This window comes from Streptomyces sp. NPDC033229 (assembly GCF_055576875.1).
The window spans coordinates 22,273-77,122 of record NZ_JBVIQR010000004.1; the positions used below are offsets into that span (position 1 = coordinate 22,273).

56 protein-coding genes, 3 tRNA genes, 1 other RNA gene and 2 pseudogenes (1 of these 62 cut by a window edge) are annotated in these 54,850 nt (G+C 71.2%); 31 read left to right on the top strand and 31 right to left on the bottom strand.

Annotated elements, in window-relative coordinates; all coding sequences use genetic code 11:
* Window positions 1-149: 149 nt before the first annotated feature.
* Window positions 150-1,022, bottom strand: coding sequence for an LLM class F420-dependent oxidoreductase (locus ACZ53N_RS04960; protein WP_469139571.1), 873 nt, complete (start codon window positions 1,020-1,022; stop codon window positions 150-152).
* A gap of 102 nt (window positions 1,023-1,124) precedes the next feature.
* Between ACZ53N_RS04960 and ACZ53N_RS04965 the strand changes: the two genes are divergently transcribed.
* From ACZ53N_RS04965 to ACZ53N_RS04975, 3 genes are all read left to right on the top strand, one after another.
* Entirely contained in the window at window positions 1,125-1,883 is a 759-nt protein-coding gene (locus ACZ53N_RS04965) for a response regulator transcription factor (protein ID WP_469139572.1), read from the top strand.
* Between the two features lie 75 nt (window positions 1,884-1,958).
* A complete protein-coding gene (locus ACZ53N_RS04970; protein WP_469139573.1) occupies window positions 1,959-3,470 on the top strand; it encodes an MFS transporter in 1,512 nt (503 codons plus the stop codon).
* 201 nt (window positions 3,471-3,671) lie between these two features.
* Window positions 3,672-4,493, top strand: coding sequence for a TetR/AcrR family transcriptional regulator (locus ACZ53N_RS04975; RefSeq protein ID WP_469139574.1), 822 nt, complete (start codon window positions 3,672-3,674; stop codon window positions 4,491-4,493).
* Between the two features lie 304 nt (window positions 4,494-4,797).
* On the opposite strand, the pseudogene ACZ53N_RS04980 reads toward ACZ53N_RS04975, so the two are convergent.
* Both ACZ53N_RS04980 and ACZ53N_RS04985 read right to left on the bottom strand, forming a co-directional pair.
* Window positions 4,798-6,360 (bottom strand): annotated as a pseudogene (locus tag ACZ53N_RS04980) (MDR family MFS transporter); the annotation flags it as partial.
* 109 nt (window positions 6,361-6,469) lie between these two features.
* Window positions 6,470-6,964, bottom strand: coding sequence for a MarR family winged helix-turn-helix transcriptional regulator (locus ACZ53N_RS04985; RefSeq protein WP_469139575.1), 495 nt, complete (start codon window positions 6,962-6,964; stop codon window positions 6,470-6,472).
* A 489-nt stretch (window positions 6,965-7,453) separates the two neighbouring features.
* Between ACZ53N_RS04985 and ACZ53N_RS04990 the strand changes: the two genes are divergently transcribed.
* A complete protein-coding gene (locus ACZ53N_RS04990) occupies window positions 7,454-7,669 on the top strand; it encodes a hypothetical protein (protein ID WP_469139576.1) in 216 nt (71 codons plus the stop codon).
* Window positions 7,670-7,721: 52 nt separating this feature from the next.
* Here ACZ53N_RS04990 and ACZ53N_RS04995 read toward each other — a convergent pair whose 3' ends face one another.
* The 6 genes from ACZ53N_RS04995 to ACZ53N_RS05020 all read right to left on the bottom strand — a co-directional run bounded on the left by ACZ53N_RS04995 (window position 7,722) and on the right by ACZ53N_RS05020 (window position 12,289).
* Window positions 7,722-8,540, bottom strand: a complete 819-nt coding sequence (locus ACZ53N_RS04995) for a hypothetical protein (protein WP_469139577.1) — start codon at window positions 8,538-8,540, stop codon at window positions 7,722-7,724.
* 59 nt (window positions 8,541-8,599) lie between these two features.
* A complete protein-coding gene (locus ACZ53N_RS05000; protein ID WP_130878431.1) occupies window positions 8,600-9,433 on the bottom strand; it encodes an RNA polymerase sigma factor SigF in 834 nt (277 codons plus the stop codon).
* Between the two features lie 199 nt (window positions 9,434-9,632).
* Window positions 9,633-10,619 (bottom strand): RNA polymerase sigma factor SigF, encoded by a 987-nt coding sequence (locus ACZ53N_RS05005; RefSeq protein ID WP_469139578.1) that lies wholly within the window; start codon window positions 10,617-10,619, stop codon window positions 9,633-9,635.
* 209 nt (window positions 10,620-10,828) lie between these two features.
* Window positions 10,829-11,122: a Dabb family protein gene (locus tag ACZ53N_RS05010; protein WP_469139579.1), complete on the bottom strand. Its 294-nt coding sequence runs from the start codon at window positions 11,120-11,122 to the stop codon at window positions 10,829-10,831.
* Window positions 11,123-11,156: 34 nt separating this feature from the next.
* Entirely contained in the window at window positions 11,157-11,321 is a 165-nt protein-coding gene (locus ACZ53N_RS05015) for a hypothetical protein (RefSeq protein ID WP_165451554.1), read from the bottom strand.
* 482 nt (window positions 11,322-11,803) lie between these two features.
* The gene (locus ACZ53N_RS05020; protein ID WP_469139580.1) at window positions 11,804-12,289 is read right to left on the bottom strand and encodes an STAS domain-containing protein; all 486 of its coding nucleotides are present in this window, start codon (window positions 12,287-12,289) and stop codon (window positions 11,804-11,806) included.
* A 390-nt stretch (window positions 12,290-12,679) separates the two neighbouring features.
* On the opposite strand from ACZ53N_RS05020, the gene ACZ53N_RS05025 reads away from it, so the two are divergent.
* The gene (locus tag ACZ53N_RS05025; RefSeq protein ID WP_469139581.1) at window positions 12,680-13,645 is read left to right on the top strand and encodes a DMT family transporter; all 966 of its coding nucleotides are present in this window, start codon (window positions 12,680-12,682) and stop codon (window positions 13,643-13,645) included.
* Between the two features lie 102 nt (window positions 13,646-13,747).
* Here ACZ53N_RS05025 and ACZ53N_RS05030 read toward each other — a convergent pair.
* The 4 genes from ACZ53N_RS05030 to ACZ53N_RS05045 all read right to left on the bottom strand — a co-directional run bounded on the left by ACZ53N_RS05030 (window position 13,748) and on the right by ACZ53N_RS05045 (window position 15,452).
* Window positions 13,748-13,837, bottom strand: a tRNA-Ser gene (locus ACZ53N_RS05030).
* 80 nt (window positions 13,838-13,917) lie between these two features.
* On the bottom strand, window positions 13,918-14,406 hold the full coding sequence (gene tadA, locus ACZ53N_RS05035; protein ID WP_469139582.1) for a tRNA adenosine(34) deaminase TadA: 489 nt from the start codon (window positions 14,404-14,406) through the stop codon (window positions 13,918-13,920).
* A 34-nt stretch (window positions 14,407-14,440) separates the two neighbouring features.
* Complete coding sequence (locus ACZ53N_RS05040) at window positions 14,441-14,986, bottom strand: tRNA adenosine deaminase-associated protein (RefSeq protein ID WP_469139583.1); 546 nt, start codon at window positions 14,984-14,986, stop codon at window positions 14,441-14,443.
* 226 nt (window positions 14,987-15,212) lie between these two features.
* Window positions 15,213-15,452, bottom strand: a complete 240-nt coding sequence (locus tag ACZ53N_RS05045; protein WP_469139584.1) for a hypothetical protein — start codon at window positions 15,450-15,452, stop codon at window positions 15,213-15,215.
* Between the two features lie 160 nt (window positions 15,453-15,612).
* Between ACZ53N_RS05045 and upp the strand changes: the two genes are divergently transcribed.
* Window positions 15,613-16,251, top strand: a complete 639-nt coding sequence (gene upp, locus ACZ53N_RS05050; RefSeq protein WP_362215473.1) for a uracil phosphoribosyltransferase — start codon at window positions 15,613-15,615, stop codon at window positions 16,249-16,251.
* Between the two features lie 130 nt (window positions 16,252-16,381).
* Here the strand turns inward: upp and ACZ53N_RS05055 are convergent, their stop codons facing one another.
* The 5 genes from ACZ53N_RS05055 to ACZ53N_RS05075 all read right to left on the bottom strand — a co-directional run bounded on the left by ACZ53N_RS05055 (window position 16,382) and on the right by ACZ53N_RS05075 (window position 19,988).
* A complete protein-coding gene (locus tag ACZ53N_RS05055; protein WP_469139585.1) occupies window positions 16,382-17,044 on the bottom strand; it encodes a LytR C-terminal domain-containing protein in 663 nt (220 codons plus the stop codon).
* A 125-nt stretch (window positions 17,045-17,169) separates the two neighbouring features.
* Window positions 17,170-17,466 (bottom strand): type II toxin-antitoxin system VapB family antitoxin, encoded by a 297-nt coding sequence (locus tag ACZ53N_RS05060; protein WP_003986294.1) that lies wholly within the window; start codon window positions 17,464-17,466, stop codon window positions 17,170-17,172.
* Window positions 17,467-17,645: 179 nt separating this feature from the next.
* Entirely contained in the window at window positions 17,646-18,230 is a 585-nt protein-coding gene (locus ACZ53N_RS05065) for an HhH-GPD-type base excision DNA repair protein (RefSeq protein WP_469139586.1), read from the bottom strand.
* Window positions 18,231-18,336: 106 nt separating this feature from the next.
* The gene (locus tag ACZ53N_RS05070; RefSeq protein ID WP_469139587.1) at window positions 18,337-19,578 is read right to left on the bottom strand and encodes an RNA polymerase sigma factor; all 1,242 of its coding nucleotides are present in this window, start codon (window positions 19,576-19,578) and stop codon (window positions 18,337-18,339) included.
* The gene (locus ACZ53N_RS05075; RefSeq protein WP_469139588.1) at window positions 19,575-19,988 is read right to left on the bottom strand and encodes a YciI family protein; all 414 of its coding nucleotides are present in this window, start codon (window positions 19,986-19,988) and stop codon (window positions 19,575-19,577) included. The genes ACZ53N_RS05070 and ACZ53N_RS05075 overlap by 4 nt, the downstream gene beginning before the upstream one ends.
* A 344-nt stretch (window positions 19,989-20,332) precedes the next feature.
* Between ACZ53N_RS05075 and ACZ53N_RS05080 the strand changes: the two genes are divergently transcribed.
* The 6 genes from ACZ53N_RS05080 (at window position 20,333) to ACZ53N_RS05105 (ending at window position 27,776) form a co-directional block, all read left to right on the top strand.
* Window positions 20,333-21,835: a SulP family inorganic anion transporter gene (locus ACZ53N_RS05080; protein ID WP_469139589.1), complete on the top strand. Its 1,503-nt coding sequence runs from the start codon at window positions 20,333-20,335 to the stop codon at window positions 21,833-21,835.
* 356 nt (window positions 21,836-22,191) lie between these two features.
* Complete coding sequence (locus ACZ53N_RS05085) at window positions 22,192-22,602, top strand: MerR family transcriptional regulator (RefSeq protein WP_469139590.1); 411 nt, start codon at window positions 22,192-22,194, stop codon at window positions 22,600-22,602.
* 394 nt (window positions 22,603-22,996) lie between these two features.
* Window positions 22,997-23,200: a cold-shock protein gene (locus ACZ53N_RS05090; protein ID WP_018536328.1), complete on the top strand. Its 204-nt coding sequence runs from the start codon at window positions 22,997-22,999 to the stop codon at window positions 23,198-23,200.
* Window positions 23,201-23,519: 319 nt separating this feature from the next.
* The gene (locus ACZ53N_RS05095; RefSeq protein WP_469139591.1) at window positions 23,520-25,067 is read left to right on the top strand and encodes a DEAD/DEAH box helicase; all 1,548 of its coding nucleotides are present in this window, start codon (window positions 23,520-23,522) and stop codon (window positions 25,065-25,067) included.
* A gap of 52 nt (window positions 25,068-25,119) precedes the next feature.
* A complete protein-coding gene (locus tag ACZ53N_RS05100; protein ID WP_356451308.1) occupies window positions 25,120-25,428 on the top strand; it encodes an SCO5918 family protein in 309 nt (102 codons plus the stop codon).
* A 500-nt stretch (window positions 25,429-25,928) separates the two neighbouring features.
* Complete coding sequence (locus tag ACZ53N_RS05105; protein ID WP_469139592.1) at window positions 25,929-27,776, top strand: M6 family metalloprotease domain-containing protein; 1,848 nt, start codon at window positions 25,929-25,931, stop codon at window positions 27,774-27,776.
* Between the two features lie 165 nt (window positions 27,777-27,941).
* On the opposite strand, the gene ACZ53N_RS05110 is transcribed toward ACZ53N_RS05105, so the two are convergent.
* On the bottom strand, window positions 27,942-28,799 hold the full coding sequence (locus tag ACZ53N_RS05110; protein WP_469139593.1) for a class I SAM-dependent methyltransferase: 858 nt from the start codon (window positions 28,797-28,799) through the stop codon (window positions 27,942-27,944).
* 109 nt (window positions 28,800-28,908) lie between these two features.
* On the opposite strand from ACZ53N_RS05110, the gene ACZ53N_RS05115 reads away from it, so the two are divergent.
* Together ACZ53N_RS05115 and dacB are read left to right on the top strand one after the other, a co-directional pair.
* Window positions 28,909-29,475 (top strand): helix-turn-helix domain-containing protein, encoded by a 567-nt coding sequence (locus ACZ53N_RS05115; protein WP_469139594.1) that lies wholly within the window; start codon window positions 28,909-28,911, stop codon window positions 29,473-29,475.
* Between the two features lie 214 nt (window positions 29,476-29,689).
* On the top strand, window positions 29,690-31,306 hold the full coding sequence (gene dacB, locus ACZ53N_RS05120) for a D-alanyl-D-alanine carboxypeptidase/D-alanyl-D-alanine endopeptidase (protein ID WP_469139595.1): 1,617 nt from the start codon (window positions 29,690-29,692) through the stop codon (window positions 31,304-31,306).
* Window positions 31,307-31,339: 33 nt separating this feature from the next.
* Here dacB and ACZ53N_RS05125 read toward each other — a convergent pair whose 3' ends face one another.
* Window positions 31,340-31,705 (bottom strand): PH domain-containing protein, encoded by a 366-nt coding sequence (locus tag ACZ53N_RS05125; RefSeq protein WP_469139596.1) that lies wholly within the window; start codon window positions 31,703-31,705, stop codon window positions 31,340-31,342.
* Between the two features lie 79 nt (window positions 31,706-31,784).
* Here ACZ53N_RS05125 and ACZ53N_RS05130 point away from each other — a divergent pair, with 79 nt between their 5' ends.
* Complete coding sequence (locus tag ACZ53N_RS05130) at window positions 31,785-32,573, top strand: substrate-binding domain-containing protein (RefSeq protein WP_469139597.1); 789 nt, start codon at window positions 31,785-31,787, stop codon at window positions 32,571-32,573.
* Window positions 32,574-32,601: 28 nt separating this feature from the next.
* On the opposite strand, the gene ACZ53N_RS05135 is transcribed toward ACZ53N_RS05130, so the two are convergent.
* The 5 genes from ACZ53N_RS05135 to ACZ53N_RS05155 all read right to left on the bottom strand — a co-directional run bounded on the left by ACZ53N_RS05135 (window position 32,602) and on the right by ACZ53N_RS05155 (window position 35,658).
* Complete coding sequence (locus ACZ53N_RS05135) at window positions 32,602-33,252, bottom strand: TetR/AcrR family transcriptional regulator (protein ID WP_469139816.1); 651 nt, start codon at window positions 33,250-33,252, stop codon at window positions 32,602-32,604.
* 79 nt (window positions 33,253-33,331) lie between these two features.
* Window positions 33,332-33,838: a thiol-disulfide oxidoreductase DCC family protein gene (locus ACZ53N_RS05140; protein ID WP_469139817.1), complete on the bottom strand. Its 507-nt coding sequence runs from the start codon at window positions 33,836-33,838 to the stop codon at window positions 33,332-33,334.
* The gene (locus ACZ53N_RS05145; protein ID WP_469139598.1) at window positions 33,835-34,263 is read right to left on the bottom strand and encodes a hypothetical protein; all 429 of its coding nucleotides are present in this window, start codon (window positions 34,261-34,263) and stop codon (window positions 33,835-33,837) included. Before ACZ53N_RS05145 ends, ACZ53N_RS05140 begins: the two co-directional genes overlap by 4 nt.
* 760 nt (window positions 34,264-35,023) lie before the next feature.
* Window positions 35,024-35,446 (bottom strand): PIN domain-containing protein, encoded by a 423-nt coding sequence (locus ACZ53N_RS05150; RefSeq protein ID WP_469139599.1) that lies wholly within the window; start codon window positions 35,444-35,446, stop codon window positions 35,024-35,026.
* Window positions 35,443-35,658 (bottom strand): type II toxin-antitoxin system VapB family antitoxin, encoded by a 216-nt coding sequence (locus ACZ53N_RS05155; protein WP_469139600.1) that lies wholly within the window; start codon window positions 35,656-35,658, stop codon window positions 35,443-35,445. Before ACZ53N_RS05155 ends, ACZ53N_RS05150 begins: the two co-directional genes overlap by 4 nt.
* 549 nt (window positions 35,659-36,207) lie before the next feature.
* On the opposite strand from ACZ53N_RS05155, the pseudogene ACZ53N_RS05160 reads away from it, so the two are divergent.
* A pseudogene (locus ACZ53N_RS05160) lies at window positions 36,208-36,450 on the top strand (site-specific integrase); the annotation flags it as partial.
* A gap of 81 nt (window positions 36,451-36,531) precedes the next feature.
* Here the strand turns inward: ACZ53N_RS05160 and ACZ53N_RS05165 are convergent.
* Window positions 36,532-36,616, bottom strand: a tRNA-Ser gene (locus ACZ53N_RS05165).
* A 131-nt stretch (window positions 36,617-36,747) separates the two neighbouring features.
* On the opposite strand from ACZ53N_RS05165, the gene ffs reads away from it, so the two are divergent.
* The 10 genes from ffs to ACZ53N_RS05215 all read left to right on the top strand — a co-directional run bounded on the left by ffs (window position 36,748) and on the right by ACZ53N_RS05215 (window position 46,925).
* Window positions 36,748-36,842, top strand: an RNA gene (gene ffs, locus ACZ53N_RS05170) — signal recognition particle sRNA small type.
* 91 nt (window positions 36,843-36,933) lie between these two features.
* Complete coding sequence (locus ACZ53N_RS05175) at window positions 36,934-39,306, top strand: DNA polymerase III subunit gamma and tau (protein ID WP_469139601.1); 2,373 nt, start codon at window positions 36,934-36,936, stop codon at window positions 39,304-39,306.
* Between the two features lie 164 nt (window positions 39,307-39,470).
* The gene (locus ACZ53N_RS05180; RefSeq protein WP_390146656.1) at window positions 39,471-39,809 is read left to right on the top strand and encodes a YbaB/EbfC family nucleoid-associated protein; all 339 of its coding nucleotides are present in this window, start codon (window positions 39,471-39,473) and stop codon (window positions 39,807-39,809) included.
* Window positions 39,810-39,907: 98 nt separating this feature from the next.
* Entirely contained in the window at window positions 39,908-40,507 is a 600-nt protein-coding gene (gene recR / locus ACZ53N_RS05185; RefSeq protein ID WP_469139602.1) for a recombination mediator RecR, read from the top strand.
* Entirely contained in the window at window positions 40,500-41,156 is a 657-nt protein-coding gene (locus tag ACZ53N_RS05190) for a DUF5063 domain-containing protein (protein WP_469139603.1), read from the top strand. The genes recR and ACZ53N_RS05190 overlap by 8 nt, the downstream gene beginning before the upstream one ends.
* A 239-nt stretch (window positions 41,157-41,395) precedes the next feature.
* Window positions 41,396-42,667, top strand: coding sequence for an aspartate kinase (locus ACZ53N_RS05195; RefSeq protein ID WP_469139604.1), 1,272 nt, complete (start codon window positions 41,396-41,398; stop codon window positions 42,665-42,667).
* The gene (locus tag ACZ53N_RS05200; RefSeq protein WP_469139605.1) at window positions 42,664-43,755 is read left to right on the top strand and encodes an aspartate-semialdehyde dehydrogenase; all 1,092 of its coding nucleotides are present in this window, start codon (window positions 42,664-42,666) and stop codon (window positions 43,753-43,755) included. The genes ACZ53N_RS05195 and ACZ53N_RS05200 overlap by 4 nt, the downstream gene beginning before the upstream one ends.
* Window positions 43,756-44,110: 355 nt before the next feature.
* Window positions 44,111-44,686: a SigE family RNA polymerase sigma factor gene (locus ACZ53N_RS05205; RefSeq protein ID WP_242626134.1), complete on the top strand. Its 576-nt coding sequence runs from the start codon at window positions 44,111-44,113 to the stop codon at window positions 44,684-44,686.
* Complete coding sequence (locus tag ACZ53N_RS05210) at window positions 44,683-45,849, top strand: hypothetical protein (RefSeq protein WP_469139606.1); 1,167 nt, start codon at window positions 44,683-44,685, stop codon at window positions 45,847-45,849. Before ACZ53N_RS05205 ends, ACZ53N_RS05210 begins: the two co-directional genes overlap by 4 nt.
* A gap of 215 nt (window positions 45,850-46,064) precedes the next feature.
* Entirely contained in the window at window positions 46,065-46,925 is an 861-nt protein-coding gene (locus ACZ53N_RS05215) for an SURF1 family protein (protein ID WP_469139607.1), read from the top strand.
* Here ACZ53N_RS05215 and ACZ53N_RS05220 read toward each other — a convergent pair.
* Together ACZ53N_RS05220 and ACZ53N_RS05225 are read right to left on the bottom strand one after the other, a co-directional pair.
* Window positions 46,831-48,711 carry a S9 family peptidase gene (locus ACZ53N_RS05220; RefSeq protein WP_469139608.1) on the bottom strand — a complete coding sequence of 627 codons (1,881 nt, stop codon included), beginning with the start codon at window positions 48,709-48,711 and terminating at the stop codon, window positions 46,831-46,833. The genes ACZ53N_RS05215 and ACZ53N_RS05220 overlap by 95 nt on opposite strands.
* Before the next feature lie 270 nt (window positions 48,712-48,981).
* Window positions 48,982-49,254: a hypothetical protein gene (locus ACZ53N_RS05225; RefSeq protein ID WP_469139818.1), complete on the bottom strand. Its 273-nt coding sequence runs from the start codon at window positions 49,252-49,254 to the stop codon at window positions 48,982-48,984.
* A 333-nt stretch (window positions 49,255-49,587) separates the two neighbouring features.
* Here ACZ53N_RS05225 and ACZ53N_RS05230 point away from each other — a divergent pair, with 333 nt between their 5' ends.
* From ACZ53N_RS05230 to ACZ53N_RS05245, 4 genes are all read left to right on the top strand, one after another.
* A complete protein-coding gene (locus ACZ53N_RS05230) occupies window positions 49,588-50,115 on the top strand; it encodes a DUF5994 family protein (RefSeq protein WP_469139609.1) in 528 nt (175 codons plus the stop codon).
* A gap of 193 nt (window positions 50,116-50,308) precedes the next feature.
* Window positions 50,309-50,857, top strand: coding sequence for a DUF5994 family protein (locus ACZ53N_RS05235; protein WP_469139610.1), 549 nt, complete (start codon window positions 50,309-50,311; stop codon window positions 50,855-50,857).
* Between the two features lie 245 nt (window positions 50,858-51,102).
* Window positions 51,103-51,378: a hypothetical protein gene (locus ACZ53N_RS05240; protein ID WP_469139611.1), complete on the top strand. Its 276-nt coding sequence runs from the start codon at window positions 51,103-51,105 to the stop codon at window positions 51,376-51,378.
* Window positions 51,379-51,390: 12 nt separating this feature from the next.
* On the top strand, window positions 51,391-51,582 hold the full coding sequence (locus ACZ53N_RS05245) for a hypothetical protein (protein WP_469139828.1): 192 nt from the start codon (window positions 51,391-51,393) through the stop codon (window positions 51,580-51,582).
* A 65-nt stretch (window positions 51,583-51,647) separates the two neighbouring features.
* On the opposite strand, the gene ACZ53N_RS05250 is transcribed toward ACZ53N_RS05245, so the two are convergent.
* Window positions 51,648-51,721 (bottom strand) — tRNA-Pro (locus ACZ53N_RS05250).
* Between the two features lie 108 nt (window positions 51,722-51,829).
* Window positions 51,830-52,756 (bottom strand): metallophosphoesterase, encoded by a 927-nt coding sequence (locus tag ACZ53N_RS05255; RefSeq protein WP_391027595.1) that lies wholly within the window; start codon window positions 52,754-52,756, stop codon window positions 51,830-51,832.
* Between the two features lie 211 nt (window positions 52,757-52,967).
* Between ACZ53N_RS05255 and ACZ53N_RS05260 the strand changes: the two genes are divergently transcribed.
* Window positions 52,968-53,432 carry a GatB/YqeY domain-containing protein gene (locus ACZ53N_RS05260; protein WP_356451378.1) on the top strand — a complete coding sequence of 155 codons (465 nt, stop codon included), beginning with the start codon at window positions 52,968-52,970 and terminating at the stop codon, window positions 53,430-53,432.
* 292 nt (window positions 53,433-53,724) lie between these two features.
* On the opposite strand, the gene ACZ53N_RS05265 is transcribed toward ACZ53N_RS05260, so the two are convergent.
* Window positions 53,725-54,850 carry the 3' portion of a transglycosylase domain-containing protein gene (locus ACZ53N_RS05265; RefSeq protein ID WP_469139612.1) on the bottom strand. It continues 1,061 nt past the right edge of the window, so only the last 1,126 of its 2,187 coding nucleotides appear in the window; its start codon lies off the right edge, out of view; its stop codon occupies window positions 53,725-53,727.

Below are 54,850 nucleotides of genomic sequence, written 5' to 3' on the forward strand. Positions count from 1 at the left end.
CCACCCCCCCCCCCCTCCCCCCCCCCCCCCCCCCCCCCCCCCCCCCCCCCCCCCCCCTCTCCCCCCCCCCCCCCCCTCCCCCCCCCCCCCCCCCCCCCCCCCCCCCCCCTCTCTCTTTCCCCCCCCGCGCCCGCAGGGCGCTCGGCGGCCTAGCGCCCGAGCGGCAGCGCCTCCGCCAGCGCCCGCCACTCCGGACGCGGCAGGGACGTCATGTCGGGGCGGACGACCTGAACGGCCAAGTGATCCGCGCCGGCCGCCAGGAACTCGTCCACCCGCGCGCGCACCGCCGCGGCGTCGCCGAGGGCGAAGACCGCGTCGAGCAGCCGGTCGCTGCCGTTGCCCTCGAAGTCCTCCTCGGTGAAGCCGAGGCGTAGCAGGTTGTTGGTGTAGTTGGGCATCGGCAGGTAGCGGGCGAGATAGCCGCGGGCGGTCTCCCGGGCGCGGGCGAGGTCGTCGTCGAGGACCACCTTCAGCTCGGGCGCGAGGAGCACGCCCTCGCCCAGGGCCTCGCGGGCCCGGGCGGTGTGCTCGGCCGTGACGAGATACGGCAGGGCGCCCGCCGCGCGGTCGCGGGCGAGCCGCACCATCTTCGGCCCGAGGGCGGCCAGCATGCGCCGCCCGGCGGGCAGCGGCACGGGCGCGGCGTCCAGCGCGTCCAGGTACTCCACCATCGCGGAGTACGGCTTCTTGTACCCGTCGACCATGTGGCCGTGGCTGACGCCCAGGCCGAGAACGAAGCGCTCCCGGTCGGCGGGGGCCAGCGCCGCGTACTGGGCGGCGACGTCGGCCGCCTCGTGCTGCCAGATCGACAGGATGCTGGTGCCGACGCTCACCCGGTCCGTGGCCGCCAGCAGCCGCGCCGCCTCGTCCATGCGGGCGTTGCCTCCGAGCCAGATCGTTCCGTAGCCCAGCTCGTCCAACTCGGCCGCGGTCTCGCGGACTTCGGCGGACTTCTCCGGGTCGTCCGCGCGGAGCGCGGGGCTCCAGATGCCGATCCTGCCAAGGTCTGTGGTGAGTGCCATGCGCCCAACAACCGGAGGTTCCATCCGGTTATTCCCGGATTCTCAGACGATTCACAGGGGACGGAAAGAGGGCTCTCACGGGCCGGGACCACCCTCGGGACCATGACCATCACCACACCCCACAGGCGGGCCGAGCTGACGCACGACGACGGAAGTGCCGTACGGGTGCTGGTCGTCGATGACGAGGCGCCGCTGACGGAGCTGCTGACCATGGCCCTGCGCTACGAGGGCTGGGACGTGCGGACCGCGGCCGACGGGGCGACGGCGCTGCGCCGCGCCCGGGAGTTCCGGCCCGACGCCGTCGTGCTGGACGCGATGCCGCCCGACGCCGACGGTCTGTCCCTCCTGGGGCGGCTGCGGCGCGAACACCCTGATCTGCCCGTGCTCTTCCTGACGGCGAAGGGCTCCGCGGACCGCGTCGCCGGGCTCACGGCGGGCGGCGACGACTACGTCACCAAGCCGTTCGGCCTGGAGGACGTCGTCGCCCGGCTGCGCGGACTGCTCCGCCGCTCCCGGGCCGCCGCGCCGCAGGGCGATTCGGTGCTGACCGTCGGGGACCTGGTGCTGGACGAGGACAGTCACGAGGTGACCCGGGGCGGCACGGAGATCCGGCTGACGGCCACCGAGTTCGAGCTGCTGCGCTTCCTGATGCGCAACCCGCGGCGGGTGCTCAGCAAGCCGCAGATCCTGGACCGGGTGTGGTCCTACGAGTTCGGCGGCCGGGCCAACGTCGTCGAGCTGTACATCTCCTATCTCCGCCGGAAGATCGACGCCGGTCGCGAGCCGATGATCCACACGCGGCGCGGCGTCGGCTATCTGATCAAGGCCGCGCCCCCGCGCGCCGAGGCCCCGCGCGCATAATCCGTTGTACGGCGTAGAACGACCCTTGTACGGTGTACGTCGCTACTGGTCGCACACCGCACAAGGGAGCCCGTCATGACGGCGACGACCGCCGCCCAGCGCGACGCCGGAGACCGGAAACCGCAGCGTCATCCCACCCGTTGGGTGATTCTCGGCGTCATCTGCCTCGCCCAGCTCACCGTCCTCCTCGACAACACCGTCCTCAATGTCGCGATCCCCTCCCTCACCGAGGAGATGGGCGCCGCGACCTCCGACATCCAGTGGATGATCAACGCCTACTCGCTGGTCCAGGCCGGACTGCTGCTCACCGCGGGCAGCGCCGCCGACCGCTACGGGCGCAAGAAGCTGCTCGCGCTCGGCCTCGCGCTCTTCGGGATCGGCTCGCTGCTCGCCGGGCTGGCCGAGACCACCGGACAGCTGATCGCCGCCCGCGCGGGCATGGGCGTCGGCGGCGCGCTGCTGATGACCACCACGCTGGCCGTCATCGTCCAGGTCTTCGACGAGGACGAGCGCGCCAAGGCCATCGGCCTGTGGGGGGCGGTGAGTTCGCTCGGCTTCGCCGCCGGCCCGCTCGTCGGCGGGGCGATGCTCAACCACTTCTGGTGGGGCTCGATCTTCCTGATCAACGTGCCGGTGGCGCTGCTCGGCTTCGTCGCCGTGCTCAAGCTCGTGCCGGAGTCCAAGAACCCCACGGGCGACCGCCCGGACCTGCTCGGCGCGCTGCTCTCCACCATCGGCATGACCTGCGTCGTCTTCGCGATCATCTCCGGCCCGGAGCACGGCTGGACGTCCGGGCGGGTGCTGCTCTCGGCGGGCATCGGCGCCGTCGCGCTCGCGCTCTTCGCGCTGTGGGAGCGGCGTGTCCCCTTCCCCATGCTGGACATGCACTTCTTCCGCAACCGCCGCTTCGTGGGCGCCGTAGCGGGCGGCATCCTCGTCGCCTTCGGCATGGGCGGCTCGCTCTTCCTGCTCACCCAGCACCTGCAACTCGTCCTCGGCTACGACCCCTTGGCCACCGGTCTGCGGATGTCGCCGCTGGCGCTGGTCATCGTCGCCCTCAACCTCACCGGCGTCGGCGCCCGGCTGCTGCCCAAACTCGGCACCCCGACACTGATCATCGGCGGCATGAGCATGCTGGCCGGCGGGCTCGCGGCCATCGCGGTCCTCGGCGCGCACGGCTACGGGGGCATGCTGCTCGGCCTGGTCATGATGGGTACCGGCATCGCGTTTTCGATGCCCGCCATGGCAAACGCGATCATGTCCGCGATCCCACCGGAGAAGGCGGGCGTCGGCGCGGGCGTCAACGGCACGCTCCAGGAGTGCGGCAACGGCCTGGGCGTCGCGGTCCTCGGCGCGGTCCTCAACTCGCGCTTCGCGGCCCTCGTCCCGGCCGTCGCCGCCGGTGCGGGCTCACTGCCCGCCGCGCTGGCCTCGGCCCGTACGGACGCGGAGCGGACCGCGATCGAGGACGCCTTCTCCAGTGGGGTGCAGACCAGCCAGCTGGTCGGCGCGGCCGCGGTGCTCGCGGGCGGCATCGTCGCGGCGGTGCTGCTGCGCCGGGCCGAGCGTTCCGTGGCGGCGTCCTAGCCCTGTCCGGCGGCTCGTGGGGCTGAGCTCAGCCGAACTCAGCCCGTCCGGCGTTTGAGGACGCGCCCGCAGGGCGCTCGCCGCCGCAGGCGGCAACGGACGGAGCCATGGGCGGCAACGGACGGCCCGTCGCCGAACAACCGCCGGTCAGGCGCATAGCATCGGATACGTACCACCGGCGCAGGAAGAGGAGAGCGCGTCATGACGAGCGGAAAGCGCGCCGGAAACCTCCGGGCCAGTGTGTGGCTGGCGGCGGAGCCGGCCCACAAGCGCAAGGCGGAGCAGGCGGAGCGCAAGCAGGGCGAGGGCCAGGAGCAGCGGCCCGGGGCGCTCGACCGGCAGCGGATCGTCGAGGCCACGGTCCGGCTGCTGGACGCCGACGGGCTGGCCAAGTTCTCCATGCGGCGGCTGGCGGACGAGCTGGACGTGACCGCGATGTCGGTCTATTGGTACGTCGACAGCAAGGACGACCTTCTCGAATTCGCCCTCGACGAGGTGTGCGGCGAGATGGTCGTCCCCGATCCGGTTGCCGCGGGCGGGGACTGGCGCGACCAGCTGCGCGCGCTGGCCGTCGAGTACCGCGACATGCTCGTCGCCCACCCGTGGATGCCCTCGCTGCTGGGCCGGTACCTCAACATCGGCCCGCGTTCGATGGCCTTCTCCGACGCCATCCTCGCGGTGATGCGGCACAGCGGAGTGCCGAAGGAGGGCCTGTCCGGGGCCCTCGCGGCGGTCTTCCAGTTCGTCTACGGCTTCAGCACCGTCGAGGGACAGTTCAAGGAGCGCTGCCGGGGCACGGGACTGACCGAGGACGAGTACTACCGCCAGGTCATCACTACGGTGAAGGACCGCCCGGACTTCGCGGAGCAGCACCCCGAGGCGCTGGCGATGACCGAGGACCTGGCCGGTACGACGCTCGCCGAGGCGCGGGAGCGGGACTTCGGCTTCGCCCTGGACACGGTCATCGCGGGCATCGAGGTCATGCGCGACCGGGCGGGTGCTTCCAGCCCGTCCGGCGCTTGAGGACGCGCCCCGCAGGGCGCCTGTCGGCGCGGTGGGCAGAACGGGCCGGTAGCCGATGGTCCGCCGGCCAGGACGGGAAGCGTCTGTCGGCGCAGGTGGCGAACGAGCCGGTGGCCAAGAATCCGCCACATACGTCGAGGGGCCCCGGTAGGTGGCGTGCAGGCCGTCCCCTGCCTGTGCGCACACCCCCACCGGGGCCCATCGTCCGGGACCGTCCATGCCGCTGCCGGTCCCGGTGCCGGCGTTCAGGGGGCGCGTCTCCGCTCGAACCGCGCCCCCTTGACGCCGGGGTCTGTCAGTCGCGGGCCGCCGCCTTCGCGGGCGCGGCGTCGGCCGCCGCCGACTCGGCCGACGGGTGCCCGCCGGGCCGGCTCTTGAGCGCGACCTCCTTGATGAAGAGGGTCAGGATGAAGGCCAGCAGGGCGCAGGGCGCGGCGTAGAGGAAGACGTCGCCGACGCCGTGCCCGTAGGCGCTCTCGATCACCGTGCGGATCGGCGGCGGGAGCTTGTCCAGGTCGGGGATGCCGCCGCCGCCCGTACCGCCGTGGCCCATCGCCGCGGCGGCCTTGGGGCCGAGGGCGGCCATGCCGTCCTTCACATAGTCCGTGACCCGGTTGCCGAGCACCGCGCCGAGCGCCGAGACGCCCACCGCGCCGCCGAGCGACCGGAAGAAGGTGACGACGGAGCTGGCGGCGCCGAGGTCCTCGGGGGCCACCTGGTTCTGGGCGGCGAGCACGAGGTTCTGCATCATCATGCCGATGCCGAGACCCATGAGGACCATGTAGGCGGCCAGGTGCCAGTACGGGGTGTCGTACCGCATCGTGCCGAGCAGCCCGAGACCCGCGGTGAGCAGCACACCACCGACGACGACCCAGTTCTTCCAGCGGCCGGTCTTGGTGATGATCTGCCCGGAGACGGTCGAGGAGATGAACAGACCGGCGATCATCGGGATCGTCATCACACCGGACATCGTCGGCGACTCGCCGCGCGCCAGCTGGAAGTACTGCGAGAAGAAGACCGTGCCGCTGAACATCGCGATACCGACGAAGAGGCTCGCGAGGGAGGACAGGGTGATCGTCTTGTTGCGGAACAGCCGCAGCGGGATGATCGGCTCGGCCGCCTTGGACTCGACGTACACGAAGACCGCGCCCAGCAGCACCGAGCCGCCGACCATGGCGTAGGTCTGCCACGAGATCCAGTCGTAGTTCTTCCCGGCCAGCGTCACCCAGACCAGCAGCAGCGTGACGGCGGCGCTGATGAAGAACGCGCCCAGCCAGTCGACCTTGACGTTCCGCTTCACCACCGGCAGCTTCAGGGTCTTCTGCAGGACGATCAGCGCGATGACCGCGAACGGCACACCCACGTAGAAGCACCAGCGCCAGCCGAGCCAGCTGGTGTCCGTGATGACACCGCCGAGCAGCGGGCCGCCGACGGTCGCGACGGCGAAGGTCGCGCCGAGGTAGCCGCTGTAGCGCCCGCGCTCACGCGGGGAGATCATCGCGGCCATGACGATCTGGGCCAGGGCCGACAGACCGCCGACGCCGATGCCCTGGACGACACGGCAGGCGATGAGCATGCCGCTGTTCTGCGACAGACCGGCGGCGGCCGAACCCAGGACGTAGACGACCAGGGCTATCTGGACCAGCAGCTTCTTGCTGAAGAGATCGGAGAGCTTGCCCCACAGCGGGGTGGACGCGGTCATCGCGAGGAGCGAGGCCGTGACGACCCAGGTGTAGGAGGACTGGCTGCCGTGGAGGTCGGAGATGATCTCGGGCAGGGCGTTGGAGACGATCGTCGACGACAGGATCGCGACGAACATGCCGAGCAGCAGCCCGGACAGCGCCTCCATGATCTGCCGGTGGGTCATGGGGGCGTCGGAGCCCTGCGGGTCCCCGGGCTTGGCGTGGCCGCCCCGCACACCGGCTGGTGTGGTCTTAGCCATGAACTTCCTTTTCTCTGTCTGATGGTGGTGCGGGTTACGCGGACGTACGGGTGAGGGAGTCGTCCGGGTGCGGTGTGAGCGCGTGCTGGGGAGCGCGCGCCCGGCAGTCGCCGAAGCTCCGGCGCAGGCGTCCGAGCAGTTCCACGAGACGGCCGACGTCGTCGTCGGACCAGTCCTCGAGGCAGGCGGCGAGCGCTTGGGTGTACCGCGCGGACACCTCCTCCAGCAGCGCCTCCCCGGCGGGGAGCAGTCGCAACAGCCGGGACCGCTTGTCGGCGGGGTCCGGCTGCCGGTCGATCCAGCCGCGCTCGGCCGCGTACGACACGTGCCGACTGGTCACCGACATGTCGATGGCGAGCAGCTCGGCGAGCTTGCTCATCCGCATCTCGCCGTACCGGTGGAGCAGGGTGAGCACGATGGCCGAAGCGGGTGAACAGTCGTGCGGCAGCACCCGCGCCAGATCGCGCTTCACCGCGCCGACGGCGCCGAGCTGCCGGGCGAGCTCCTCGTACTGCTCCTGTGCGGCCATCGACCCCTCGCTGCCATCGGTTGCTTAGGGCAACGATAGAGGTGGTTGGTTGCCGCAGGCAAATGAAATGGTATGGATTCGGGTAAAGCTCACCCCAAGGGTTTCCCGCCTCCGGGTTATGCGCACCTGTGGCGGCGGCAAAGGGGGGAGCTCAGCCAAAACCAGCCCGTCCGGCGTTTGAGGACGCGCCCGCAGGGCGCTCGCCGCCGCAGGCGGCAACGACTGCCCGCGCCGGGCGGCTGAGCTCAGCCAAATCCAGCCTGTCCGGCGTACACCGGTCCGCGCCGGGTGGCTGAGGCCAGCCATATCCAGCCCGTCCGGCGTTTGAGGACGCGCCCGCAGGGCGCTCGCCGCCGCAGGCGGCAAGGACGGCCGGCAGCCGGCCAGGCGATTGGCGGCAGGACGGGCCTGTGGCCGAGGGTCCGCCGAACCCCGCCGAACCCCACCCCGCGCGCGGCAAGCGCAACCGTTTCGCTAGGGTCCTGGCCTATGGCCAACCACCGTCAGCAGGGCCCCGAGGGCAACTACGACCCCGCGGGCAGCACCCAGATGTTCCGTGCCTTCGTCGATGAGGGGCAGTCCGGCGCCCGTGCCGCCGCGCCCGCCGCCGCCAGGCGCTCCGGTCCGGGGGCCGGCGTCATCGTCGGTGTGATCGTCGCGATCGCGGTCGTGGCCGGCGTGGCCTGGCTCGCGCTGGCCGGCTGAGTCCGCGTCAGGCCGACGGTGCGGGCGGTCCGCGGAGTGAACCCGCCCTGCCTCACCCCCACTTCACCGCCACGTCCCGGGTCTCGACGCGCATGCCCGGCGGCACCCGCCAGGCGTCGACGCACACCGTCCAGGTCTTCTCCCGCGCCTGCCCGGGATCGATCGGCACGGGCAGCGGCTCCGACGATGTGAGCGTCACCCAGTCGGTGCCGAGCGGGCCGATGATGTGGCTGCCGAAGGTGACCGTGCCGCCCGTCACGGGCCGTCCGCCGGCGTTGGTGAAGGTCACGGTCACCTTCTCGCACCAGCGGCGTTCGTCGTCCGGCTCGCGGCGCGGGGTGCCGATGTCGAGCACCGCCGGTGTGCCGGGCGGGGTGCCGGTGGAGGGCGAGGGGCGCGGACGGGACGTCGGCGGAGCGCTCGAAGGGGGCGCGGAGGACGTGGGGGAGTCGCCGCCGGCGGGACCCGTACCGCCGGGAGGGCCGGGAGCGCCCGGGGCCGTCCCCGGGCCGGGCCAGGTTCCGCCCGTATCGATGCGGCTGCCGGGGCTGTCGGCCCCGCCCGTACTGATGGAGGGCGCGGCCCGGAATGTCTTCTGCGGTGCACTTGATGAACCCGGCGCTCCGGAAGGGCTCCGGCGCGGCCCGCGGGGCGACGGCTCGCCGTCCAGCGGCATCAGTCGCACACCGCCCGTCGGCGGCACGACCCCGGCGCGGGACGTGCCGGGCCCGGCGGCCCCCGTCGCGACATAGCCGTCGCGGTCGCTACCGCCGCAACCCGTGAGAAGCGCTCCCAGACACGCTCCCAGACAACCGAGGGCCGCCAGCCGACGCGCGGCAGCCGAAGCGGAGACGATCGTCTTCCGTCGCATCGGCTCAGTGTGGCTGACGGACAATCAGGAGTACATGCCCGGGAAGGGGATGGCCGGGGTCAGTCGGCGATGAGGCCCTCGCGGAGCTGCGACAGCGTCCGGGTGAGCAGCCGCGAGACGTGCATCTGCGAGATGCCGACCTCCTCGCCGATCTGCGACTGGGTCATATTGGCGAAGAACCGCAACATGATGATCTGCCGCTCGCGGGGCGGCAGTTTGGCCAGCAGGGGCTTGAGCGACTCGCGGTACTCCACGCCCTCCAGCGCGGTGTCCTCGTAGCCCAGGCGGTCGGCGAGCGAGCCCTCGCCGCCGTCGTCCTCGGGGGAGGGGGAATCGAGCGAGCTGGCGGTGTAGGCGTTGCCGACGGCCAGGCCGTCGACGACGTCCTCCTCGGACACCCCCAGGCACAGGGCCAGTTCGGGAACGGTCGGCGACCGGTCCAGCTTCTGCGCGAGCTCGTCGCTGGCCTTGGTGAGGGCCAGCCGCAGCTCCTGCAGACGGCGCGGCACCCGTACGGACCAGCTGGTGTCCCGGAAGAAGCGCTTGATCTCGCCCACGACCGTCGGCATCGCGAACGTGGGGAATTCCACGCCCCGTTCGCAGTCGAACCGGTCGATCGCCTTGATCAGGCCGATCGTGCCGACCTGGACGATGTCCTCCATCGGCTCGTTGCGGCTGCGGAAGCGGGCCGCCGCGTAGCGCACGAGGGGGAGGTTGAGCTCGATCAGGGTGTCGCGGACGTACGTACGCTCCGCGCTGTCCCGCTCCAGCGTGGCCAGTCGCAGGAAGAGCGATCGGGAGAGGGTGCGGGTGTCGATGGCTTCGCAGTCGTCGAGCACGGCGTGCGGTGCGTCATTGGCGAGCACCTTCGCGCTGCCCAGGTCTACGGACATGCCACCCCCTTGAGGTCGCGGACGGGTCACAGCGGTGCCCCTGCCGAGGGTACGGACGAGGGGTTCAACCTCCACCTGAATACCGGAGGCCGCGCTGTGGCAAACGCAGTTCCTGCAGAATGTCACATGTCGGCAACGCGCTGTAGCGTCAAGTCGATATATCTGCCCCATCACCGCAGGAAGGTGTCACCCGTAAGGGTTAGGCGTCGATTCGATTTGCGGATCGTAGCCGGGCGAAGCTCCGCGAGAGCAGCCGGGACACATGCATCTGTGAGACGCCCAGCTCGGCGCTGATCTGCGACTGCGTCAGATTGCTGTAGTAGCGCAGCAGCAGAATGCGCTGCTCGCGCTCCGGCAGTTGCACGAGCAGATGGCGCACGAGATCCCGGTGCTCGACCCCGGCGAGCGCCGGATCCTCGTAGCCGAGCCGGTCGAGCAGCCCGGGCAGCCCGTCGCCCTCCTGTGCCGCCTCCAGCGAGGTGGCGTGGTACGAGCGGCCGGCCTCGATGCAGGCCAGCACCTCGTCCTCGCCGATCTTGAGCCGCTCGGCGATCTCGGCCGTGGTGGGGGAGCGGCCGTGCAGCACCGTCAGGTCCTCGCTGGCGCCGTTGACCTGCACCCACAGCTCGTGGAGGCGGCGCGGCACATGGACGGTGCGGACGTTGTCGCGGAAGTAGCGCTTGATCTCTCCCACGACGGTCGGCATCGCGAAGGTCGGGAACTGCACCCCGCGATCCGGGTCGAAGCGGTCGATGGCGTTGATGAGCCCGATCGTGCCGACCTGGACGACGTCCTCCATCGGCTCGTTGCGGCTGCGGAAGCGGGCCGCCGCGTAGCGCACGAGCGGGAGGTTGGCCTCGATCAGGGCGGCACGCACCCGGGCGTGCTCGGGGGTGCCGGGTTCCAGGGTGGAGATCTCCTTGAAGAGCACCTGGGTCAGCGCCCTGGCGTCCGCGCCCCGGCTCTCCCGGGCGCGCGGGGCGCTCTGGGCGTCGGGGTCCGGGCCGGGGGCGGGGGTCGCGTCGGGGGCAGCGGGAGTGGCGGGAGTGGCAGGGGTGCCGGGGTCGGCGGGCGTGCCGCCGGGGCCGGTGGCCGGGGAGTCGGCGGCACGGGGTCCGGCGGGTCCGGCCGCGGTGCCGGGATTGTCGCGTTGGTGGGGGGCTTCGGGCACGGTACGGGCCGACACGGTCACGCCACCCCTTCACGTCGACGCATTCAATTCACTCAACTCATCCGGGTCGCTCAACTCGTCCGGGAAAAGCGGTCATAGCATCACAAGACATGTGCACTGTGTGCAAGCACCCCATAACACCGTGTTGAACGCAAAAATGACCCCTCACCGTGGTGGTGAGGGGTCTTGCGGCGCCTACGCCGCGAACGGCCCGTAGGAACCGCTCAGAACGCGTAGTCGGCGATCACCCAAGTGGCGAACTCACGCCACAGCGCGACGCCCGCCTGGTGCTCGGGGTGGTCGAGGTAGCGCTGGAGCGCGGCGGTGTCCTCGACGGATGAGTTGATCGCGTAGTCGTAGGCGATCGGCCGGTCCGTGATGTTCCACGCGCACTCCCAGGAGCGCAGCTCGGGCACGAGGCCGCCCAGCTTCTCGAACGCCTGCACACCGGCGAGGACCCGCGGGTCGTCGCGCTCGACGCCCTCGTTGAGCTTGAACAGGACGAGATGGCGAATCACGGGGCTGCCCTCCGTACGAGCGACGCGGGGTCGGTCAGTTGATCAGCTGGGTCATGAACTCGCCGATGCTCTTGGCGGCGTCCGAGATCCCCTCGAAGCCTAGCTGGACGAGCTCGGCCGACCGTGCGGGGGAGGTGATGATCGTGTACCCCACGAAAATGATGATGACGTAGGTGGCGATCTTCCTCGCTTGCGCCATGACGCGCTGCCTCCCCGGCTGCTCCCCTGTGCGGTCGCGAGAGTCTATCCGTACCTACGGTCGAAGATCGGAAGCGCGCGCGGTACTCACGTCATCTTTAGGGACCAAAGGCCCGGTAAGCAGGGCCGTTCGCCCGCCCGTCGGGCCTCGGGGTGGGCGGAGGATGGACGGTGCGCCCCACGGGTCTGGCAGGAATCCGGAGGGCGAGGGACATGGCCTCACTGCGGGGTCCGGGCCGCGCTTTCCCCTGACTGCGGCCCGTACTTGGAGACCGTGTCCTCGTCGGGGGAAGCGGCTTGTCCCCCCGATCGCCGCTTCCCCCGTACCGGACTTCCCCCGCACGAAACGCCGGAGCCCCGGCTTCGATCCCGTTCGATCACGGGTTCGGAGCCGGGGCTTTTCGGTGCCCGTGCGCCGCGCGCGCGGGCGCGGGGGGAGCGCGACGGCCACGGGCTGGCCTGGGGCGCGGTCGGGGTGCTCAGTCAGGGGGCTTCAGGGGCCGGGCGGTCCTCTCCCGCCGCCGCGCCGCCGTCCTCGGCGCGGCACTCGCCCAGGTGTCCGCCGCCCGGCTGACGGGGCATCCGTGCGGAGGCGGCCGGCACGGGAGCGGCGACCGGGGCGGGTGGTGTCGCCCGGCCGGGGACCTCGCCGAGGGTCGCGTACAGCGGAATCGATTCGTTCAACCCCGTGAGGACGAAGGACTTGCGGGCGAGTGGCGCCGGCACCACCGCGTACAGATCCATTCCATTGCGCCGGGTCCGCCGCCGGGCCTCCACCAGGACCGACAGCGCGGTCGCGGTGGCGAAGCGGGAGGCCGACAGGTCGGCGATCAGCGCGTCGCAGGTATGCGCATGGGCCTCGATGATCCTTTGCAGTGCGGTGCGGAGACCGGGGGCGTTCTCGATGTCGACCACGTCGGGGAAGGTCACCACGCAATGGGCGGAGATGACCTGGGTGGGCACCTGCATGAGGTCCTCTTCAGGGTGCTGGTTCTGACCCGGAGAAGGCCGCTTTTTGACCTGGGGCGATTTCACCACAATCGCGTCCGGCATGGGGGAAAGCAGGAATTTACCGTCAGGCGTGCCGGTCCCGGGAGTAAAATCCCCGCCCTTGTGGTGGATTTCGACCGTGGAGCGACCGTGGAACGGTCGCACTCGACGCCCGCACGAACGGAAGCCGAAGGGAAGCCGCCGATCGGGTGCAAGGTGACCCCAAAGGAAACCTTTGATCAAATACCGGAATTCGTTATTCGACTTATGGAGCGGGTCTCGGTAGCTTCGGGAGCGTCCGAATCCGGCCGACCGTGAGGCGGTAACACCATGGCGGGCGAGCGCCGAGCAGTGACTCCGTGGAAGTTCATGGCCGCGACGGCCCTGTTGTGGGGATCGGCCTTCCCGGCGATCCGCATCGCGCTGGAGGGGTACTCCCCGACGGCCATGGCGGTCCTGCGCCTTGCCTTCGCGCTCGTGCTCCTGCTGCCGTGCCTGTTCACCGGCCGCATCAGCCGACTGCGCCGGGGCGACCTGGTGCGCATGGCCGGCTTCGGCGTCACCGGCATGACGGCCTATCAGCTGCTCCTCTACGCCGGTGAACGGCACGTCGAGGGCGGCACGGCGGCGATGCTCGTGGCCACCTCCCCCGTCTTCGCCACGGCCCTCGGCATGCTCGTCCTGCGGGAGCGCCCCGGCGCCTGGGGCGTCGCCGGGCTCGTGGTGGCGCTGTCCGGCGCGCTCGTGGTGGCGACGGCCGGCGGCGACGGCGGCGGCTCGTACTCCGGCATGGCGATGATCGTCCTGGCGGCGGCGGCCCAGGCCACGTCCTTCATCCTGCAAAAGCCCCTGCTGCGCCGGTACTCGGGCATGGACTGCATCTTCTACGGCAGCCTCTTCGGCCTCGTCCCCCTGCTGGTCTTCACCCCGGACGCGGCCACCCAGCTGATCGCGGCCGACTGGCAGCAGACCGCAGCCGTCGTCTGGCTCGGCCTCGCCTGCACGGTCCTGGCCTTCTGCACCTGGTCCCGCGTCCTCGCGGCGGCCACGGCCTCGACCAGCTCCCTCGTCCTCTACGCGGTCCCCGTGGCGGCCCTCGCCCTCGACGCGGCCCTCCTCGGCGCCGCCCCGGGCCTCATGTCCGGCGTCGGCGGCCTGATCGTCCTGGCAGGAGTGGCCCTCGCCGCCTTCCGTCGCCCGGCACCCCCGACCCCGTCCCGAGCGGTCGCCTGCGGCGGTCCGGCCACGGACACGGCTGCGGATGGGGATGCCGACGTCGCCGCCGCCGAGCGGGAGCCGGTGCCGACGGGACCGCGCGGCTCGTCCGACCGCTGACCGACCCGGACGGGTGCCCGGCGTCCGTTTCGTCGACGTGCCGGCCGCCCGGACAGCAAAACACCCCTCCGACCGCGTTTCCGCAGGTCGGAGGGGTGTTCATGGCGGTAGCGGTGGGATTTGAACCCACGGTGGAGTTGCCCCCACACACGCTTTCGAGGCGTGCTCCTTAGGCCGCTCGGACACGCTACCGAGAGGAAGCTTAGCGGACAGTTGGCCGTGCTTTGTAATCGGCCTCCGTCAGGGGGCTTCGCGGGGACCCGGGGAGGGGGTCAGCGGGTGCGGAAGAAGTCCGTCAGGAGCGTTGCGCACTCGTCGGCGAGGACGCCGGTGATGACCTCGGGGCGGTGGTTCAGGCGGCGGTCGCGGATGACGTCCCAGAGCGAGCCGGCCGCGCCCGCCTTCTCGTCGACCGCGCCGTAGACGACCCGGTCCACCCGGGAGAGGACGATCGCGCCCGCGCACATCGTGCACGGCTCCAGGGTGACCACGAGCGTGCAGCCGGACAGGCGCCACTCGCCGACGGCGGCCGCGGCCTCGCGGATGGCGAGGACCTCCGCGTGGCCCGTCGGATCGCCGGTGGCCTCGCGCTCGTTGCGGCCGCGGCCGATGACGGCGCCGTCCGGGTCCAGCACCACCGCGCCGACCGGCACGTCGCCGGTGGCGGGGGCCGCTGCGGCCTCCGCCAGCGCGGCCCGCATGGGGCCGCGCCACGGGTCGCGTACGGGGTCGGGCGAAGCGTTCTCGGCGGCTGCGTTCATGGCACCAGTGTGAGCGAGCGCGCCCCGGCGGCCGTCAGCGGACGGCCTCCAGGACATCGGTGCAGCCGAGCATGTCCGCGATGTCACCGAGCGCGTCCCCGCCGAGCAACTTCAGCTCCTTCTCGCTCATCCCGAGGTCGGCCATGATCTCCGGGTCGCCCAGCGGACCGGTCGGCACCGGCTCGGCGTCGCCCGAGGCGTCGTCGTCCGCCGTGCCCTCCGGCTCGCCGTCCTCCGTGCCGTCGAGATCGACCAGGCTGTCGAGGTCGCTCTCGCTCTCCTCACGGCCCAGCAGCTCGTCGGCGAGCATCGCGCCGTACGAGCTGCGGCTGGCCGCGGCGGCGTCCGAGAGGTAGATGCGCGGATCCTCCTCGCCATCCACCCGGACGAGACCGAACCAGGCGTCCTCCTGCTCGATGAACACCAGGACCGTGTCGTCGTCGACCGAGGCCTCCCGGGCCAGGTCGGCGAAGTCCGACAGGGTTTCCACGTTGTCGAGGTCTGTGTCGCTCGCTTGCCACCCGTCTTCGGTGCGCGCGAGCAGTGCGGCGAAGTACACCGTGACTCTCCCACTGGTCATAGGCGGTGCCGGGCCGGACGGGGACACCACCCCGCCCACTCGGAATCGTGGCAGAAACCCGGCCGTTGCGAGAGGTCTTCCGCGCTGCGTCGTGCAGCAGTCCGAAGAGATGTGGCTCACGTGGCCCGTACGGACACCGGTGCGTCGCCCGTACGCCTCACGTGGCGGCCCGGCCGTGTCGGGTGAGCCGCCCGCACGTGTCGCGGGCCGCCCCGAGCCCTCCCCGTCACCAGCGGAACGTCCGCATGCGCATCTGCTGCCGCATCCGCGCCGCCCGGGCCCGGCGCGGCTGCACCCGGTCCCGCAGCTCCTTGGCCTCGTTCAGCTCGCGGAGGAACTGGGCGCGTCTGCGCCTGCGTTCCCCTTCGGTCTCCGATCCTTCCGCCCGTTCAAGGGGCTCGGTCGGCCTTCCCGCCTCCCTGGCCTTCGGGGCCGGTTCGGGTCCGCGCTTGTCACGGTCAGCCATGGGCAGCACCACCTCGCGCCGAGGTCCTCGCCCGGAGCGTCAGTCCAGGCGTACGTGCCCACTTTCCCCCTTAGTGGTGGTTTGATGCCAGTGAGACGACAGACCGTCGTCGGGCACCGGGCGGGCGCTGATGCCCGAAAGCTCGGTTAATGTCGATGTCATGCGGATCCACGTCGTCGACCACCCGCTGGTGGCGCACAAACTCACCACGCTGCGCGACAAGCGCACCGACTCCCCCACCTTCCGGCGTCTCGCCGACGAGCTGGTCACCCTGCTCGCCTACGAGGCGACGCGCGACGTGCGCACCGAGCAGGTCGACATCGAGTCCCCGGTCTGCGCCACCACCGGCGTCAAGCTGTCCCACCCGCGCCCGCTCGTGGTGCCGATCCTGCGCGCCGGGCTCGGCATGCTCGACGGCATGGTGCGGCTGCTGCCCACGGCCGAGGTCGGCTTCCTGGGCATGATCCGCAATGAGGAGACCCTCAAGGCGGAGACGTACGCGACGCGCATGCCCGACGATCTCTCCGGGCGTCAGGTGTACGTGCTCGACCCGATGCTCGCCACCGGCGGCACGCTCGTCGCCGCGATCAACGAGCTGATCGAGCGCGGCGCGGACGACGTCACCGCGATCACGCTGCTGGCCGCGCCCGAGGGCGTCGAGGTCATGGAGCGCGATCTGGCGGGCGCGCCCGTCACCGTCGTCACGGCGTCGGTGGACGAGCGGCTCAACGAGGCGGGTTACATCGTCCCGGGCCTCGGCGACGCGGGCGACCGCATGTACGGGACCGCCGCGGGCTGAGCCCGCGGGCGGCGGATACGGTGTGCCGCCCGCGGCGGCGAGCGCCCTGCGGGCGCGTCCTCAAACGCCGGACGGGCTGCTGTGTTCTGTCCTCAAGCGCCGGACGGGCTGACAAGAGCCCGTCCGGCGCTCAGCACTTCCGCGCGGACGCCGACGGCTTCGGCGGCGCGATCAGTTCCGCCACGGCCCGTTCGGCGTCCGCCGCCGACGACAGCTGCTTGAAGCCCGTGCCCAGGATCAGATCGATGTCCGCGTCGTCGTGCCGGCCGGCCTTCGCCTCGGTGTCGGTGAGCTGGGCGCCCACGAGCTTCAGCGCGCCCTCGGAATCCGGGCCGCCCAGCAGCAGCCCGGCCTTCGCGACCTTCTTGTCGTACGCGGCGGGGGCGTTCCCCACCTTGCCGATCTTGAAGCCGCGCTTCGCCAGCTCGTCCGCCGTCGTCTTGGCGAGACCGCCGCGTGGCGTGGCGTTGTAGACGTTGACGGTGATGTCGGAGGGCTTGGGCAGCGGCTTCGGGGCCGCGGGGGTGGTCGCCGCCCGTCCCGCCGTCCCGTCGTCGGCGGGCTTGCAGTCGTCCTCGCCGCCCTTGGGGGCCGCGCGGGTCTCGGTGCTGCCGCCGCCGGAGAAGACGTCGACGAGCTGGATCGTCCCCCACCCGCCCAGACCGAGCACGACGGTCGCGGTGACCGCGGCGAGCACGATCCTGCGGCGGCTCCGGGGGCGGCGCATGTGCGGGAACCGGCTGCCCGTGATGCGGTACTTTCCGCCCATGCCGGGAGGGGTGAGCATGCTCATGGGCGCAGCGTAGTGCGGGCCGGAGCCGCTGCCTACTAGATGATCAACGGGTTGCGGCCACCCCAACCCAAAAGGGCCAATATCGGCCGGGGCGGGTGGTGGTGCGGGGGTATCGCGACCGGTGCTCAGCCCAGTTCGAGTACGCGGGCGTGCAGTACCTGGCGCTGCTGGAGCGCCGCGCGCACCGCGCGGTGCAGACCGTCCTCGAGATAGAGGTCGCCCTGCCACTTCACGACGTGGGCGAAGAGGTCGCCGTAGAACGTCGAGTCCTCCGCGAGCAGCGTCTCGAGGTCGAGCTGCTGCTTCGTGGTCACCAACTGGTCGAGGCGCACCGGGCGGGGGGCGACGTCCGCCCACTGCCGGGTGCTTTCCCGGCCGTGGTCGGGGTACGGCCGCCCGTTTCCGATGCGCTTGAAGATCACACGGAAAGCCTACCGGGCGACAGGCTCCGAGCGCAGCCATGGCGCGGTAGTGCGAAGGCGACAATCAGCCGCATACCGGGAGTGATGTAGAGGCGAGCTTGTATGACTGAGAGCCCTTTTTCCTCGGATTCGGCCCGCAGGAACGTTATGCACAGGCTGTGGACGACGGACCGGAAGGCTCACGCCTTCTTCGCGGCGGCGGCCCGTTTCATCTGCTGCTTGTAGGCGCGGACCTTCTCCAGCGACTCCGGTCCGGTGATGTCCGCCACCGAGCGGTGCGAGCCGTCCTCGCCGTACGGGCCCGCCGCCTCGCGCCAGCCCTCGGGCGTCACCGTGAACTGCTTGCCCAGCAGCGCCAGGAAGATCTGGGACTTCTGCTTGCCGAAACCGGGCAGCTCGTTGAGCCGTTCCAGCAGTTCCCCGCCGGTCGCGGCGTCGCGCCAGACCGCGCTCGCGTCCCCGTCGTAGTGCTCGACGAGGTACTGGCACAGCTGCTGGACCCGCTTGGCCATGGAGGCCGGATAGCGGTGCACGGCCGGTTTCTCCCCGAACAGCGCCTCCAGCTCCTCGGGGTCCTTGGCGGCGATCTCCCGCGCGTCCAGGTCGTCGTGGCCCATCCGCCGCGCCACGGTGTACGGCCCGGTGAAGGCCCACTCCATGGGGACCTGCTGGTCCAGGAGCATCCCGACCAGGGCGGCCAGCGGGCTGCGGGAGAGCAACTCGTCGGCTTCGGGCTGCTGCGCGAGCCGGAGGGAAGGAGACATAGGTCGATGATCCCCCGGGCCCCGGGCCGTCGCACGCGCGCGGCGCGGCGGGCGCCCGGCAAGGTCCCCTCCGGGCGCCCGTTCCGGCGGTCAGGCTCACGCCGGCTCACGGCGGCGGGGGCGTCAGCCGGGCCGCGCGGGCCCGGAGGTAGCGGGTCTCGGGGACGCTGAGGGTGTGCCGGGCCGCCCGTCGGTACGCGGCCCTGGCGCCTTCGGCGTCCCCCGCCTTCTCCAGCAGGTGGGCGCGTACGGCGTCGAGCCGGTGGTGGCCCGCCAAGCGGCCCGCCAGGGCGTCCACCTCGGCGAGCCCGGCGCTCGGGCCGTGGACCATGGCGACGGCCACGGCCCTGCCGAGTTCGGCCATGGGCTCGGGTGCGCGGCGCACGAGGACGTCGTAGAGGGCGAGGATCTGCGGCCAGTCGGTGTCCTCGGCGCGCGCCGCCTCGTCGTGCAGGGCCGCGATCGCCGCCTGCAGCTGATAGGCGCCCGCGGGGCCCTGGGCCAGGGCCTCCTCCACCAGGGCCGTGCCTTCGGCGATGGCGCGGCGGTCCCAGCGGGTGCGGTCCTGCTCGTCGAGCGGGATCAGCTCGCCGTGCGGGCCGGTGCGGGCCCGGCTGCGGGCGTCGGTGAGCAGCATGAGCGCCAGCAGGCCGGTCACCGCGCCCTCCCGGGGCAGCAGCCGGCGTACGGCCCGGGTCAGCCGGATCGCCTCGCGGGCGAGGTCCGCGCGGTGCAGCGCGGGGCCGGAGGTCGCCGTATAGCCCTCGTTGAAGATCAGGTAGAGGACCTGGAGCACGGCGGCGAGGCGCCCGTCGCGGTCCTCGGGGCCCGGCTGCCGGAAGGGCTGGCCCTTGATCTTCTGCTTCGCCCTGCTGATCCTCTGCGCCGTCGTCGCCTCCGGCACCAGCAGCGCGCGGGCGATCTCGGCCGTGGTCAGGCCGCCGACGGCGCGCAGTGTCAGGGCGATCTGCGCGGCCGGGGAGAGCGCGGGGTGGCAGCACAGGAACAGCAGGGTGAGCGTGTCGTCCTCGGACGGGGCGCGGCTCTCCCCGGGCGGCGGGGCGGTGAAGGCGTCCCGGGGCATGAGCGCCGCGGCGCTCTCCTCGCGTCTGCGCCGGGCCTCCTCGGCGCGCAGCGCGTCCATGAGGCGCCGGGAGGCGACCCTGATCAGCCAGCCGCGCGGGTTGTCCGGCGGGCCGGTCTCCGGCCACTGTCGCGCGGCGGCGAGCAGCGCCTCCTGTACGGCGTCCTCGGCCGGCCCGAAGTGTCCGTAGCGGCGCACCACCGCGCCGAGGACCTGCGGCGCGTGCAGGCGCAGCAGGTCCTCGACCTCGGTCGCATCGGTCACACCTGGCAACCGCTTTCGTCGATGGGACGGATCACGACCGGGTGCACGGGGGCGCCCGCCGGGGCCGGGCACTGGGTGACGCGCGCGGCGATCTCGGTGACCCGCTCCAGGCTCGCGCAGTCGAGCACCCAGAACCCCGCGAGGAGTTCCTTGGTCTCGCCGTAGGGGCCGTCGGAGATCACCGGGCGGCCGTCCTCGCCCGCGGTCACGAGGCGCGTCCGGGCCGGCTCGACCAGGCCCTGGGCGTCCACGAGCTCACCGGATTCGGCGAGCTCGTCGTTGAGCTGCCCCATGAAGGCGAACATCGTCTGCACCTCCTTCTCGCTCCAGGCCGGGCTGTGCGCGGAACCCTTGCCACGCATCGCCTCGTATTCGGCCTGGGTTCCCTGCACCATCACCAGGTACTTCATGACTTCGCTCCCTCGGCTGCCTCGTCACCTCGTACGGGCGACTCTCACAGGGGACGTCGCGGCCGACGACGCGTTCTCGACACCTCGCTCGACACCTCGCGGAAAATTTCCCCGGAATCACTCTCCGGGACTACCGCGCGGTACGCAGGGGGCCGACCGTTCACGCCTCGGTTCGGGGGGCTCCGTGGGGCTCGTAGGTAGAGTTGACGGGCGCCGAAGGCCGCCCGCCGGTCCTTGCCCGGGCGCCTTCCGTCCGGCCCACGCGCCGGGTGCCGCACGTTTTCCCCTCGCCCGCCCCGGCCCCGCCGACGGGGTGCGCCCGAGCACGACAGGTTTCTCCTCCGTTGCCCTCTCCCGCACTGTCCCCGGTCGCCCGGCTGCGCGCAGTCCGCCCGCCCCGGTTGTCCCCGAAGCTGCTGCGTACCGAGGTCCTGGCCGGTCTCGTGGTCGCGCTGGCGCTGATCCCCGAGGCGATCTCGTTCTCGGTCATCGCCGGGGTCGATCCAAGTGTGGGACTGTTCGCCTCGTTCACCATGGCCGTCACGACCGCGGTGGTCGGCGGGCGACCCGCGATGATCTCGGCGGCGACCGGGGCCGTCGCCCTGGTCATCGCCCCGCTGAACCGCGAGCACGGCCTCGGGTACCTGATCGCCTGTGTCGTCCTCGCCGGTGTCTTCCAGATCGCGCTCGGCGCGCTCGGTGTCGCGAAGCTGATGCGGTTCGTGCCGCGCAGCGTGATGGTCGGCTTCGTCAACGCCCTCGCGATCCTGGTCTTCCTGGCCCAGGTGCCCGAGCTGCGGGACGTGCCGTGGGCCGTCTATCCGCTGGTCGTCGCCGGTATCGCGCTGATGGTGTGCTTCCCGAGGATCACCCGGGCGGTGCCCGCGCCGCTGGTGTCCGTCGTCATTCTCACCGTCGTCACGGTGGCCGCCGGGATCGCGGTGCCGACCGTGGGCGACCGGGGTGAGCTGCCCTCCGCGCTGCCGGTGCCGGGGCTGCCCGACGTGCCGTTCACGCTTCAGACGCTCACGACCGTTGCCCCCTACGCGCTGGCGATGGCACTGGTCGGGCTGATGGAGTCGCTGCTGACCGCGAAGCTGGTCGACGACATCACCGACACCCCCTCCGACAAGAAGCGGGAGTCGATCGGGCAGGGCATCGCCAACATCGTCACCGGTCTGCTCGGCGGCATGGGCGGCTGCGCGGTGATCGGCCAGACCATGATCAACGTACGGGTGTCCGGTGCCCGCACCCGGCTGTCGACGTTTCTGGCGGGCGCGTTCCTGCTGGTGCTGTGCGTTGTCTTCGGCCCGGTCGTCTCCGACATCCCCATGGCCGCTCTCGTCGCCGTCATGATCATGGTGTCGGTCGCCGCGTTCGACTGGCACTCCATCGCGCCGCGGACCCTGCGGCGGATGCCCGCCGGGGAGATCGCCGTCATGGTGATCACCGTCGGCTGTGTGGTCGCCACCCACAACCTCGCCGTCGGTGTGGTCGTCGGCACGATCACCGCCATGGTCATCTTCGCCAAGCGCGTCGCCCACGTCGCGGACGTCACCTCGGTCACCGACCCCGACGGTGGCCGCGTGGTCTACGCGGTGACCGGGGCGCTGTTCTTCGCCTCCGCGAACGACCTGGCCGCTCGCTTCGACTACGCCGGCGACCCGGACGAGGTCGTCATCGATCTCACCGGCGCCCGCATATGGGACGCCTCCTCCGTGGCCGCACTGGACGTGGTCACCGCCAAGTACGCGCAGCGTGGCAAGACCGTGGAGATCACAGGGCTCGACGAACACAGCGCCAGGCTCCACGGCACGCTCAGCGGAGAGCTCGCCGCGACCGGCTGAGGGCCGGCTGAAGGCCGTCCGATGACCGGCTGACGAGTGGCGCGGCGGGGCCGCTCGCGCTTGCCCGGCCCAATGGTCAGGGCAATTCAATAGAAATTCTCCCGGGGGAGCGTGAAAACCTGTCATGGTGACGGTAGACATGGAGTTTGCGCGGGGCTAGGCTTTTTCCCGTAACCGGTGTGAGCACCACCGGCACCGGTAGTGAAGCGTCGGAGGCGGGACGTACGCCGCCCTCCTGGGTCGACACAAAACGGTGGAATTCGGCGCACACTGCCGACGGGTGGTGCTCAAAAACGCCTCGGGATCCCGGCGCCGCACAGCGCCGGGGGCTTCGGCGCGTCCCAGAAAAGGTGCGAATGCCCCCAGAGAATCAACCGTCCGCCACCGATCGACTCGACGACGACGACTACCCCGCCTACACGATGGGGCGTGCCGCGGAGATGATCGGGGCCACACCCGGCTTCCTCCGGGCCATCGGGGAGGTCGGGCTGATCACCCCCCTGCGCTCCGAGGGCGGCCACCGCCGCTACTCCCGCTACCAGCTGCGCGTCGCCGCCCGGGCCCGGGAGCTCGTCGACAGCGGCACCCCGATCGAGGCCGCCTGCCGCATCGTGATCCTCGAAGATCAGCTGGAGGAGGCCCTCCGGATCAACGAGAAGCTGCGCCGGACCGGCCCCGACGCCCCGGGCCGCGGCGGCTCGGGCCGCGACGAACCGGCCCACGGAGAACCGGCGCACGACGCACCGGAGAAGCCCGAGGGCGGCTGACGCGGACGTCCGACGCGGGGCCCGCGGCGCGGGACACCGCAGCGCGGGACGCCCGACGCGCGCATCGCGCGAACGGCCGGGACGCCGAATATCTATTGCCGCAGCCATAGAAATCAGTGCAATGCGCGGTAAGGATTTATGGCGCAGCGGGCGGAGTGAAATTACTTCCCGTGCCCGGCCGCTCGCGCCGTGCTACTCTGGATTCCAGTTGCAGTTGTGGTTACCCAAGGACTTCAAGTGCGCTTCTCGGCATTCCATGCCGGAGAGTGCTCTTTCGTATTTCCGGTGCTTTCCGGCCGGGGCGATCATCACAGCGACGCGAGGCCCGCACAGTGCGGATCTCGCGAGGCCCGCACAGTGCGGATCTCGGGCAATGCCCCGAAGGAGATATGACATGGCTACTGGCACCGTGAAGTGGTTCAACGCGGAAAAGGGCTTCGGCTTCATCGAGCAGGAGGGTGGCGGCCCGGACGTGTTCGCCCACTACTCGAACATCGCCACCCAGGGCTTCCGCGAGCTCCAGGAGGGCCAGAAGGTGAACTTCGACGTCACGCAGGGCCAGAAGGGCCCGCAGGCGGAGAACATCGTCCCCGCCTAATCGCGCTGACGCATGACGTAGCTGGGGCCCGCACCTTGGGTGCGGGCCCCAGCTCGTTGCTTTTTCGGGGGTCCGCCCGCGGTGCGCCGCACGGGCAATCCCCTTTTCCCGGATCATGGCGGACAAACCGCCCGTGACTCCGGCCGCACAGACCGCCCATGGCTTCGCCGTACGGCGCACAGCCGGGCATACGCCGGTCCTGATCGAGGCGACCGGCTTCGATTTCGTCTTTTCTTCGGTTCGTTCTTGCGATCTCTGAGCGGCTCATCGCAGGCCGCCGGGAATTCCTCGATACGTGCCGTATCGAGGAAGGTTCCACTTGAACCGCACAGCCCGTTCGAACGACCGTTACGCCCGCTCCGGCAAGGGCGGCTCCGCAGGCTCCGGCCGCGGTTTCCGTGAGCAGGCCCAGGGCCGGTCGGGCGGCCAGGGCCGCTCCCAGTCCGCCGGCCGCTCCGGTGGCTACGGGCGTCGGCCCGCCGCGCGGCAGGGAGAGTTCGCCCTGCCGGTGACCATCACCCCGGCGCTGCCCCCCGTCGAGGCGTTCGCCGAGCTCGGCCTGCCCGCCGAGCTGCTGACGACCCTCACCGGCCTCGGCGTCACCGTTCCGTTCCCGATTCAGGGTGCGACGTTGCCGAACTCGTTGGCGGGCCGGGATGTGCTGGGCCGTGGCCGTACCGGTTCCGGCAAGACCCTCGCCTTCGGGCTGGCGCTGCTGGCCCGTACCGCCGGACTGCGCGCCGAGCCGAGGCAGCCCCTCGCCCTGGTGCTCGTTCCCACCCGTGAGCTTGCCCAGCAGGTCACCGACGCGCTGACGCCGTACGCCCGCGCCTTGAAGCTGCGCCTCGCCACTGTGGTCGGTGGGATGTCGATCGGTCGGCAGGCCAGCGCGCTGCGCGGTGGCAGTGAGGTCGTCGTGGCCACCCCGGGGCGGCTCAAGGACCTCATCGAGCGCGGCGACTGCCGTCTGGACCGGGTGAACATCACCGTCCTGGACGAGGCCGACCAGATGGCCGACATGGGCTTCATGCCCCAGGTCACCGAGCTCCTCGACCAGGTCCGCCCCGACGGACAGCGCATGCTGTTCTCCGCGACCCTGGACCGCAACGTCGACCTGCTGGTCCGCCGCTACCTCCACGACCCGGTCGTGCACTCCGTCGACCCCTCCGCCGGAGCGGTCACGACGATGGAGCACCACGTGCTGCACGTGCACGGCGCGGACAAGTACGCCACGACCACGGAGATCGCAGCCCGCGACGGGCGGGTGATCATGTTCCTCGACACCAAGCACGCCGTGGACCAGCTCACCACCCACCTCCTCAACTCCGGGGTGCGGGCGGCGGCGCTGCACGGGGGGAAGTCGCAGCCCCAGCGGACGCGGACGCTCGCCCAGTTCAAGACCGGGCACGTCACGGCGCTCGTGGCCACCAACGTCGCCGCCCGCGGCATTCACGTCGACAACCTCGACCTGGTCGTCAACGTCGACCCGCCCAGCGACCACAAGGACTACCTCCACCGTGGCGGGCGCACTGCCCGTGCCGGTGAGTCCGGCAGCGTCGTCACCCTCGTGCTGCCCAACCAGCGCCGCGACATGACCCGCCTCATGGCTGATGCCGGCATCACCCCGCACATCGCCCAGGTCCGCTCGGGCGAGGCCGAACTGACCCGCATCACCGGTGCCCAGGCGCCCTCGGGTGTCCCCGTCACCATCTCCGCGCCGGTGGCCGAGCGCCCCAAGCGCGGCTCCTCGGCGCGCGGCCAGCGCAGCCGACCGGCGCAGGCGCGCCGCTCCGCCGCCTCCGCCTCCACGCGGGAGCGGTCCGGCGGCGCCGCCCAGCGCCGCACCCCGCCCCGTAACGCCGCCTGATCCCCCGGTCCGCATCCGCTACCGGTCTTCCCTCCCACCCTGTTGAGGCACTATGCGCTGCGTCATCGCCCGCTTCCCCTTCGACCTGGTCAAGAGTGAGGTCGAGCATTCGATGAAGGGCGTCAAGCCCGAACCCGTCACGGGCCCGTCCGTGACCATCGGCCGCCGCACCTACCCCGTCAAGCAGGTGGGGGAAGTGATCACCCGGCAGGACCGGCGCGACTTCACCGCCGGTGAGGTGACCCGGGCGCTGACCCGTCTGGGCTTCACCTGCCACGACGTCCCCGCGCCGGTGCCCGCCGTCGCCCCGACCCCGTTCGAGACGGCGTCGGCCCTGCTCGGAGCGCCGCCGGTCGTCTGACGGCCGGACTCACCACCGCCCCGGCTCGCACGGGGTGAAGACGAACTCGCGGAGTACTCCGCGAGTTCGCAGCCCGGGGAAGCGGCACGCCGCCCCCGGGCAGCGGCATGTCCGGCACCGACAGTGCCGTGAGGGCCCCGGCCGATTCCACCGGCCGGGGCCCTCCACCGTTCTCACAAACGTCACGCGGGCACCCTGGCGTCACGTCTCCCTCAGCTCTACCTTGTCCGCGGTGGGGCACCCCCATCGAACGGCTTGCCATCTCCTCGTCCGATGACTGATGACCGGTGACTTCAGACAAGAGGTGAGTCTTGTTCCTCCGCCGCAGACGCGCACGTCGGTCAAGTCGGTTACGCATCCTGAGCGTTCTTGCCCTGCTCCTCGGTGTTCTGGCCGTCGTCGCCGCCGGACCCGCACGGGCGATACCCGACACCGGCCCCCGGCCGCGAGCGCCCCTCGTCCAGCCGATCGACCCGCAGCGCTGGCGCAATCCCGACGACATGACCTGGGCCGAATACCGCCCGGTCCCCGGCACCGACTGGGCCGACCCCGACGTCAAGCCCACGCAGCGCACGTTCAAAGGCGCCCTGGTGCTCCTGGACTACCCCGATGAGGAGTTCTCGGTCAGCAGGCCACCCGGGTCCGGCATCTTCGGCAACCCGCTGCCCGCCGCCTCCAACATCCCCCGCGCGCAAGTGCCCCGGTTCTACCAGGACTTCCTGAACAAGCCGGGCACGCTCAACCACGGTCACACCATCAACGAGTACTGGATGGAGGACTCCGGCGGCCGCGTCGGCGTCGACCTGACCGCCTTCGGCGTGTACCGCATGCCGTGGAAGTCCTACCAGTACGGCATCGAGCCCGGGATGAACCCCGGCGCCTGCCCGGTCGGGGACACCTGCGGCAAGGACATCCGCGCCGACGGCAAGCGCACCTGGACCGCCGACGTGGGCGCCGACCGCGTCGACGACTTCGACTTCGTCTTCTACCTCACCGCCGGGGTCGACGAGTCTTCCGCCTGGCAGGAGTTCGGCCAGATGAAGTTCGCGTCCCCGCAGGACGTGCCGGCCGCCTGGGGGCCGCCGTCCCCCATCCCCGGCGGCGGGAACGCGGCCAGGACCCGCTACGTGCCGTGGACGTCCTGGCAGGCGGCCGCCCGCATCTGGCCCAACGCGGCGAACGGCTCGTCCACCCAGGCCGAGAGCTCCGGCATGGCCACGTTCGCCCATGAACTCAGCCACATCCTGGGCATCGGGGACAACTACAACAACCCCTACGGCCAGCCCTTGAGCCGTTCCTACACCGGCATCTGGGGCATGCTCTCGCGAGGTTCGTTCAACGGCCCCGGCGGCCCGCACACCCGCTGGCAGGTGCCCGCCGCGGCCGGCGGCTCGATGGGCGCCCAGCACGTCCTGCGCGACAAGCTCAAACTCGGCATCGTCGACGAGAAGAACGTCCTGCGTCTCGACCGCGACGCCCTGAAGAACTCCGGGCTCGTCGTCGCCCGTGTCACCGCCCGGTCCGCGCCGCCCGGCGAGAAGGGGCTCACCGGCGTCAACATCACCATGCGCCGCGATCTCTCCCCGACGTGCGACCGGGCCACCGATCCGCTGTGCGACGGCGGCGGCTACGAGAACTACACCGTCGAAGTCGTCGACCGCATGGGCATGGACTCCTTCACACCCGACAGCGGGGTGCTGCTGAGCAAGACCAAGAACGCGGACCGGGCCCCGTTCGTCTGGGCGGTCGACGCGCATCCGGAGGACATCGACCTGGTGGACTTCAAGCGCCCCGACGGCACCCCGCAGAAGATCACCATGGGCGACTACCGGCAGCTCAGCGACGCGCTCTTCCACGCGGGGGCCGACTCCGGCAGCTCCTACGAGTACGTCGACGAGGCCAACCGGCTGCACTTCTACATCCTCGACGTGCGGCGCGACGCCTCCGGAGTGCTCTCCTACGACGTCGGCGTGAGGTCCCTGGACGGCGCGGGGCCGCAGACGCGAGGGCTCGCCCTCGGCCGGGGCACGGTGAAGGGCGATCCCACGAACGGCCGAGCCATGTGCACGTTCGACCTCGGCAACACCGGGCGCGCCAGCTCCGCCGACCCCCGGCTGTCCTCCGATGTCTACCGGCTGTCGGCCACGGCCTCCGGACGCGGCTGGGCGGCCTGGCTCCCGAACCGGCTCACCACCGCCGCGTCCGGAACCACGGTCCCCGTCGGCGTCGCCGTGACCGCGAAGCCGGGTGCCGAACGGAACGGCAAGGTCGTCCTCACCGCCCGTTCGGAGAGCGACCCCCGCAAGACGGCCACGGCCACCTGCACGGTGGCGAAGCGGGGGAGGTGAGACGGGGGCTTCTCGCTCTCGGGGTCGCCGGGCGGGCTGCTGTGCTGTGTCGTCAAGCGCCGGACGGGCTTCTCAGCCCGTCCGGCGCTTGAGGACGCGCCCGCAGGGCGCCCGCCGCCGCAGGCCGCAACGACGGCCCGCAGCCGAAGACCCGTCGGACAGGGCTCAAGGCCGCCATCCGAAATGCACGGTCTTCGCGGTCAGCAGGAACAGATCCTGGCGGCGGTCGACACCCGCCGGATCGGCCGGGTCGAGCAGCCGGTCCAGCGTCGCCAGATCCTCCGCGTCCAAGAGCTCGTCGAGCACCTTGCGCTGCCGCTCCAGCGTGGTCCGCACCGACTGTCGCGGCCCGTCGGCCAGCGGCGCGGGATGGTCCACGAGGAACGTCCGGCTGCGGACCCCGGTGAGCCCGGCGGCCCGCAGCATGCCGGGCCAGTCCTCGACCACCGCCACCGACCCGGGCAGCTCGTCGCGCATCCGGTTGAACCGTTCCGCCATCTTCACGTCCAGCCGGGACTGCAGCCCGGGACGGCCGAAGCCCAGGTCGCGGGGGAGCTGTCGGGCCGGCAGGCCGCCCTCGACGATGGCCAGCACACCACCGGGCTCAAGGAGCCCGGCCAGTCGGTCCAGCGCGCCCTGCTGGTCACCGACATGATGCACGACCTGCCCCGACCAGACCAGATCCGCCGTGCCCACGTCGGCGAGCCCCGCCGGGAACTCGGCCACCCGCGTCCGCAGCCGGACACCGAGCCGCTCGGCCCGTTCCACGGCGCGGGCCAGCAGCTCCGGCGACCCGTCCACGGCGGTGACCTCGGCCTGCGGGAACCGTGCGGCCATCCGGCAGGCAGCGACCCCGGGGCCGCTGCCGATGTCCAGGATCCGCCGTGGCGCGAGGTCCCCCAGCTCCTCCAGGGCCTGGCGCACGTAGGGGCTGTGGGTCTCACCCTCGAGTTCCAGCAGATCGGCCATCGTGGCCCAGTCGAAGTCCTTGTGGCTGTCCTTGCAGCTGCCCTTGTCGCTCATCGCGCGTACTCCCTCAGCTCTTCTCGATCACGTCGACCGCCTCTGGCGCCGACTTTGCGCCCCGCCCCGCGCGATTGACAAACCTTGTTGCCATTCCTGCAATAGGGGAATGGAAGAGGTGCTCGCCGCCGTTGGAGCGCGGCTCAAACACATCCGCCGGCAGCGCAACTGCACCCTCGCGGCGCTGTCGCAGTCCACCGGCATCTCCGTCAGCACGCTGTCCCGGCTGGAGTCCGGGCAGCGGAAGCCGAGCCTGGAGCTGCTGCTGCCGATCGCGCACGCCCACCAGGTGCCGCTGGACGAGCTGGTCGGCGCGCCGCCCGTCGGCGACCCGCGCGTGCGGCTGAAGCCGATCCGACGCGGCGACTCGACGGTGGTGCCGCTGACCCGTCAGCCCGGCGGACTCCAGGCGTTCAAGATGGTCATCGCCGCCGCCCGCAGCACGCCCGAGCCGCGCACGCACGAGGGGTACGAATGGCTCTACGTGCTGAGCGGGAAGCTGCGGCTGGTGCTCGCCGAGCACGACACCGTGCTCACGGCGGGGGAGGTCGCGGAGTTCGACACCCGGCTGCCGCACTGGTTCGGGAGCACCGGGGAGGCGCCGGTGGAGGTCATCAGCCTGTTCGGACCGCAGGGCGAACGGATGCACGTCCGCGCGAAGCCGCACGGCGCCTGACGCCCGGCCTTGGCCGCACCGGGCCCCCGATCGTCGCTGCACCGGGCCCCGGTGTTGTCGGCGGTGCTGCCGTGGAGTTGGAGCGTACGGCCGGGGAGTTGGGGCGTCCGGGGGATACAGCCGCCGCGCCGCGCCCCGCCGGTGATCGCGAGCAATACCCTCAAAGCGCCCAATTCGGGCCCTCGCGCATCCGCACACCACCGGTGGAGTCCGTATGTCACCAGCCGCCACGCGACGCCGGAGCCGACGGCGCGTCCTCAGCGCCCTGAGCCTCCTGCTGGCCGGCAGTATCACCGCGACCGGCCTCGCCCAGGCGACGCCCGCCCCGTCGGCTCCGTCGGGTCAGCACCACGACCTCGACCCCCGCATCGCCTCGATCATGGACAAGCCCTCGTACCGGCACGCCCGGTGGGGGCTCTTCCAGCAGGACCCGGAGAGCGGCGAGGTGACGCACTCCCGCAACGCCGACCAGTTCTTCATCCCCGGCTCCGCCGCCAAACTCTTCAGCGTCAGTGGCGCCTGGAGCACCCTCGGCAGCAATCACCGCTTCGTCACACCGGTGCACGCCGTCGGAAAGCGCCGGGGCTCGACCCTCAAGGGTGACCTGGACCTGGTCGCCCAGGGCGATCTGACCCTCGGCGGCAGGACGCGCGCGAACGGCAGCGTCGCCTACACCGACATCGACCACACCTACGCCAACGACGTTCCCGGCGCGACGCTCACCCCGCAGAACCCGCTGGCCGGCATCAACCGGCTGGCCCGCCAGGTGCGCGCCTCGGGCATCCGGCACGTCGACGGCGACGTGGTCGTCGACCCCCGGCGATTCCGCCCCGACGCCACGCTCGACCCGACCCCCACACCGCTGATCGTCAATGACAACGTCATCGATCTGCTGACCACTCCGGGCCGCCGCGCCGGTCAGCCCGCCCGTCTCGACTGGCGTCCGAAGGTCGCGCCCTACCGTGTGACGTCCACCGTTAGGACGGTGGCAGCGGGTAAACCCACCAACATCAAGGTGCGGACCTCCGCCGACGGCACCCGCATCCGGCTGTCCGGCACCATCGCCGCCCGCTCCGCCCCGGTCCTGCGGGTGTCGGACGTCAAGGACCCGAACGCCTTCGGCCGCACCGCCCTGATCCAGGCACTGGAACGGGCCGGGGTCCAGGTCCGTGCGAAGACCGTCGCGCCCAACCCGACGGGCAGACTGCCGCACTCCTACCGGGGCGCGCCCAAGGTGGCCCGGTACACCTCCCCACCCTTCGCGCAGTACGCCAGGCTCATCTTCAAGGTCAGCCACAACCTCGGGGCGAACCTCGGGATCTGTCTGATGGCCGTCCACGCGGGAAGCACCGACTGCCAGGACGGATTCCCCGTGCTCGCGAAGTTCCTGGACCGCGCCCACGTGGACCGCAAGGCGGTGCAACTGGCCGACGGCCGGGGCGGCAACCCCAACGACCGCGCCACGCCCCGCGCCCTGACGCAGATCCTGACGTACTGGCAGCACACGTCCCAGGCGAGGCGCTTCCGCGAGGCACTGCCCGTCCTGGGCGTCGACGGATCCCTCGCGGACAACTGCCGGCGCTGCCCCGCCCGGGGCAAGGTCTTCGCCAAGCCGGGCACCTTCGCGGGCGCCGACGCACTGAACAACCGCGTGGCCGTGGGCGGGGACACCCTTGCCGGTTATCTCGAGACGCGCCCGGGGCACTACGACGTGTTCTTCGTCGGGGCGAACGGGGCCTCGGCACGCGACGTCCAGGGCCTGTTGGGCATCCTGAACGACATGGCCGACATCGCCGCGTACCTCCAGCGGAACGCGGCGAGGCGGCGCTGAGCCGCCCGGTGGCCGGGCGGTCGGCCCGCCCGGCTACCGCGCCACGAACTGCGTCAGGATGGCCTGCACCTCGTAGATGTCGACGCCCTTGGTGAAGGTCTTCTGGATCGGGGCGGGATTGCCGGAGAGCCAGATCTTGAGCTCCGCGTCGAGATCGAAGTGACCGGCGGTCTCCACCGCGAAGTGCGAGATGCTCCGGTAGGGGATGGAGTGGTACTCCACCTTCTTGCCGGTGATCCCCTGCTTGTCGACGAGGACGAGCCGACGGTCGGTGAAGAGCATGGTGTCGCGAATCAGCAGGTAGGCGGCGTGCACCTGCTCGCCGTGCCCCAGCAGCCGCGCGTAGTCCTGCTGCGCCGACACCGGATCGACGGTGTGCGCGTTTCCGAACAGACCCATGTCGGCCCCCCACTTATCGAACTCGACTGTCTCAACACTGTATAGGGCGCTTTGGCGCGGGGGATTCCCGCGCCGAAGCGTGCTGTCCGGCAGCGCTGTTCAGCGCGCCGCGGACAGGTCGGCGTGCTCGGCGGTGGAGCCGGCGGCGACCGCTGGGCCGCCCGCCCGGGACCGCGCCCTCGGCCGGCAACTGCGCGACGACCTCGAACCGCACCACCGCGCGATGGCGGCCGCCGTCGCCCGCGACGGGGTGCTGCACGTCGGCTTCTCCACCCCGCCGGCCGGAGAGATCGTGATGAAGGCGGCGGAGGCGCTGCACACCAGCCACCCCGGCCTGGCGGTGGAGATCTGCGAAGTGCCGCTGTCGGACCCGTACGGACAGCTGCGCAAGGGTGAGTTCGACGAGCAGCTCACCGAGTTCCCGGTGCGCGAGCACGACCTGGGGGAGGGGCCCGCCCTACTCACCGAGGAGCGCGTCCTCGTGGTCGCCGCGAGCCACCCGCTGTCCGCGCGGACAGCGGTGGCACTCGAGGACCTGGCCTCCGTCCCGCTGCTGACCGTCGACGGTGAAGTCCCGGACTACTGGCTGGAACAGCACGTCCCGACGCACACGCCCGGAGGCCGGCCGATCGCCCGCGGCCCTGCCGTCACCAACATGCAGGAAGCGCTCATGCTCGTCGCGGGCGGCAAGGGCGCCCTGCTGTCGGTGGCCCACACCGCCACCTACCACGCCCGGCCCGGCGTCGCCTACGTTCCGTTCGCGGACGCGGAGCCCATCGGCTACGGCCTGGTGTGGCGGGCCGCGGACAACACCAGCGCGGTCCGGGCCTTCGCCCGGGCGGCCCTGAAGGCGGCGAAGGGCACGTAGCCCGGGGATGGGGAAGACGGGGCCCGGGCTACCCCTTCGTCCTCTGCCGGGCGGTGACGCTCTGAGCCATCCCCGGAAGGAAGTCCGTGAACAGCTCGTGCACCTCGTGGACGAGCGGCCGCAGCACCCGGAAACGGGCCAGTGACACGCCGCGGGTGGTCAGCCGGGCCCCGCGGACGGCCAGCTTGCGGCTGCGCTCCCGGTCGGGGGAGCGGTCGAAGACCCAGTACAGGACGAGCCCCATCTGTGACAGCCACATCAACTCGGGCAGCACGTCGGCGAGCTCGGCCGGTACTTTCGCCTTCGATCCGGCCAGCACCTCGCGGTACACGTCGATGGCCGCCTCGCGCGCGTGCTCGGACTCGGGCGAGAAGGGGCTGAGGGGACTCTCCGGGTCGGCGGCGTTCTTGAAGAACTGGGCCGCGAACTCGTGGAAAGGCGCGGCGATGTCCAGCCACACGCCCATCACCCCGGCGAGCCGTGCCTCCAGATCGGTCTCCCGGTCCAGCACGTCACGGACCGCCGCCTGGTGCTCGGCGGTGATCCGGTCGTAGAAGCCCTGGATCAGGTGCTCCTTGCCGGCGAAGTAGTAGTACGCGTTGCCGACGGAGACCCCGGCCTCCTTGGCGATGGCCCGCATCGTGGTCTTGTCGTAGCCCCGCTCCTGGAAGAGCCGCATCGCAGTTTCCAGGATCAAGGCGCGGGTCTGCTCGCTCTTGGCCGGTCGGGGCTCGTTCTCTGCTGGCACGGGTCAGAGCCTAATCGGGCACGGCACAGCCGTTGTCGCAGACCGGCGGTGCGAGATGGGCCCACCCGTCGGCCGGGTCGTGGACCCGGCCGTTCCCGGTAGTCCGGGGCTGTCGCCGCCACTGCGCCCCACGGTATTCGGCTGCGGCCAGCAGCGCGACGCGCGCGAAGCGCAGGCCGGACGGGGTGCTGAATTTGTGTGACAGCGGCCGGTGGTCGGCAAGCGCCCACAGGCACACCACCCAGGCGCCGGGCCCGCGGTAGATCTGTCCGCTGTCACCGACCACGGTGATCTCCTCCAGGGTGGAAGCGTGGTCGAGGTGCGGAAAGCGGTGCCTGGCCTCGTCCGAGTCGGCCGGCACCAGGTCGAGCGGCACGAGCTTGGGCTGCCGCGCGAGCCAGTCGCGCACCACGACACAGAGGGGGCACCGCGCGTCGTACAGCACCGTGAGGCGGCGGACCGGGGCCCACAGGGCGCCCCGGTCGACACGGGTGCCGGCACTCCACACCGGGCTCAGACCCCGCTGGGCGGCGTCGCCCAGGGGCCCGACCCGCCCATGTAGGCGTGCGGCTGGACCGGCGGGTTCTGTTCCCGCTCCATGATCCCGCGGCGACGGAACTTGTTGAGCGCGTACACATTGCCGAGGTGCATGACGCCGAGCACGAGCAGCACGACACCGAGCTTCTGCGACAGCGCTTCGAACACCCCCCGGGCATCGGCGATCGTGGTGTCGTCCTGGAGGTACAGCGCGATGAACCCCAGGTTCACCAGGTAGAAGCCGACCACCAGCAAGTGGTTGACGGCATCGGCGAGCTTCTCGTTTCCGTGCAGCACGTCAGCGAGGAAGACCCGCCCGTTGCGGCTCAGCGTGCGCGCCACCCAGACCGTGAGCCCAACGCTGCCCAGCAGATAGATGACGTACGCGACGACTGTGAGGTCCACATCCCCAACCCCTTCTTGAACGTGTTCAAAACCCTGATGTCGCTGACTGTAGACCTGTTTTTGAACGCGTTCAAGCGACGCTGGAGGGGTGGGGCGCGTGGGGCCCTCAGGCGTGGGGGCGGTCGTGGCCCATTCGGCGAGCCGGATGACGACGCGTTGGGGTCGGCCGTCTGGAAGGGGCGCTCGCCCTGGCCCGCGCCGTCACCGGGTCAGGGGCGAGTCCGCCCTCGCCGCGCTGCGCCGGGAGTTCGACACCGCGCTCGGCTGCGCCGGGAGTTCGACACCGCGCTCGAGAGGCGCGACCCCGTCGCGGGCTTCGCCGGCCCGGAGTTCGCCCGCACAATCGCCGACAGTCCCACCCTCACCGCCCGGCTGCGCGACCTCCACGACGAGCGGGAGGAAGCCCTCGCCGCGGTCCTGACGGAGACCGCCCCCGACGCGGGCCCGGCCATCGCCCCCGAGCCGCCGCGGCCCTCCTCGCGGCCGCCCAGCGCCTGCTGTTCCAGCGCATCCAGGAACTCACCCTGGCCGGCCACTCCAACGACCACATCGCCGCCAGGTGGCCCCGGATGCGACGCACGACTCCGCCTTCCTCGCCGGCCCCCTCGGCGACTTCCCCCGCGGCGATAGCCTGACAGCGGCGCGCCGGCTGCGCCAAAACACGAAGGCGGGCGGAAAACACGAAGGCCCCGACCGGTTTCCCGGTCGGGGCCTCGTCAGTCCGGCGGTGAACGCATTCAGAACCGCAACCACTGCTGACCTACTTGCCGTGTGCCGGGCCGTACCACTGGAGGGCTTGCCCGGTCACCGCGGCGATGCACTCGAAGTCGTGATCGCGATGGAGCAGAGTGAGCCCCTGCAGCTCAGCGGTCGCGGCGACGACGAGGTCGATTGCACCGGCACTTCGGTGTTTCCCCCGCTTGGTGAGGGCTTCCTGGACCTGCCAGGCGCGGTCGTAGGCGCGGTCGTCGACGGGTACCCAGCCGAAGATCAGCCGCATGTCCTCGATGCCGTGCGTCCGATCGGCGGTCGACCGTGCGCTGTAGAAGAACTCGAGTTCGGTGATGGGGCAGGTCGCGATGAGTCCAGCCGTGGCGGCCTGGTCCCAGCCGTACTGCTCCGCGTCCCCGCGCATGAACCGCGCGAGCGCGCTGGTGTCGATCAGGAACTGGGCCGCGTTCACCGGCGGTAGTGCTCCTTGTTCTCGAACAGCTCCAGATCAAATGCGCCATCGCCCGCCGCGGCCCGCAGCCTGGCGAGGGCCAGGGCGCGTCGCCGACTCTCCAACACCTCGCGAAGAGCGGTGTTGACGGTCTCCTTCTTGGTGCTCGTCCCGAGGGCTTTGGCCACGTCCGCGACCAGGTCGTCGTCCAGGTCGATGACAGTCCGGCTCATGCGCGCCTCCCTGATATCAAATGTGGAGTCAAGTATATCTCGCGAGGTGCCTTACGGGTGTCTGGCCACGAGGGCCGGGTACCAGGCATCGCCGGAGCAGCCCCTCGCCGCCCCACCCGCCCCCCCCCCCCCGCCCCGTGCCCGAGCGACGAGCCGGACTGGGAGATCGCTGCGCAGGCGTCCCTGAAGGTCATGTACCACCGGTGGGAACACGAAACGGTCCGTCCGGGCAAGGCCTATCAGGTGCTGCTCTGCTCGGTATTTCGCAGGATCTCCGACGAGCTCGGGTTCGTCGAACACTCCCCGTGCGCGGATGAAGCGGCACTCGTGGCGCGTGTCGGTGCCCTTGAAGCCATGGTTCAGCGACTCTCCGGGAGCGCGGTGATCGATTGGAGCCGTCGGGAATCGCCGCAGGTGAGACAGGGTTAACGCCCCAGTTGACCCTGGTCGGAAGCAGGCGTTCCGCTAGCTCTGCTCCGTCACAAGGGGCACGTGGAGGGGATGGAGGGTGAACGGGCCTCTCGATCTTGTCGGGCCGGGGTATCCCGCTGGAAGCAGCTCCTGGCGGATGCTCGCGTACGTGATGGCCGACCGCATGACGCTCGCCACACGGCCGGGACGGTTCTGCTGCTGCTCCGGGTCCCCGATGTGATCGTGGACGCGATCATGGGCTGGGAGCCTGGGGGAGAGGCAAGGATGCGCGCCTGGTACATGCACGTCACTGAGCCGATGCTGAGGCAGGCGGCAGATCAGGTCGGCGGTGCGCTCTGGGGCTCCACAGAGTCCAACTGAGACGAACGGAGACGGAGCAACACGAAGGCCCCGACCGGCGAACCGGTCGGGGCCTTCGTTAGTGCCCGGTGAGGCACTGTGCGGAGGATACGAGATTCGAACTCGTGAGGGGTTGCCCCCAACACGCTTTCCAAGCGTGCGCCCTAGGCCACTAGGCGAATCCTCCGCGGCAAACAATACAAGACGTTGAGGGGTGCTCGCGAACACCTCCCTCGGAGGCGGGTGCCGGGGAGGGGCCGGGGGAGGTTCCGGGGAGGGGAGGGCGCGAGCAGCGCCCGGGATCGGCTAGGCTGAGGGCAAGCCCCTCACGTGGCGCTATCTCACCTAACTCCCCCAGGGCCGGAAGGCAGCAAGGGTAAGTGGGCTCTGGCGGGTGCGTGGGGGGCCCTTGCGTTTCCCGACGGGCCGCGACGGCAGGCCCTCGGCGGGGGCCCGGGCTGTGATCGAGACCACTTGTCAGTGCGGCCCGATATCGTCGTAGGTGTGTCGTCCCTCGCGCTTTACCGCCGCTACCGCCCCGAGTCCTTCGCAGAGGTCATCGGGCAGGAGCATGTCACCACCCCGTTGCAGCAGGCGCTGCGCAACAACAGGGTCAATCACGCGTATCTGTTCAGCGGTCCGCGCGGCTGTGGCAAGACGACCAGTGCGCGCATCCTCGCCCGCTGTCTGAACTGCGAGCAGGGCCCCACGCCCACCCCGTGCGGCGAGTGCCAGTCCTGCCAGGACCTCGCGCGCAACGGCCGCGGTTCCATCGATGTCATCGAGATCGACGCCGCGTCCCACGGTGGCGTGGACGACGCCCGTGAGCTGCGGGAAAAGGCCTTCTTCGGGCCCGCCTCCAGCCGCTACAAGATCTACATCATCGACGAGGCGCACATGGTCACCTCGGCGGGCTTCAACGCCCTGCTGAAGGTGGTCGAGGAGCCGCCGGAGCACCTCAAGTTCATCTTCGCGACCACCGAGCCCGAGAAGGTCATCGGCACGATCCGGTCGCGTACGCACCACTATCCGTTCCGGCTCGTCCCGCCGGGCACGCTGCGCGAGTATCTGGGCGAGGTCTGCGGCCGCGAGGCGATCCCCGTCGAGGACGGCGTGCTGCCGCTGGTCGTGCGGGCCGGCGCGGGATCCGTGCGTGACTCGATGTCCGTGATGGACCAGCTGCTGGCCGGTGCCGCCGAGGACGGTGTGACATACGCCATGGCGACGTCCCTCCTCGGCTATACGGAGGGCTCGCTGCTCGACGCGGTGATCGACGCCTTCGCGGCCGCCGACGGCGCCGCGGCCTTCGAGGTCGTCGACCGCGTCATCGAGGGCGGCAACGACCCGCGCCGCTTCGTCGCGGACCTGCTGGAGCGGCTGCGCGATCTCGTGATCCTCGCCGCCGTGCCCGACGCCGTGGAGAAGGGGCTGATCGACGCCCCGGTCGACGTCGTGGAGCGCATGCAGGCGCAGGCGTCCGTCTTCGGCGCCGCCGAGCTGAGCCGCGCCGCCGACCTGGTCAACGAGGGCCTCACGGAGATGCGCGGGGCGACGTCCCCGCGGCTCCAGCTGGAGCTGATCTGCGCGCGGGTGCTGCTGCCCGCCGCCTTCGACGACGAGCGGTCCGTACGGGCCCGGCTCGACAAGCTGGAGCGCGGTGCCCTCGCCGGTGCCTTCGTGAGCGCGCCGCAGGGCGGCCCCGCGATGGGGTACGCCCCGGGGCCGCAGGCCCACGACCCGGCGGCCACCTCCGGTCTCACCGGCCCCGCAGCCGCCCGCGCGGCGGTGTCGGGGGCTCCTGCCGCCGCTCCGGCCGCTCCCGTCGCACCTGCTCCCGCCGCCGAGCCGCAGCCCGTGCAGCCCCAGCCCGTGCAGCCGCAGCCCGTGCAGCCCCAAGCCGCGGCCGCTCAGCCGCCCGCCGCCCCCGCGGCGCCTCCGGCCGGTGCCTGGCCCACCACGGCCGGCGGCCCTGAGAGCGCCCCGGCGAGCGGCGGCAGGCCCGGAGCCTGGCCGTCCGCTGCCGCGCCCGCCGCTCCCGCCCCGTCCGCACCACCGGCCGCACCCGCCCCGGCGCCTCAGGCCGGAGCCTGGCCCTCCGCCGCGGCCCCCGGCCAGGCGCCGCCCGCCCCGGCAGCCGCCCCGGCCGCGTCCGGTGGTTCGTACGGCCAGCAGCAGCCGCAGAGCGGCGGGGGTGACCCCGCCCAGGTGCGGCAGATGTGGCCGGACATCCTGGAGGCGGTCAAGAACCGCCGCCGTTTCACGTGGATCCTGCTCAGCCAGAACGCCCAGGTCGTCGGCTTCGACGGCAGCACCGTCCAGGTCGGCTTCTCCAACGCCGGAGCGCGCGACAGCTTCGCCAACAGCGGCAGCGAGGACGTACTGCGCCAGGCGCTCAGCGACGCGCTCGGCGTGCAGTGGAAGGTCGAGCTGGTCGTCGACCCCTCCGGCGGCGGCAGCGCGCCCGGCGGCGGCTTCGGTGGCGGCCCGGGCGGCGGCGCGAGCGGCTTCGGTGGGCCCGGTGGCGGCGCGGGAGGCTTCGGCTCCACCGGTTCCCCGGGCGCCCCGGCCCCGGGTGGTTTCTCCGGAGGCCAGGGCAGCGCCCCCGCCACGTCCCGGCCGGCGCAGGCCGCGACCGCCCCGCCCGCGGCCCCGCCCGCGACCCCCGCCCCGCAGGTGCGGCAGGCCCCGGCAGGGCCCTCGGCGGGGCAGTACCAGCCGTCCCAGCCTGCGCGGGAGCCCGAGCCGCGGCATGTCGCGATCGAGGACGACATGCCCGCCGAGGACGACCCGGATCTCGACGACACCGCGCTGACCGGCCACGATCTGATCGTGCGCGAACTGGGCGCGACCGTCATCGAGGAGATCGCCAACGAGTAGGCGGCGCCTGGGAGCCCGGGGCCACGGACTGCGGGCGACATGAGGGCGCCGCCCGCGCACCCGGGCGCTCCCGGCCTTCTTCCGACGGCGTAGGGCGCGGCGCGCGACGAGCACGTAGGCTCGGGCTACCGAAGCAATCGTCGTCGACAGCCAGGAGCGAACCCGTGATTCCCGGTGGTGGCCAGCCGAACATGCAGCAGCTGCTCCAGCAGGCCCAGAAGATGCAGCAGGACCTCGCCGCGGCCCAGGAGGAGCTCGCTCGGACCCCGGTCGAGGGCACGGCGGGCGGTGGCCTGGTGAAGGCCACGGTCACCGGTGCCGGCGAGCTCCAGGCACTGGTCATCGACCCCAAGGCCGTGGACCCGGAGGACACCGAGACCCTCGCGGATCTCGTCCTCGCCGCCGTGCGCGATGCCAACGCCACCGCACAGCAGCTGCAGCAGCAGAAACTGGGCCCGCTCGCCCAGGGCCTGGGCGGCGGCATCCCCGGTCTGCCGTTCTGACCCCCGGCGGCAGCGGACCGTCCCTGACCGGCGATCCGCGACCGCTGAAACACCCGTAAGCCGAAGAAGCGAAGAACCGAAGAAGGAGAATCCGATCCGTGTATGAAGGCGTGGTCCAGGACCTCATCGACGAGTTGGGCAGGCTGCCCGGCGTCGGTCCCAAGAGCGCGCAGCGGATCGCCTTCCACATCCTCCAGGCCGAGCCGGCCGACGTCCGCCGGCTCGCCCACGCACTGACCGAGGTCAAGGCGAAGGTCCGGTTCTGCGTGGTCTGCGGCAATGTGGCGCAGGAGGAGCGGTGCCGGGTCTGTTCGGACCCGCGCCGCGATCTCGCGGTGATCTGCGTCGTGGAGGAGTCCAAGGACGTCGTCGCAATCGAGCGGACGCGGGAATTCCGCGGTCGCTATCACGTGCTCGGCGGGGCGATCAGCCCCATCGAGGGCGTGGGCCCGGACGACCTGCGGATCCGTGAGCTGCTGGCGCGGCTCGCGGACGGCGCGGTCACCGAGCTGATCCTGGCCACCGACCCCAATCTTGAGGGTGAGGCCACGGCCACGTACCTCGCGCGCATGGTGAAGCCCATGGGTTTGAAGGTCACGAGGCTGGCCAGTGGTCTGCCTGTGGGTGGAGATCTGGAATATGCCGACGAGGTCACGCTCGGGCGTGCCTTCGAAGGGAGACGACTTCTCGATGTCTGACGCAACGCTTCACGACGCCAAGCGCGATCCGGACGATTTCGCGGTCCAGATCGCGGACTCGATCGAGAGCTTCATCGTGGCCGTCGCCGAGGTGTCCCGAGGCGACGAGCCCGACAGTGCTGTTCCCTTCCTGCTGCTGGAGCTCTCCCAGCTCATCCTGACCGGTGGTCGGCTGGGCGCCCACGAGGACTTCCTGCCGGACGAGCGGTACGAACCGGACGTGGGCCCGGAGCCGGACGTCGACGAACTGCGCGAGCGGTTCGCGCGGCTGCTGGACCCGGTCGACGTCTATTCGGAGGTGTTCGACCCGTACGTGCCGCGCAGCATGCCCGTGGCGTGCCGGATCTCGGACGACCTGGCCGACATCATCACCGACCTGCGGCACGGCATGGCGCACTACCGCGACGGCCGGGTCAGCGAGGCGCTGTGGTGGTGGCAGTTCTCCTACCTCTCCAACTGGGGTCCGACCGCCTCCGCCGCGCTGCGGGCGCTCCAGTCGCTCGTCGCGCACGTGCGTCTGGACCAGCCGCTGGACGAGCTGGGCGACCTGGACACGGACGACGCCGCGGCGGAGGAGCAGCTGGCCGAGGAGGCGGGCAAGGTCATGGCGGCCGAGATCGCGGGCCCGCTGGGGCTGCACTCGATCTGAGCCGTGAGTCGGCACCGCCCCTCGGCGTGTGACCTGGCTTACGTTCCCGTGTGCGCTCCGGCGATACGGGCAGGGACCGTCGCGGAACGGGCGCGGCCGGGTGCGACAGGGACGTCGCACGGCCTGCCGCGCCGGTCATGTGGTGAGCATGGTGTCTCACCATGTGATATTGGCGAGGTGGATTCGGCCTGCTCGTTAGACTGAGTCGACCTCATTACATATAGCTGCGAGGAGCGCACGTGGGCCTTGTCGTGCAGAAGTACGGAGGCTCCTCCGTTGCCGATGCCGAAGGCATCAAGCGGGTCGCCAAGCGAATCGTGGAAGCCAAGAAGAACGGCCACCAGGTGGTCGTCGTGGTTTCCGCGATGGGTGACACGACGGACGAGTTGATCGATCTCGCCGCGCAGGTTTCGCCGATCCCTGCCGGGCGCGAGTTCGACATGCTGCTGACCGCCGGAGAGCGAATCTCCATGGCGCTGCTGGCGATGGCGATCAAAAACCTCGGTCACGAGGCACAGTCGTTCACCGGGAGCCAGGCCGGAGTCATCACCGACTCGGTCCACAACAAGGCGCGGATCATCGATGTCACGCCGGGCCGCATCCAGCAGTCCGTCGACGCGGGCAACATCGCGATCGTGGCCGGATTCCAGGGTGTGTCCCAGGACAAGAAGGACATCACCACCCTGGGCCGCGGCGGTAGCGACACCACCGCCGTCGCGCTGGCCGCCGCGCTGAACGCCGAGGTGTGCGAGATCTACACCGATGTCGACGGGGTCTTCACCGCCGATCCGCGGGTCGTGAAGAAGGCCCGGAAGATCGAGTGGATCTCGTTCGAGGACATGCTGGAGCTGGCGAGCTCCGGGTCCAAGGTGCTGCTGCACCGCTGCGTCGAGTACGCACGCCGTTACAACATCCCGATCCACGTGCGCTCGTCCTTCTCGGGTCTCAAGGGCACATGGGTCAGCAACGAACCGCAAGGGGACCAGCCGATGGAGCAGGCGATCATCTCGGGGGTTGCCCACGACACGTCCGAGGCGAAGGTCACGGTCGTCGGGGTGCCGGACAAGCCGGGCGAGGCCGCGACGATCTTCCGCGCGATCGCGGACGCCGAGATCAACATCGACATGGTCGTGCAGAACGTCTCGGCCGCGTCCACCGGTCTGACCGACATCTCCTTCACGCTGCCGAAGACCGAGGGCCGCAAGGCCATCGCGGCGCTGGAGAAGACGAAGGCCGGCATCGGCTTCGACTCGCTGCGCTACGACGACCAGATCGCCAAGATCTCGCTGGTCGGCGCCGGGATGAAGACCAACCCCGGGGTCACGGCGACCTTCTTCGAGGCGCTGTCGAACGCCGGCGTGAACATCGAGCTGATCTCGACCTCCGAGATCCGCATCTCGGTGGTCACCCGTGCCGACGATGTGAACGAAGCGGTGCGCGCCGTGCACACGGCCTTCGGCCTGGACACCGAGAGCGACGAGGCGGTCGTCTACGGGGGCACCGGTCGATGACCGACGGCCATGCGGCCCGTACCGCGCGTACGGGCCGTAAGCCCACCCTCGCCGTCGTCGGCGCCACCGGTGCCGTCGGGACGGTCATGCTCGAGATCCTGTCGCAGCGCGAGGACGTCTGGGGCGAGATCCGTCTCGTCGCGTCCCCGCGCTCGGCGGGCCGGAAGCTGACGGTCCGGGGCGAGGAGGTCGAGGTCGTCGCGCTGAGCGAGGAGGCCTTCGAGGGCGTCGACGTCGCGATGTTCGACGTGCCCGACGAGGTCTCCGCGCGCTGGGCGCCGATCGCGGCCGCCAAGGGCGCGGTCGCCGTGGACAACTCCGGCGCCTTCCGGATGGATCCGGACGTGCCGCTGGTGGTGCCCGAGGTGAACGCGCACGCGGCGCGGATGCGGCCGCGCGGGATCATCTCCAATCCCAACTGCACCACCCTGTCGATGATCGTCGCGATGGGTGCCCTGCACGCCGAGTTCGGGCTGAGCGAGCTGATCGTCTCCTCGTACCAGGCGGCCTCCGGCGCGGGCAAGGACGGCGTCGACACCCTGCGCGCGCAGCTCGCGGCCGTCGTCGGCACGGAGCTGGGCACGCAGCCCGGCGATGTGCGGCGCGCGGTCGGCGACACGACGGGGCCGTTCCCGGCTCCGTTGGTGCTGAACGTCGTGCCGTGGGCCGGTTCGCTCAAGGAGGACGGCTGGTCCTCCGAGGAACTCAAGGTCCGCAACGAATCCCGCAAGATCCTCGGGCTGCCGGACCTGCGGGTCACCGCGACCTGTGTGCGGGTCCCGGTGATCACCACGCACTCGCTGACCGTGCACGCGCGGTTCGAGAACGAGGTGACGGTCGACCAGGCGCACGAGATCCTCTCCAACGCACCGGGGGTCGTGCTCTTCGACAATCCGGCGGAGGGCGAATTCCCCACGCCCGCCGACGTGGTGGGCACCGACCCCACGTGGGTCGGCCGGGTGCGGCGCTCGCTGGACGATCCGAAGGCGCTCGAACTCTTCGTCTGCGGCGACAATCTACGCAAGGGCGCGGCCCTCAATACCGCCCAGATCGCAGAAGTCGTGGCGGCGGAGCTGACGGCCCCGTAATACTTGGGGGACGTGTGAAGGTCCTGTGATCAAGTCGTTGGTCCGGACCTCTTGAACTGGGCAGACGATCTGTTCGACTATTCGCTCCCCGCCCACTGCAACCACAGCAGGGCGGGGAGCGTCTTTGTTGCCGTCTCTCGCGGCGGTACCAAAATCGGGGTATTCGGGAAGAGCTGGTACGCATGAGGGCATATGGCGCATCGTCATTCGGCGCGTCGTCAAACGCGGTGCCTTGCGCGTACAACCCTGACGGGGGGAAGCGTGTCCAACAGGCGTGGCAGAGGTCATCAGCATCGCAACCGCCCCGAGGCGGAGCAGCGCCGCAGCGCGCCCGCGTTCGCGCACGTCGGGCGGCATGCCGGTGATCGCCCCCTGGTCCGCCACCCGCCCGGCGCAGATTCCCCCGCAGCGTGGGGACGCTGACGAGGCGATGGCTGCGGGCACCACAGTCGACCACCTCACCGAGACCTACCGCGCCCATTACCGGTCGCTGCTCGGCCTCGCCGCCCTGCTCCTGGACGACACCGCCTCCTGTGAGGACGTGGTGCAGGAAGCCTTCATACGGGTGCATTCCGCACGCAATCGGGTCCGCGACCCGGAAAAGACCCTTGCCTATCTGCGGCAGACTGTCGTCAATCTGTCCCGCTCCGCGCTTCGCCGCCGCATTCTCGGGCTGAAGCTTCTCTCCAAGCCGATGCCCGATATGGCGAGCGCGGAAGAGGGCGCGTACGAACAGCTGGAGCGCGACCAATTGATTCAAGCGATGCGTGGACTGCAGCGCCGCCAGCGCGAGGTCCTGGTTCTGCGCTACTTCGCCGACATGACCGAGGTGCAGGTCGCCGAGACGCTGGGCCTTTCGCTCGGCTCGGTCAAGGCGTACGGCTCGCGGGGCATCGCGGCGCTGCGCGTGGCCATGGAGGCCCCGGCATGACCCACCACTTCCCGGACGGCCGCCGGAACCAGGACGTCCGTAAGGATCAGGAGCCCGGCCAGGAACAACAGCAGGACCAGGACTGTCGCATCGGTCAGGTGGGTCAGGTCGGTCAGGTGGGCCAGGTCAGCCAGGGTGACGGCGACGTGAGCGACGTCGACGAGCAGGCGCTGCGCCGGCTGCTGCACGGCGCCGTCGGCGACCTCGAGCCGTCCGCCGACGCACTGGAGCACCTGCGGCGTGCCGTCCCCGCCCGGCGTACGCGGCGTCGCCAGGTCGTCGTCGGCGTGGCGGCGGCCGTGATCCTCGGGGGTACGGCCATGCCCGCGCTGCTGCGCGTCGCCACCACCGGTGGCACCGCCGACGACCGTCCGGCCAACGCCGCGAGCAGCCAGCAGACCGAGGAGGGCACCGCCGAGGGGTGGCGCAGCGGCGGCGGCGAGGGCGAGGAGCCCGAGGAGCGCTCCTCCCACCCGGCGGACCGCAAGGACGAGGAGCACAAAGAGGAGCGCAAGGGAGAGGACGCGCGCCCCGAGAGCCACGCGGGCGGCGCCACCGGCGGCCCCCTCCCCGGCCCCACCAGCACCCTCGCCGCAACCTCGCCGACCTGCGACCGCAACCAGCTCGGCAACGGCGCGGGCAGTGTCGGCGCGGCCGACCGTGAAGGCCGCGTCTACGGCTCCTTCCGCGTCGTCAATGTCTCCCACGCCGTGTGCACGGTGGGCGGCCCGGGCGCAGTCGACGTCACCGGGCAGGGCAGCGCCAACACCTCCCGCGTCTCCGTCGTGGACCACACGGCAGGTGACGCCGCGACCGGGCTGCCCGACCCGTCCACCGAGCCCAGCGAGGTGATCCTCCAGCCCGGCCAGGCCTACGAGGTGAAGTTCGCCTGGGTTCCGGCGTCCGGCGGCGGGCCGAGCGGCTGCGCCAGCGACGGCGGGGGCGGCGCATCCCCGTCGCCCGTCGCGAGTAACCCCCCGGCATCCGGCACCACGGCCATGGACCAGCCGACGGGCCAGGACACCCCCGAGCCGAAGCCGCCGGCGAGCGTCGTGGTCAGCCACACCCCGGACACCGGTGAGCCCGCCGCTGCGGACGCGAAGATCAACGATGCCTGCGCCGGCACGGTCTACCGCACCGGTCCGCTCGCCACCAAGCCGTAGGCCGCGGCGCTGCGGGCCCGGTTCGAGGTCGAGCGCGGGGTTCCTCCGGAGCGGGCCGGGCGGACCCGGAGGGCCTGCCCCGGCTGGGCCGGGCCCGGGGAGCGGGCGTCACCGCGGTCCGGGGAACGCCGGCGGGCCCGACTGAGCGTTCCGGCCCGGCCCGGAACGGGAGGGGCCGGTGCCGCCCTGGGGACCGGTGCCCGTACCGTGGTGGTGTGTATCGGTTCCTGCTGACTCCCCGCTGGTGGGGGATCAACGTCTTCGCCGTGCTGGCCATCCCCGTGTGTCTGTTCATGGGCAGCTGGCAGCTCGGCCGCTTCGAGTCGCGCGTCGACTCGCACCGCGAACAGCAGACGCAGGCCGACAGCGCCCGCACCGCCGCTGCCGAGCCGCTGCGCGGTCTGCTGCCGGTGAGCACCGAGACCTCCGGCCGCCAGGCCACCGCGACCGGCCGCTATGACACCGCGCACCAGCTGCTCGTACCGGACCGTGAGCTCGAGGACCGCAAGGGCTTTTACGTCCTGACCCTCCTGCGGACCGACGGTGGCAAGGCCCTGCCCGTCGTGCGGGGCTGGCTGCCCGGCGACGCGAGTTCCCGGGCCGACGCCGCCAAGGTGCCGGCCCCGCCCGCCGGCCACGTCACCGTGACGGGCGCGCTCCAGTCCTCGGAGACCGTCGGCTCCAATGGCGTACGGGCGGGCGGCGGCCTGCCCCAGGGACAGGTCGGTGTGATCAGCGCGGCTTCGCTGGTCAACCTCGTGCCGTACCAGGTGTACGACGCGTGGATCACTGCCCCCAAGGCGTCGGGCGCCATGATCCCGGTGCCCCCGTCCGCTGCTCCCGGCAGCGGCCTCGACCTCAAGGCCTTCCAGAACCTCGGCTACACGGGCGAGTGGTTCGCCGTCGCCGGCTTCGTCGTCTTCATGTGGTTCCGGCTGTTCCGCCGGGAGACGGAAGCCGCCCGGGACCTGGCGCTCGGCATCACCCCCGAGGTCCCGAACGGTTCGGATCGCCCGGACGGTCCGGACGGCTCAGATGGCGCTCCGCAAAAGCGATCTCCAGCCGAAGCTGCTTGATCCGCTCCTCCACCACCAGCGAGCCGTGCCCCGCGTCATAGCGGTACACCTCGTGCGGATGGCCCCGCTCCGCGAGCCGGTCCACGTAGTTCTCGACCTGCTGGATCGGGCAGCGGGGGTCATTCATGCCCGCGGAGATGTAGACCGGGGCCCGGACGTCGTCGACGTACGTCAGCGGTGACGACGCGGCGTAACGCTCCGGAACCTCCTCGGGGGTGCCGCCCAGCAGGGTGCGGTCCAGAGCCTTCAGCGCCTCCATCTCGTCGTGATAGGCCGTCACATAGTCAGCCACGGGGACCGCCGCGAGCCCCAGTGCCCAGGCGTCCGGCTGGGTGCCGAGGCCCAGCAGCGTCAGGTATCCGCCCCACGAGCCGCCCGCCAGGACCAGTCGGTCCGGGTCCGCGAGTCCGCTCGCCACGGCCCAGTCCCGTACCGCAGCGATGTCTTCCAGCTCGATCAGCCCTACCCGGTGCTTGAGCGCGTCCGTCCACGCCCGGCCGTAGCCGGTCGAGCCGCGGTAGTTCACCCGCACGACCGCGAAGCCGTGGTCCACCCAGGCCGCCGGACCCGCGGCGAAGGCATCGCTGTCGTGCCAGGTCGGACCGCCGTGGATGTCGAAGACGGTCGGGAACGGCCCCTCGCCCGCGGGCTTCTGCACCAGCGCGTGCACATCACCGCCAGGCCCCGGCACCCACGCGTCGCTGACCGGCACCGAGTCCGGGGCGCTGCCGACGCCGTGGGCCGGCGCGGGCGGGTCCAGCACGACCCGCCCGCTCGTGGACCGCACCACCGGCGGCTTCGCGGCCGAGGACCACAGGAACTCCACGGTCCCGTCCGGACGCGGCAGCGCCCCGGACACCGTGCCCTCCGGTGTCTCCAGTCGGGTCAGCTCGCCGCTTCCCAGCTCGTACCGCCACAGCTCGCTGCGCGCCTGATAGCTGTGCTCGATCAGCAGGGCGGAGCCGTCCGGATACCAGTCCGCCCCCAGGTCACCGGGCAGCTCGACGGCGAGCGTCGTCTCCTCGCCCGTCACCGGGTCCCACAGCAGGGGCTCCCAGCGGCCGCGCCGCTGGTGCCCGATGAGCAGCCGGGAGTCCCCGTCGACCGGCGCGAAGCCCATGGCGGACAGGCCCAGTTCCTCGGTGCCGCCCCGGGTGTCGTCCAGCTCGGCGACGGCTGTGCCGTCCACCCGGACAACACGGATCGCTGAGTGCATGGCGTCGCCGTGCTCGGTGTGCTCGATCGCGATCAGCGTGCCGTCGTGGGACAGGTCACCGACGCCTGCGGATTCCGCGTGACGGTAGATCTCCACGGGCTCGGCGCCGGGCCGCACGACGTGGATCGTCGAGCCGCCCTTGTCCGTGGACCGCCCCACGACGGCCGTGCCGTCCCGGCCGAGGGCGAGCCCCTCGGGGTAGGAGGGATCGAGGCCGGGCGTCGCGGGCTCGTCCTGTCCGCCGTGGAAGGGCTGCCGCATCCAGACGCCGAACTCGTCGCCGTCCTTGTCCGAGAACCACCAGATCCACTCGCCGTCCGGGGACAGCAGGCCGCCCGTCGTGCCGTTCGGCCGGTCGGTCGCCTGCCGCTGCGCACCCGTCGCCCGGTCCCATGCGTACAGCTCGAACGTGCCCGTCACGTTCGACGTGAACAGCGACCGGTCCGGGGCGTCCTCCGCCCACCTCGGCAGCCCTACCCGCGGCGCCCGGAAGCGCCTCTCCCAATCCGGCATGGACCCGTCGGCCCCCATGGACCCGTCGCCCCGCTGGGGCCCGTTGCTCTCAGTCATGCCCCCCATTCTGCGCCGAACGGGCGACAACGTGCCCGGAGCTGCCACAGCCTGTGGATAACTCCTCGCCGTCGGTCCGCGCCGTCCCGCGCCGACCGGTGAGGGAGCGCCCTGCGGGGGCCTCCGCGGCAACGCTAACGGCCCCGGCACGTACATACCGGGGCCGCCCTTCCGGGTCGTTGCACGTGAGAGTGCGCGAACCCACCTCAAATGCTACGCCTGGGGAGGTTTGCCTGCATATAGTCCTATACGACCGCGGAAGCAGCCTCGTCAGTCGCGCTTCTCTTCCTCGGCCTCCATGAGCCGAATGCCCTGGTGCGTCAGGGTGACCATCGCGGGCGTATTGCCCGTCGTCCAGTCGACCTCGATCAGACCTTCGCCGACAAGGTAGGTGCAGGCGGCAGCCAGGTCTTCTTCGTGGACATCTAGATCATCGCGCAGTTTTGCCCCGGTGACGCCCAGCAGACGATTTCCCTCAGTGGTTTCGTACAGGGCCTGCAGGACCATCTCGCGGTATTTCTTCCGCTCGCGCAGTGTTGCCATCTCTGCCGCCTTCTCCACGCTCGGCATCGGCGTTTGAGCTCGTGAAACCGTCGGCCATACGGCCCTGCCGCGCCGTGCCCAGGCCTCGTCGCCCGGGCTGGAGCGACGGCTGCCGGGCCCTTTCACTCTACCTCGGCCGCTCCTCCGGTCGGCCTTCCCGAACACGTCTGACCAGCCCTTTTCTCGTTCTCAAGGTCGAATTGAGCGGACGGGCCCGCATGCCGCCCGCAGAGTAAAGTGTGAAACCATCGAGGGCATTCCGCTTGCGGCAACCACACCGACGACGCCATCGGCGCGCGGCGTATGCCGACCCCGCAGACGGGCGAATCCATCATGGCCGACTCTGAATTCCCGGACCTTCCCAAGCTTCTGCCGGACGCTATTCACCGGGGCGTGAAACCCGGGACAGCTCTCTTGAGACTGGAGACGACACACTCGCGTGCGGGGATTCTGGACGGTGCGTGGTGGCCGCGCTCCCGCGATATCCGTACCGAACTCCCCGGCCTGATCATGGCGTTGACCGAGCACCTCGGCCCCATCGCGCGTGTGGGCCTGGACGCGAGCGCCTGGGACGAACTCCCGACGCGCCTCGTCGTCGATGGCCAGGTCGTGCACATCGACTCCTTCCCGGCCGGTGACGACACGGTTCTCATCACCCGGGGCGACAACGACCACTTCTCCGTGCTGGTGATCCCGCCGCAGGCGACGCCGGACGCGGCACGCGCCGCGATGGCCCGGGCGGTGCGGGTCGGCAACGTCACCGAGGCCGAACAGATCCTCATCGACACCGGCACCCATCCGGCCCGCCCGAGTCACACGGAAACGCCGTGGCCGGGCCCGGGAGGCGAGGCCGGGGAGTGACGCTCGCCCGAGCCCGCCGTCGACGCTGTCAGCGGAGGGAAAACCGGTGCAGCGCAGGCCCGTATTTCGGGGCGGTGGCGGAGTACGCTCGGTTTACCGAGAATTCTTCGCGCACCGGCTTCACGCAGGTGCCGTTCTCGGCGAGCCACCAGTCCGGGCGGACGCAAGACACGCCCGGAGACGGGTCCGTGTCATGACGGCGACCAGCACCCCCACGACGTCCACGATCGAGAGCGCGCCGTCGCTACCCGTGCGCCTGTTCCTCAACCCGGCGGCCACCCGTCCAGGCCCGGTGGACGGAGCCTGGTGGCCTTACTCCCGCGACCTCACCTGTGAACTCCCCGCCCTGGCCGTCGCCTTGGACCTGCCCTGGGGGCGCATCACCCGCGTCGCGGTGAACCCCGTCCACTGGCCCGTCATCCCCGGCAAGGTCCCCGTGGGCAGACGGGTGGTGCACGTGGGCTGGTTCGCCGAGCAGGACCCCCATGACCTGCTGTTGCTCTCCTTCCACGTCGGTCGCTGGGACCTCCTGGTGATCCCTCCGGAGACCGCTCCCGACACCGCCGCCCGGCTGATGGCCGCGGCCGGAGACCCCTGCAACCGCCTCACGGCGAGCGGCCTCATGGCCGCAGCGCGGGACAACAGCACAGGTGAGACGGCTTGGGAATCCGAGGGCGGGCACGGCCCAGCCGGCACGTCGCCGGCGACGGACTCACCAGTACCTCGGCACCCGGAGGCATGACCTCCTCGGTCACTCTCGCCGCCGTGGCGACGATGCCCCCAACGATCGCCCTGGGAGACATTCGTGATCTATCTGCTCAACGGACAGCACACCCGACGCGCGGAGGCCTCTCCGTACGAACGCCATGTACCGGAATCCCGCGATGGTTCCGACCTTGGTGAGCGCCGGGACCACCGGGACGGCGGCCGCGGTCGACGGCGTCCGCGCCGTCGGCTCCGCAGCAGGGCGCGCACCCGGAACCAGGCATGACCCGCGAACGCCCGGCGGCGCCCGCGCCCGGGCAGACGCTGCCCGCCGCCGGCCTCGCGGAGGTCCGGATCATCGCCGCGTCCCCCGAAACGGCACGGCGGATCGCCGAAGCACTCCGCCTCCGCTTCGCCGCCACCGAACCGCGCGGTTACGGCGCCGGCGACGGCGGCACCAGGCTCCACCTCACCGTGGACACCGTCCACGCTCCCGAGATCCTCGGGCCGTTCAGGCCCCGCCTGGTCACCGACCAACCGCGCCGCGACGAGAACTGAAAGGCCCACCACGTGACCGGCATCATGAGCGATCCGGTCATCGCCCGGCAGCAGGCAATCTTGCTCGAAGAGATCTCGCGGCTGGGCGGTCACTCCAGTACGGCGGTGACGGAGGTGGTCTACCGGAAGCAGATTCGTCCGGTGATCCAGACGGGAGCGGTCACGATGGACGGCATCTACCCGGAGCGCTGGTCACTCAGATAGTCACGCAGAAAAAGCCAGAAGCAGTGCACCATGTGGTGCACTGCTTCTGACCTGCTACTCAGCTGTCGGGGTGGCGGGATTTGAACCCACGACCTCTTCGTCCCGAACGAAGCGCGCTGCCAAGCTGCGCTACACCCCGATGTGCCCCCGAGTTTCCGCTTTCGCAGCTCCCCGGCGCAACGAGCTCTACTTTAGCGGACCCGGGCCCGGAGACGAAATCCGATTCCCGGGGCCGCTCGCGCGGGGCTCAGTCGCGCGCGGTCAGGGTGAGCAGGGTGGCCTCGGGCGGGCACGCGAAGCGGACCGGCGTGTAGCGGTTCGTGCCGCAGCCCGCGGAGACATGGAGGTAGGACCGGTTGCCGCCGGCCCGGTGGGTGGAGAGGCCCTTCACGCGCTTCGTGTCGATGTCGCAGTTGGTGACGAGAGCGCCGTAGAAGGGGATGCAGAGCTGGCCGCCGTGTGTGTGCCCGGCGAGGATCAGCGGGTAGCGGTCGGCGGTGAAGGCGTCGAGCACCCGCAGGTAGGGGGCGTGGACGACGGCGAGCGAGAAGTCGGCGTCCTCGCGCGGACCGCCCGTGACGTGTGCGTACCGGTCGCGCTTGATGTGAGGGTCGTCGAGGCCGGTCAGGGCGATCTCATAGCCATCGATCTTGAGGCTGCCCCGGGTGTTGGTGAGGTTGACCCAGCCCGCGCAGTCGAAGCCGTCGCGCAGGTCCTCCCACGGGTTGTGGATCGCGGCGACCGCGGGGGCGTTGCCGTTCAGCCCGTGCCGGCCGCTGGCCTTCTCCAGCAGGTAGCGGGCGGGGTTGCGCAGCTTGGGCCCGTAGTAGTCGTTGGAGCCGAAGACGTAGGCGCCGGGGAACTCCATCAGCGGGCCGAGGGCGTCGAGCGTCTCGGGCACGCCCTCCGGATCGGAGAGGTTGTCGCCGGTGTTGATGACGAAGTCCGGGCGCAGCCCGGCCAGCGACTGGAGCCAGCGCTGCTTCTTGCGCTGCCCGCCGACCATGTGGATGTCGGAGACCTGGAGGACCCGCAGTGGCCTCATGCCTCGCGGCAGCACGGGTACGGTGACCCGCCGCAGCCGGAAGGAGCGGACTTCGAAGCCGGCGGCATAGGCAATGCCGACGGCGCCGACGGCCGTGATTCCCAGGGGTACTCCGTATCGCGCGCGCATGCCGCCCATGGTCGCAGACCGCAGGGGGCGCCGGGTCACGGGCCGGGGGCAAAGCGGGAGTTGCCGGGGGCGCGGGGCGGTCGCCGGGCGGTTGTGGGGGAGTGGGGTTTCCTTGGCCGGGCCCTCGCAGGCCCCTTCATGGGCGTCCTCACCGGCCGCCCCCGGCCGTTAATGCGAAGCGCACGCGTGGGCCGGGTGCGAAGATTGCGCCATGACCACCCTCAAGTCCAAGCTCCACGATGACCTCACGACCGCCATCAAGGCGCGCGACGAGCTGCGCTCCTCGACGCTCCGCCTCACCCTCTCCGCGATCGCGTACGAGGAGACCGCGGGCAAGTCCGCCCGTGAGCTCTCCGACGACGAGGTGCAGAAGGTGATCACGCGCGAGGCCAAGAAGCGTCGCGAGGCGGCCGAGGCCTTCGACAAGGGCGGCCGGGCCGATTCGGCCGAGCGGGAGCGCGCGGAGGGCGAGGTGCTCGCCGAGTACCTGCCCCAGCAGCTGACGGACGAGGAGCTGGCGACGATCGTGGCGGCCGCGGTGGCGGAGGCCCAGGCCGGCGGCGCCGAGGGGCCCCGTGCGATGGGCGCGGTCATGAAGATCGTGAACCCGCAGGTGGCGGGCCGCGCCGAGGGCGGCCGGGTCGCCGCCCAGGTGAAGAAGCTCCTCGCGGGCTGATCGCCGGATACCTACGTCAAGAGGGGGGGGGGGGGGGGGGGGGGGGGGGGGGGAGGGGTTGTGGGGGGGGGGGGGGGGGGGGGGGGGGGGGGGGGGGGGGGGGGGGGGGGGGGGGTATACCCCCCCACCCCCACCCCCCCCCCCCCCCCCCCCACCCCCCCCCCCCCCCTCCCCCCCCCCCCCCCCCCCCCCCCCCCCCCCCCCCCCCCCCCCCCCCCCCCCCCCCCCCCCCCTCTGTGCTGGTGGGCTTGGCCCGTGGATCCCGCGGGGATGCTCGCGGGATTCCTGCGGGCTATCGCCCGTCGTTGCCGCCGATGACGCCCGGCGGGATGGAGAACCGGGGCCACGGCTTGTTCTTGCCGGGCTTGTTCGGCTTGTTGGGCTTGCCCCGGCCGCCCTTGTCCGAGCCCTTGGGCTTCTCGGGCTCGGCGATCGCGACGGTGTCGAAGGTCGGCGCGGGCTTGCCCTCCAGCGCCCCGGCCATGGCGTCACGCCAGATGGGGCCCGGGGTGTCACCGCCGTAGACCTTGTCGTGGTACTCGCCGCCGATGGTGATGCCCTCCATCTCGACGTCCTTGCCCGGGCCGCCGACCCAGACCGCACCGGCCATGTTCGGGGTGTAGCCGACGAACCAGGCGGCCTTGCGCTCGTCCGTCGTACCGGTCTTGCCGGCGCTGTCCCGGCCGGAGAGTCCGGCCTCCTTGCCCGTGCCGTCCTCGACCACACCCTTGAGCAGGGTGTTGACGGTGTCGGCGGTCTCCTCGGACATGGCCCGGGAACAGTGCGACTTCGGCACGTTCAGGCTCTTGCCGTTCGGACCGGTGGCGGAGCCGATGAGGACGGGGGTGCAGTACTTCCCGCCGTTGGCGAACGCGGCGTAGGCGGCCGCCATCTTGAGCGGGGACATGCCCTGCGTACCGAGGGCGATCGACGGCACCTGGTCGATCTTCGCGCCGGACGCGGGCTTCAGGCCCAGCTTCGTGGCCATCTTCGTCACCGGGCAGACGCCGATGTCGCCGATCATCTGAATGAAGTAGGTGTTGACCGACTTCCCCGTCGCCTCCCGCATCCCGTACGGGCCGACCTCACTGCGGTTCTCGTTGCTGACCATGTCGCCCCCGCCGTTCTTCCAGGGGCGGCCGCAGGTCTCGACCTCGTCCGGGTAGGGCATCTGGTACGGCGACGAGTAGACCTTGTTGGGCGAGATGCCCTCTTCCAGGGCGGCCGCCGCGAGGATGGGCTTGAAAGTCGAGCCGGTCTGGAAACCGAAGTTCGACCCGCTCATGGCCTTGTCGGCCGAGAGGTTGATCTGCGTCTGGAACTCGCCGAAGCCGTACGGGCGGGACTGCCCCATGCCGAGCACCTTGCCGGTGCCGGGCTCGACGATGGAGACGGCGGTGGCCACCGGGTCCGACTGG

Coding starts and splice junctions, on each gene's coding strand:
- ACZ53N_RS05190 (WP_469139603.1), top strand. CDS start 40,500: ATGTCTGACGCAACGCTTCACGACGCCAAGCGCGATCCGGACGATTTC.
- ACZ53N_RS04960 (WP_469139571.1), bottom strand. CDS start 1,022: ATGGCACTCACCACAGACCTTGGCAGGATCGGCATCTGGAGCCCCGCG.
- ACZ53N_RS05105 (WP_469139592.1), top strand. CDS start 25,929: ATGACCTGGGCCGAATACCGCCCGGTCCCCGGCACCGACTGGGCCGAC.
- ACZ53N_RS05025 (WP_469139581.1), top strand. CDS start 12,680: ATGGCCGCGACGGCCCTGTTGTGGGGATCGGCCTTCCCGGCGATCCGC.
- ACZ53N_RS04995 (WP_469139577.1), bottom strand. CDS start 8,540: ATGCGACGGAAGACGATCGTCTCCGCTTCGGCTGCCGCGCGTCGGCTG.
- ACZ53N_RS04965 (WP_469139572.1), top strand. CDS start 1,125: ATGACCATCACCACACCCCACAGGCGGGCCGAGCTGACGCACGACGAC.
- ACZ53N_RS04970 (WP_469139573.1), top strand. CDS start 1,959: ATGACGGCGACGACCGCCGCCCAGCGCGACGCCGGAGACCGGAAACCG.
- ACZ53N_RS05235 (WP_469139610.1), top strand. CDS start 50,309: ATGACGGCGACCAGCACCCCCACGACGTCCACGATCGAGAGCGCGCCG.
- ACZ53N_RS05220 (WP_469139608.1), bottom strand. CDS start 48,711: ATGACTGAGAGCAACGGGCCCCAGCGGGGCGACGGGTCCATGGGGGCC.
- ACZ53N_RS05075 (WP_469139588.1), bottom strand. CDS start 19,988: ATGAAGTACCTGGTGATGGTGCAGGGAACCCAGGCCGAATACGAGGCG.
- ACZ53N_RS05210 (WP_469139606.1), top strand. CDS start 44,683: ATGACCCACCACTTCCCGGACGGCCGCCGGAACCAGGACGTCCGTAAG.
- ACZ53N_RS05110 (WP_469139593.1), bottom strand. CDS start 28,799: ATGAGCGACAAGGGCAGCTGCAAGGACAGCCACAAGGACTTCGACTGG.
- ACZ53N_RS04985 (WP_469139575.1), bottom strand. CDS start 6,964: ATGGCCGCACAGGAGCAGTACGAGGAGCTCGCCCGGCAGCTCGGCGCC.
- ACZ53N_RS05135 (WP_469139816.1), bottom strand. CDS start 33,252: ATGCGGCTCTTCCAGGAGCGGGGCTACGACAAGACCACGATGCGGGCC.
- ACZ53N_RS05040 (WP_469139583.1), bottom strand. CDS start 14,986: ATGACCAGTGGGAGAGTCACGGTGTACTTCGCCGCACTGCTCGCGCGC.
- ACZ53N_RS05085 (WP_469139590.1), top strand. CDS start 22,192: ATGCCCCCAGAGAATCAACCGTCCGCCACCGATCGACTCGACGACGAC.
- ACZ53N_RS05055 (WP_469139585.1), bottom strand. CDS start 17,044: ATGAGCATGCTCACCCCTCCCGGCATGGGCGGAAAGTACCGCATCACG.
- ACZ53N_RS05155 (WP_469139600.1), bottom strand. CDS start 35,658: ATGAGCCGGACTGTCATCGACCTGGACGACGACCTGGTCGCGGACGTG.
- upp (WP_362215473.1), top strand. CDS start 15,613: ATGCGGATCCACGTCGTCGACCACCCGCTGGTGGCGCACAAACTCACC.
- ACZ53N_RS05065 (WP_469139586.1), bottom strand. CDS start 18,230: ATGTCTCCTTCCCTCCGGCTCGCGCAGCAGCCCGAAGCCGACGAGTTG.
- tadA (WP_469139582.1), bottom strand. CDS start 14,406: ATGAACGCAGCCGCCGAGAACGCTTCGCCCGACCCCGTACGCGACCCG.
- ACZ53N_RS05260 (WP_356451378.1), top strand. CDS start 52,968: ATGACCACCCTCAAGTCCAAGCTCCACGATGACCTCACGACCGCCATC.
- dacB (WP_469139595.1), top strand. CDS start 29,690: ATGTCACCAGCCGCCACGCGACGCCGGAGCCGACGGCGCGTCCTCAGC.
- ACZ53N_RS05015 (WP_165451554.1), bottom strand. CDS start 11,321: ATGGCGCAAGCGAGGAAGATCGCCACCTACGTCATCATCATTTTCGTG.
- ACZ53N_RS05100 (WP_356451308.1), top strand. CDS start 25,120: ATGCGCTGCGTCATCGCCCGCTTCCCCTTCGACCTGGTCAAGAGTGAG.
- ACZ53N_RS05020 (WP_469139580.1), bottom strand. CDS start 12,289: ATGCAGGTGCCCACCCAGGTCATCTCCGCCCATTGCGTGGTGACCTTC.
- ACZ53N_RS05000 (WP_130878431.1), bottom strand. CDS start 9,433: ATGTCCGTAGACCTGGGCAGCGCGAAGGTGCTCGCCAATGACGCACCG.
- ACZ53N_RS05225 (WP_469139818.1), bottom strand. CDS start 49,254: ATGGCAACACTGCGCGAGCGGAAGAAATACCGCGAGATGGTCCTGCAG.
- ACZ53N_RS05125 (WP_469139596.1), bottom strand. CDS start 31,705: ATGGGTCTGTTCGGAAACGCGCACACCGTCGATCCGGTGTCGGCGCAG.
- ACZ53N_RS04990 (WP_469139576.1), top strand. CDS start 7,454: ATGGCCAACCACCGTCAGCAGGGCCCCGAGGGCAACTACGACCCCGCG.
- ACZ53N_RS05205 (WP_242626134.1), top strand. CDS start 44,111: ATGCCGGTGATCGCCCCCTGGTCCGCCACCCGCCCGGCGCAGATTCCC.
- ACZ53N_RS05255 (WP_391027595.1), bottom strand. CDS start 52,756: ATGCGCGCGCGATACGGAGTACCCCTGGGAATCACGGCCGTCGGCGCC.
- ACZ53N_RS05090 (WP_018536328.1), top strand. CDS start 22,997: ATGGCTACTGGCACCGTGAAGTGGTTCAACGCGGAAAAGGGCTTCGGC.
- ACZ53N_RS05240 (WP_469139611.1), top strand. CDS start 51,103: ATGACCCGCGAACGCCCGGCGGCGCCCGCGCCCGGGCAGACGCTGCCC.
- ACZ53N_RS05230 (WP_469139609.1), top strand. CDS start 49,588: ATGGCCGACTCTGAATTCCCGGACCTTCCCAAGCTTCTGCCGGACGCT.
- ACZ53N_RS05115 (WP_469139594.1), top strand. CDS start 28,909: ATGGAAGAGGTGCTCGCCGCCGTTGGAGCGCGGCTCAAACACATCCGC.
- ACZ53N_RS04975 (WP_469139574.1), top strand. CDS start 3,672: ATGACGAGCGGAAAGCGCGCCGGAAACCTCCGGGCCAGTGTGTGGCTG.
- ACZ53N_RS05200 (WP_469139605.1), top strand. CDS start 42,664: ATGACCGACGGCCATGCGGCCCGTACCGCGCGTACGGGCCGTAAGCCC.
- ACZ53N_RS05045 (WP_469139584.1), bottom strand. CDS start 15,452: ATGGCTGACCGTGACAAGCGCGGACCCGAACCGGCCCCGAAGGCCAGG.